This is a genomic window from Aquabacterium sp. A7-Y, from assembly GCF_026153205.1.
GTDB lineage: Bacteria > Pseudomonadota > Gammaproteobacteria > Burkholderiales > Burkholderiaceae_C > Caldimonas.
The window spans coordinates 1-55,765 of sequence record NZ_JAPFBW010000034.1 but is presented as its reverse complement, the minus strand read 5'-3'; the positions used below and the strand labels follow the sequence as shown (position 1 = coordinate 55,765).

Below are 55,765 nucleotides of genomic sequence, written 5' to 3'. Positions count from 1 at the left end.
CGGCATCTGGCGATGGCACCGGCGATCGCGCGGGCGCGCGACGCCGACCTTTGAAGCGGCCTTCCCGGCGGCTGCTGACGATGACCGGGGCCGAGGACGGAAGCCCGCGCCGGCTCAGCCGGTATTTCGCAAGCCCGCCGCCACGCCGTTGATCGAGATGTGGATGCCGCGCTGCACGCGCTCGCTGACCTCGCCGCTTTCCTTCTGCTGCCGGTAGCGGCGCATCAGCTCGACCTGCAGGTGGTTGAGCGGGTCGAGGTAGGGAAAACGGTGCTCGATCGAGCGGGCCAGCGCCGGGTTGGAGGCCAGGCGCTGCTTCTCGCCGGTGATCTGCTCCAGCGCGTCGTGGGTGCGCTGCCACTCGGCCTGGATGGCGGTGAAGATCTTCTTGCCCAGGCGCTTGTCCTCGACCAGCTCGACATACCGGGTCGCCAGGCCCAGGTCGCTCTTGGCCAGCACCATGTCCATGTTGGAGAGCAGGGTGCGGAAGAAGGGCCACTGCTTGTGCATCTTCTGCAGCAGTGCCAGGCGCTCCTTGCGCTCCGTGCCGCCGCCAGCCAGGAAGGCCTCGACCGCCGAGCCGAAGCCGAACCATCCGGGTAGCGCCACCCGGCACTGGCCCCATGAGAAGCCCCAGGGGATGGCCCGCAGGTCCTCGATCGCGCGGCTGGCCTTGCGCGAGGCCGGGCGCGAGCCGATGTTCAGCTCGGCGATCTCGCGGATGGGTGTCGCGGCGAAGAAGTAGTCGGTGAAGCCCGGGGTCTCGTAGACCAGCTTGCGGTAGGCCGACATGCTGGCGTCCGACAGCTCGTGGGCCGCTTGCAGGAAGGCCTTGGGCGCGCTTTTGGTCGGGTGCAGCAGCGTGGCTTCCAGGGTCGCGGCGACCAGGGTCTCCAGGTTGCGGCGGCCGATCTCGGGGTTGGCGTACTTGGAGGCGATCACCTCGCCCTGCTCGGTCAGGCGGATCTGGCCGTTCACGGTGCCGGGAGGCTGGGCCAGGATGGCCTGGTAGCTCGGGCCGCCGCCGCGCCCGACGGTGCCGCCGCGACCGTGGAACAGACGCAGGGTCAGGCCGTGCTCGGCGCGCAGGGCGTCGAACAGCTCCACCAGCGCGATCTCGGCGCGGTAGAGCTCCCAGTTGCTGGTGAAAAAACCGCCGTCCTTGTTGCTGTCGCTGTAGCCCAGCATGATGTCCTGCTCGGCGCCCGAGCGCTTGACCAGCTCGAGGATGCCGGGCAGGGCGTAGAAGTCGCGCATGATGGGCGCGGCATTGCGCAGGTCGCCGATGGTCTCGAACAGCGGCACCACGATCAGGTCGGCCACCGCGTGTTCGTCCAGCGTGCCGCGCATCAAGCCGGCTTCCTTCTGCAGCAGCAGCACTTCGAGGAGGTCGCTGACCGTCTCGGTGTGGCTGATGATGTAGTGCTTGATCGAGGCCGGGCCGAACAGCTCGCGCATGACGCGGGCCTGCTCGAAGATCGCCAGCTCGCTTTCGGCCAGCTCCGAGTAGGTGGCGCCGCGCACGCGCAGCGGACGGGCGTCGTCGAGCAGGCGCAGCAAGAGGGCCTGCTTGTCCGCTTCCGAGAGCTCGCTGTAGGCCTTCTCGACCTTGGCGAGCGCGAGCAGCTCGGCGAGCACGGCCTCGTGCTTGTCCGAGCTCTGGCGCAGATCGACGGTGGCGAGGTGGAAGCCGAACACCTGGACCGCACGCATCAGCGGGCGCAGCCGGGTGCCGGCCAGCGCGGCGCCGTGGTGGGAGTTCAGCGAGGCCTCGATCACGCGCAGGTCGGCCAGCAGTTCATCGGGCGACCGGTAGGGTTCCGAGGGCGCGACCGCGTGCCGCAAGGCCTCGGTGCCGGTCAGCGCGTGCAGTGTGCCGGCCAGGCGCGAGTAGATGCCGATCAGCGCACGCCGGTAGGGTTCGTCGCGGCGGTGCTCGCTCCTGTCGGGCGAGCGCTCGGCAAGCGCCTGCATCTCGGGTGTCACCTCGACCAGCAGGGCCGAGATGGACAGCTCGGCGCCCAGCTCGTGCACCTCGGTCAGGTAGAAGCGCAGCGCGGTTTCGCTCTGGGCACGCAGGGCCAGCTGCAAGGTGTCGGCGGTGACGTTGGGGTTGCCGTCACGGTCGCCGCCGATCCAGTTGCCCATGCGGAAGAAGGGCGCGATCTCGAAGCCCGGCAGCGAGTGCTCCAGCTCGCGGTAGAGCCGCGGGATCTGGCGCAGGAAGGTGGCGTGGTAGTAGCTCAGCGCGTTTTCGATCTCGTTGGCGACGGTGAGCTTGGAATAGCGCAGCATGCGCGTCTGCCACAGCTGGGTGACGCGGGCCCGCAGCAGGGCCTCGTTCTCGTCGCGCTCGCGCTGGCTGTGCAACTCGTCGCGCTGGTCGATCAGCTCGGCCACCGCGCGCTCGGCGTCGAGGATGGACTTGCGCTGCACCTCGGTCGGGTGCGCGGTGAGCACCGGCGAGATGTAGGCGTGCTGCAAGGTGCGCGCGACCTCGTCGGCGCGGATGTCCTTCTGCGCCAGCCGCTCCAGGGTCATCGCCAGCGAGCCTTCCTGCAGGTGGCCCTGGGCCTCGTGGTGCTCGCGGCGGCGCACATGGTGGCGATCCTCGGCGATATTGGCGAGGTGCGAGAAGTAGCTGAAGGCGCGGATCACCGAGACGGTCTGGTCGCCGCTCAGGTTCTTCAGCAGCCGGTCCAGCGCCTTGCCGGCCTGGGCGTCGCGCTTCAGGCGGTAGGCCACCGAGAGCTGGCGGATGCGCTCGATCAGATCGAAGGCCGCGCTGCCTTCCTGCTCACGGATCACGTCGCCCAGGATGCGGCCGAGCAGACGGATGTCCTCCACCAGCGGGCGGTTCTTCTCGGCGGCCTCATCGCGCGCCCGGACGGCGGCGGAGACCGCGCGACGCGGGGGCTGGGAAGCAGGTGGGGCGGCAGGGCGGGCGGCGCGCGGCATGGGTTACCTCGGTGAGGGGCGGGTTGGTAACTAAATTACAAACCCGTGATGGTAGCACCGTGATCCCCTGTGTCGCGGGCCGGTACGGCTCGGGTAGCATCCGCCCATCATGACGAGCATTACAAGTGCACCCTGGGTGATTGCCACCCGCGAGAGCCGCCTGGCCCTGTGGCAGGCCCACCATGTGCAGGCCCTGCTGCAGCAGCGTTTCGGCCGCACGGTCGAGCTGCTGGGCATGACCACGCGCGGCGACCAGATCCTCGACCGTTCGTTGTCCAAGGTGGGCGGCAAAGGCCTGTTTGTGAAGGAGCTGGAGGTCGCGCTCGAAGAGGGGCGTGCCCACCTCGCGGTGCACTCGCTCAAGGACGTGCCGATGGAGCTGCCGGCCGGCTTCGAACTGGCCGCTGTGCTGGAGCGCGAGGACCCGTGCGATGCGTTCGTCTCGCCGCGCCATGCGTCGCTGGAGGACCTGCCCCACGGTGCGGTGGTGGGCACCTCCAGCCTGCGTCGCGTGGTGCAGCTGCGCTCTCGGCGTCCCGACCTGCGCATCGAGCCGCTGCGCGGCAACCTCGACACCCGGCTGCGCAAGCTCGACGAGGGGCAGTACGACGCCATCGTGCTCGCGGCCGCCGGCCTCAAGCGCCTTGGCCTGGGCGAGCGCATCCGGCAGGTCTTCGATGCGTCGCTGATGATCCCGGCCGCCGGCCAGGGTGCACTGGGCATCGAGGTCCGCACCGAGCAGGCCGAGCTGCGCGAGCGGCTCGCCGCCCTGATCCACCGGCCCACCTGGCTGGCGACCCTGGCGGAGCGTGCGGTCTCGCGCGAGCTGGGTGGCAGCTGCAGCGTGCCGCTGGCAGCGCACGGCCAGTGGCGCGGCGAGCGCCTGGAGCTGACCGCCGCGATCGGCGACCCGGCCCGGCCCGAGCAGCCGCTGCTGCAGGCCCAGGCCGGCGGCGCAATCGACAGCGCCGAGGCGGCCGAGGCGCTCGGCCGGTCGGCGGCCGCGATGCTGCGCGAGCAGGGGGCCGACCGCATCCTGTCCAGCTTGTGACGATGAAAGTGCTGGTGACGCGACCGGAGGCACAGGCTCGTGTGTGGGTCGAGCAGTTGCGCGGCCGCGGTTTCGACGCCGAGTCGCTGCCGCTGATCGGCATTGCCGCTGCCCCCGATCCGGCCGCCGTTGCCGCCGCCTGGCGGCAGCTCGGCAGCTGCCAGGCGGCCGTGTTCGTCAGCCCCAATGCGGCCGAGCGGTTTTTTTGCCGCCCGGCCGGACGGCGCAGCCTGGCCGGCCGGCGTGCTGGCGGCGACGCCGGGGCCGGGGACCGACGCGGCTCTGGAGGCCGCCGGCGTCGCAGCGCAGTGGCGGGTGCAGCCGGCCGCGGATGCGGCGCAGTTCGATTCCGAGTCCTTGTGGCTGCAGCTGCAGCAGCGGTCCTGGTCCGGGGTGCGGGTGTTGATCGTGCGCGGCGATGGCGGACGCGACTGGCTCGCCGAGCGCCTCAGACAGGCCGGCGCCGAGGTCGACTTCGTCTCGGCCTACCGCCGCGAGGCGCCGCGCCTGGACGAGGGCCAGCAGCGCCTGCTGCGCGAGGCCGTTGCGCAGCCGGATCGACACCTGTGGTTCTTCAGCAGCTCGGAAGCGGTCGACCATCTGGAGGCCTGCTGTCGCGACCTGGATTTGCGAGCCGACTGGCGCGGCAGCCGCGCACTCGCCACCCACCCGCGCATCGCAGCCCGTGCCGAACGGCTGGGCTGCGGCCATGTCCTTGAGGTCCGGCCCTCGCTGGAAGCGGTCTCGGCCGGCATCACGCGCTCTATACAATGCCTCGCACCGTGAGTGACACCTCTGCCTCCCTCCCTCCGCCGGCGGGCGACACCCCCGTGCCGCCACCACCGCCCACGCCCGTGCCGAGCCCGGCACCGGTGTACACCCCCATGCCTCCGATCACCAAGAGTCCTTCGCCTGCGCCTGCGCCCGCCGCACCGAGCCACGGTTCGGGGCGCGGCCTGATCTGGACCGCCGGCGCCGGCCTGCTGGTGATCTGTGGGGCCAGCCTGGTGCTGGCCTACCAGGCGCACCAGCGGGTGCAGAGCCTGGCCCAGCAACTGGTGCAGCGCCAGGAGAACAGCCAGGACCAGGCCAACGAAGCCCGCACGCTGGCCCGCGACGCGCAGGACATCGCGCGCGACGCGGGCGCCAAGGTGGCGCTGCTGGATGCACGCCTGGCCGAGGTGGCGCTGCAGCGCGGCCAGCTCGATGAACTGATGATGTCGCTGTCGCGCTCGCGGGACGAGAACCTCGTGGTGGACATCGATTCCAGCCTGAGGCTGGCGGTGCAGCAGGCCGTCGTGACCGGCAGCGCCGAGCCGATGGTCGCCGCGCTGCGTGCCGCCGACGAGCGGCTGCAGCGTGTCAACCAGCCGCGGCTGGAGGGCGTGCGCCGCGCCATCGCGCGCGACCTGGAGCGGGTGCGCTCGGTCGGCGTGGCCGATGTCTCGGCGCTGGTGATCCGGCTCGACGAGGCGGTGCGCATCATCGACGAGCTGCCGCTGGTCTCGTCGCAGCAGGGCGTGACCGCCCCCGCCCCGGCGCCTGCTGCTTCCTCACCCATTCCGACGTCCGGAGCCAGGGCCGCCGGCAAGCGGATGGCGGCCTCGGCCCCGGCAGACCCGCCGCCACCGGCGCCGGAGGCGCCGTGGTGGCAGCGGGCCGCCGGCACGGTCTGGGACGAGGTGCGCTCGCTGGTGCGGGTGACCCGCATCGACCGTCCCGAGGCCATGCTGATCGCTCCCGAACAGGGATTTTTCCTGCGCGAGAACCTCAAGCTGCGGCTGCTCAATGCGCGGCTGGCGCTGCTGAGCCGCCAGTTCGAGACGGTGCAGTCCGACCTGCAGAGCGCGCAACAGGCCCTGGACCGCTACTTCGACCACGGCTCGCGCCGCTGGGTGCTGGTCGACGAGCAGGTGCGCCAGGTGATGGCGCAGGCGCGCCAGTCCAGCGTGCCGCGTCCCGACGAGAGCTTCACGGCGCTCGCGGCCGCGGCGGCGGGGCGTTGAACGGGTCCCGCGATGCGCACCATCATCTGGACCATCCTGTTGTTCGCCGCCGCGGTCGTGGCGGCGACTTTCCTGGGCGCGAACGATGCGCTGGTGACCCTGTACTGGGCACCATGGCGCCTCGACGTGTCCTTCAACCTGTTCATCATCGCGCTGGTGCTCACGGTGGCGGTGGTCTACGTGTCGCTGCAGGGCGTCAATGCCCTGGTCGGCCTGCCGAGGCGGGCGCGCGAATGGCGCCTGACCAAACGCGACCGTTCGGCCCAGCAAGCCTTGCGTGAGAGCCTGGCCTTGTTTTTCGGGGCCCGCTACACGCGGGCCCACAAGGCCGCGCAGCGCGCGATGACCATCCACGACGAGACGCCCGAGCTGGGCAGCGACCCCGAGTTCACGATGCTGGCCCATCTGCTGGCCGCCGGCAGCATGCACCGGCTGCAGGACCGCACCCGACGCGACGACCACCTCTCGCAGGCCCTGGCCGCGGCGCGTGGCAGCGGCACGCGCCCGGCCGAAGAAGGCGCGCGCCTGATGGCGGCCGAGTGGGCGCTGGAGGACCGCGACGCCGACCGGGCGCTGGAGCTGATCGGCGAGCTCTCGCCCGGCGTGGCGCGCCGCACCCAGGCCTTGCGCCTGAAGCTGCAGGCGGCGCGTCTGGCACGCCAGCCGCTCGATGCGCTGCGCACCGCGCGCCTGCTCGCCAAGCACCAGGGCTTCTCGCAGGCCGCCGCAGTGGGGCTGCTGCGATCGCTGGCGATCGAAGCGCTTGAGTCCGCGCGCGACGCGGACCAGCTGCGCCGCGTGTGGCAACAGCTCGACGCGGCCGACCGGCGCGATGCTTTCGTCGCCTCATGCGCTGCGACCATGATGACCGAGCTTGGCTCGGCCGAGGATGCACGCGCCTGGCTCAAGCCCTTCTGGGACCAGGCCGCCTCGCTGGGCAGCGAGGAGCGCGCCGAGTTGACCCGCGCCCTGGTCGCCTCGCTGCGCGGCATGGGCGTGGACTGGCTGCCGCGCCTCGAGGCAGCGGCCCAGGCCGACGTGCGCGACCCGCACCTGGCCTATGCACTGGGCTGCGCGCTCGCCGAGGTGCAGCTGTGGGGCAAGGCGCGCCAGCAACTGGAGCGCTGCGGTGCCGACCCGCGCCTGCCTGCCCGCGAGCGCCGTGCCGCTTGGCGCCAGCTCGCCGCCATGGCGGAACGAGAGGGCGACCAGGCCCGGCTGCACAGGTGTTTCAGAGAAGCTGCAGAAATTGAGTGACAAACCAAAAAATCCAGTGCTATACTAGCGCTCTTGATTGATTCAGCGGCTGTAGCTCAGTTGGATAGAGTACTTGGCTACGAACCAAGGGGTCGTGGGTTCGAATCCTGCCAGCCGCGCCAGATTGCATAAGCAAGTGAACGCCTCAGAGGTGACCGCCTCTGAGGCGTTTTTCTTTGGCGTGACTTTCTGCGTGACTTTTTGGTCACGTCAGCCATTGACCACCCGAAGCAGGGTGGTGCGATCCTGGGTCTCTTGCACCCGGTTCGCCCTCTCCACGAGTCGCGAAATCGTGCGGTGGCGTAGTGCTGCGGCATTCCTTCAATGGCATGTCCGTCGCCCCAACAGCAAGGCCCTGTCTTCTTCTGCCACTCCTCTGCCTCTATGGCACGCAGTACGGATGGACCGAGCCAGCGTGTCGGGTCAAAACGGCAGGTGCTGCGGGTGCTCGCCTGCCTTGGAATAAAGCAACTTCGCCAATCGCATGTTGTCCATCATCAAGCGGGCGATGGTCCTCTCCTGCCTGATGATGCGGTCCCTTGCCGCGGCCAGCTGCGAATCTGGGTCAGCGTGCGGCCACGGACCTTGAATGGCCGCAATCTTGATGGCATAGGCGAGCTGGATGCGAGGAGTACCCTGCAGTGCCTCGATGGTGTAGCGCTTGCCCGTCTGCACAGCGATGGCCTCGATCAGCAGGGCCCAGGAGAGTCGAGGGCCAGGCCACGCTTCAAGGATGTCGATGACACCGTCAACATCGGAGTCGAGCAAGTCATGCGGGCCCATCTTGGGAGGGGGAGCTGTTTGGTTCATTGGGCGCCTTCCTGGATAAGCAAGTTTGCTTAATATCGTACATGGCAGCGCCACAGAATGGCTAGTCCTTTTTGCAAGCTGGCAACCCATGGACGTAGTCGAAGCTTTTGGTGAAGTGCTGCGAGCTGAGCGCCTACAGCGTCAGCTGACGCAAGGCGATCTAGCCTTGCGCGCGGGCTTGCACCTGCAGCACATCAGCAAGATTGAGCGAGGTGATTCGGGGCCGACGCTGGTGACAGTCTTTGCGTTGGCGGACGCGCTTGAGCTGTCAGTGCCGGCTCTCATGGAGCTGGTTGTCCGGAAGATCTCTTCGGGTCGCCGCGCGTCGAGGGACAAGTAGGTGAGTCTCTCGACTGTCGCAACTGTCAGTTGATGAGTGACCCACCTAGGGGTAACTCGCTTCGAGCGGAATTGCTAGGCTATCTATGGACGTGGTTGAAGCGTTTGGTGCTGTGGTGCGGGTTGAGCGTCAGCAACGTCAGCTCACCCAGGGTGACCTTGCGCTTCGCGCGGGCTTGCACCTGCAGTTCGTGAGCAAGGTCGAGCGAGGAGTGGCGGAGCCGAGCTTGACGACAGTCTTCGCGCTTGCGAATGGGGTTGAGCTGTCAGTGTCGGCCCTCATGGACGAGGATATCTTCCAGTGGTTGTGCAGCGAAGCCCAGGTAGAGGCGACGCCCGCTGATCAGGCGCAACCCGTTGTCAATGGCATTTCAACTTTCCCCACCCGCGGCAAGCTCAGGCACTCATCTCGGAACTTGCCCTTGAAGCTCTCGATGTAGCCGTTCTGCATCGGCTTGCCGGGTGGGATCCGCAGGTGCCGTACGCGATGCTCAATCGAACGCCAGGTGCAGGGAGGAGAGCAGCTGCTGCGAGTTGTAGTTCTCGCCCGCTTCGCGACGTCTTTCAGTCGCCTCGGCTGTCGGGTCGCCGATCGTCCATATTGAAACGGCGAAACTCAGCGGTGCCCATACTCACGAAGGATGTCGCCCGACGTGCTGCTGCACACATACGTGATCGACCGGCCACGGGCGCTGAAATTTCCGAGACCTCTTTCTCCCGGCGCTGGTTTCACAACGAAGCTGATGGACAAAGCCATGGTGCAGGGCAGATCAGCGTCGTCGTCCCTGGTTCGCTCTTTGAGGACCAACTCGAAGTGGCTGATGTTCTGCCCTGTCCCGGCAAAGGCCTGGAAGGCATTGCGCAAGGCGACCGTCGCCGCGGTACTCAACTCGATCTCGCGACCGCCATGCACCGTGAGCCAGGTCCCTGCTGTGGCACCGCATCCGGGAGCGAAAGCACCCTCAGTGACGTCCGTACCGTCGCTGACGTCGGAGGAGCTTGAGGATTTCGTCATGGCGCGGCCTTCATTGGAGACTCGATTTCCTTTTATGGAGTATCGTCAAGCTCAAAGCTTTTTCGCAAGAGGTCGAGCGCCAGTTGCACTCGGTCGACGGCCTCGCCTGTCAGTCCACCCTGGTTGTTGCCGATGCGCTGCCAGCCATGGAGGTAGTAGCGCAGAGCCACGGCATGACAGGCCTCGGTGGGAACTGCGTCGGTTGAACGCGAAAAGGCGGGCCAGTTGAACCAACCGCTCGGGACATCGTCCTGGCGCAGGTCAGGGGTAGCGATGGTGGTCACGGCACACGTCTCTGCGTTGCAAGTTCACGAGGAGCCGGGAATACTAAGACCGCCGCAACCACCTGTGCTCAGCGACCCATGGACCACGCCGGACACGAAACCACCGGAAGCTGCCTGTGTGGCCAGATCCGGTTTCGCATCCAAGCCCCGCTCGCGCCGATCCAGGTGTGCCATTGCAGTCAGTGCCGCAAGGCGCAGGGCGGCCCTGTCGCCACCAACATCCCGGTGGCCGAGGCAGACTTCCGCTTCGAGGGGGGTGAAGAGCTGCTGACAGCGTTCACGTCCTCGCCGGGCAAGAGCCGCTGTTTCTGCAGCCGCTGCGGATCGCCGATCTTCAGCCGCCGCGATTCTTTGCCCGGCGTGCTGCGGGTGCGCGCGGGGCTGCTCGATGAGCCGGTGTCCGCACGGCCGGCCTTCCATGCCTATGTTGCGTCGAAGTGCAGCTGGTGGACCGTGGACGATGGTCTGCCCCAGTTTCCGGGACCGCTGGCCTAGCGGATCGGTGGGGAGGTGGGGGCCTGCGCCAGCCGCAGGAGGGGCCTGAGCCAGGCGAGCGACAGCAGGATGGCCCCAGCGGCCAACAGGTTCATCGCCGTGAAGCCGCCGGCGGTGGTGTCGAACGAATGGCGCGCCAGCAGCGCGCCTGCCGCCATCGGGCCGAGCGCCATGCCGATCTGCGTCGAGGCCGTGAAGAGGGAGTTGTAGAGGCCGCGCTGGTGGGCCGGGACCTGGGCGACGAGCGTCTGCAAGGCCACCAGACGCAGCGTGAACGCGAAGGACACCACGGCGTACCCTGCCATCACATGCCAGAGTGCCGTCGACGACGGAATCAGCACGTGGGCCGTGGCCGCCACCATGCTCGCCAGCACCAGCGCTACCTTGCTGCCCATGTCCTTCAGCACCTTGGCCCAGGACACCGAGACCCCGAACGAGCAAACGCCGCCGGCCAGGAAAGCCAGCGCGCCGCGTGACGGCTCGATCGACAGAGCCCTTTCCATCCAGGCCACCAGAAAGGCGTTGAGGGCATAGCCGGCTGCGAACGACAGGAAACTGAAGAGGAGCAGGGCACGCGAGGCGGGCGCCTGCAATGCGTCGAGGTAGCCTCGGAGCAGGCCCGCTGTGGGCCCGGCGCCGGTGGGGACCTCGGGCAGCGCGAACCAGATGCCGGCCGCCGCGACGATCGACGGCAGGCCCAGCACGAGGAAGGCTGCCTGCACCGACCAGGCGTGCGCGACGTGCACCACCAGGGGCACGCCACCGGCAGTACCCAAGTAGAGACAGGCGCTCGCGATGCCGATCGCCGAGGCCGCTCGCTCCTTGGCCACGCAATCGGCGAGATAGGCATAGGTCCCTCCGCCGATCGCAGCCACCGAGATGCCGTTCAGCGCGCGCATCACGAACAGGCTCGCGAAGTCCGGGGCGAGGCCGCACCCGACCGTCGTCACACCGAACGCAAGGGCAGCGACGGCCAGGATGCGCCGGCGGCCCAGGCGGTCGGAAAGGGGGTCGGCCACCAGGTTGAACGCGGCCGACAGCATCGCGTACACGGTGATCAGCAGGCTCACGTCCTGCGTGGTCACGCGCAGTGCACGGACGAGATCGGGCATCAGCGCCGCCACGATCAGCAGATTGGCTGCGAAACAGAAAAGCAGCACGCCCATCAGGACGACGCACAAAGCTTCCCGCTGTCGTTGCGGCCGGGGGATGGGCATCACAAGCGATTGATGGGCGGTGGAGGAGGGGGAGCGTCCGACCCGGACGTGCGCGTGTGGTGCGCAAAGATAGGCGGGGAACCTCCCTCGATTTTTTCAGTTCGCCGTCTGTTGCTTCGCGGCGGTAGCGGCGCAGCATTGCGTGCTTTCGGACGTAGGGATGTCATTCCGACGACAATCGCAAAGAAACAAAGTGATGAAAGGTGAAAAGGCGAAGACCCGCCAAAGGCCCGGGTAACAGGTGGGGAGATCGGGGCGCAAACGCACGTCGGCGAGTGCTCGCTTCTTCTTTGCGGGTGCGTCTTCGCTTCGCCTCGTGCCTCATGTTGTCGCCCATGCGACGCGGCCAGCAGGTAACGGAGGCCACCATTGCTTACATCGCGCACCGAGCTTTCGGCTCGGCGCGGTGACGGGGGAGCCGCGTGATGTCGTCAGGCGACGACATGCGCGTGAGCTTCTTCTCGGACTGTGACTATTTCTGGATGTTTCCGGGCTTAGACGGATTCCATGACGGCCAGGCCTTGGATCCAATCAGCGGGCCAGATCAACGGCGCGATGTCCAGAATCGCGAGGGAGGCCAGATGAAGGCGACGATACGAAGTTCCACTGCAGTCAAGGCGCTTGTCGTCGTTGCGGTATCCATCCTGTCCGGGGCTGCCTGGGGGCAACTGAGCGAGCCGATCTCGCCGCTGCCGCTCGCGCCGGCGGCCGACCCCCGCAAGGTCGAGCTGGGTTCCAAACTCTTCCGGGACACGCGTTTCGCGAGTGACAACTCGGTGTCCTGCCTGTCCTGCCACAGCTTCCAGCACGGTGGCGCCGATCCCCGGCCGTTCTCGGTGGGGGCGAAGGGGGCGGTCCACATCTTCAACACGCCGACCGTGCTCAACTCGGGCCTCAACATTCGGCAGCAGTGGACCGGTGGTGCGGCCAGCCTGGAGGAGCTGACGAACCTGGTGGTGAAGAGCCCGCGGGTCTTCAACTCCAGCTGGGAGCAGGTGATCGGCAAGCTGTCGCAGGACGCCCCGCTGGTCCAGGGCTTCAAGGCCGCCTATTCCGACGGCATGACGGCAAAGAACATCGCCGATGCCCTGGCCGTGTACCAGCGCTCGCTGATGACGCCTGCACGCTTCGACCGCTACCTGCGCGGCGACGCCAACGCCATCACGCCGGTCGAGAAGCTGGGCTACGAGAAGTTCAAGGCGTACGGCTGCGTCGGTTGCCACCAGGGCAGCAACGTCGGGGGCAACATGTTCCAGCGCTTCGGCGCCGTCGGCGACTACTTCGCGGCCCGTGCCGCGGCGGGCCGGCCGATCACGGACGCTGACCGCGGCCGCTACAACGTGACAAAAAATCCCGAGGATCTGCACGTCTTCAAGGTGCCCAGCCTGCGCAACGTGGCCCTCACCGCACCTTACTTCCACGACGGCTCGGCCAAGACGCTGGAGGAAGCGGTGGATGTGATGTTCCGCTACCAGCTCGGCCGCACCGCCGCCAAGGCGGACCGCGAGGCCATCGTCAAATTCCTCGGCTCCCTCTCCGGCGAGGCGCAAAAACCATGATGCAACGGCCCACCTTGCGCCTCCTGGCGTCCGCCGCCCTGCTCGGTGCGCTCGCCGCCGGCTGGGGTTATCTCTACAGCAACAGCCGGGCCGTCAACACGGACCGGCAGAACGTCACCCTCGGGCTGCTGAAGGACCTGAAGCAGATCGACACGGACTGGGGCGCCGACGTGCTGCGTTCGCAGGCCGACATCATCAAGTCCTACGACCCGCTGGTGCGCCCGCTGCATGCGATCGCCGATGTCATTCAGCGACTCGAGGGCGACCCCACCGTGCACCAGGACGCGTCGCTGATGGAGGCGGTCCAGTCCATCCGGGCGGCCGTGGCGAGGAAGTCGGACTACATCGACCGCTTCAAGGCGCAGAACGCGCTGCTGAAAAACTCGCTGAACTACCTGCCCACGGCGCGCAGGGACATCGAGAACGGGATGGGCAACGCCGGAGACAGCACCGCACCGGCCGCGGTGCCCGTGGCGACACCCAAAAACGCCGCTTTCGTCCCGGTGCGCTGGGAGGAGGCGGTGCCCCTGCTGGTCAACGACACGCTGCGCTACTACTCGGTGCCGGACATCGGCGTCTACGACACGCTGCGCGGCGAGGTGCAGCGGGTGCGCCTGTCGCTGCCGGGCTATTCGGCCGAGGTGCGGGAGCCGGTCGGCAATCTGCTGCTGCACGTCGAGACCATCCTGAAGCTGCGCAGCCGGCAGAACGACCTGCTGCGCGATATCGCCTCGGTGCCGGTGCAGGCGAGCGTCGACGACCTCGCGCAGCGCCTCACGACGCGTTTCGATGTCGCCTTGAAGGAGCAGGCCAGCAACAGCCGGCTGCTGCTGTTGTACAGCGCGATGTCGCTGGCCCTGGTGTTCGGCGCGGCGGGCTGGATCGCCTACCGCAACGCCACCGAGCGCCGCCGCCTCGCGGTGCTGCTGGAGCGGCAGACCAAGGTGCTCAAGGAAAACGAGGCCCAGCTGATCCACGCGCAGAAGATGAATGCGCTGGGCGAAATGGTCGCGGGCATCACGCACGAGGTGAACACGCCGCTGGCTGCCGTGAGGAGCGGGCTGCAGAGCACGCGTGAGCTGATGGGGGTGATCTCGGAGACCTTGCAGAAGGACGCCGAGCTGGCCCAGGCCGTCGCGGCGGCCGACGGCAACCGGGCCGAGCCGCTCGCACAGCGCTTGCGCAGCTCGGTCGAGGCTCACCAGGAGCTGGCCTCCGTCGACGCGGTGGCCCTGGTGGGGCAGCTGGTGGACGGCGGGATCCGCAGCGTCGATCACATCAGCGGCGTAATTACCAACATGCTCAATTTCTCGCGGCTCGACCGCAGCCGCATCGCGCCGGCACGCCTCGAGGAAGGCCTCGAGAGCACGCTGGCGATGGCCGCGCACTTCCTGAGCGGCGTCAGCGTCGAGAAGCAGTTTGGTGACACCCGGCCGGTGACTTGCGATATCGCGCAGATCAACCAGGTGCTGCTGAACCTGGTCCGCAATGCCGCGCAGGCCCTGCCGGAAAGCGGTGGTCGCATCCAGCTTCGCACCCGCATGGCTTCGCCCACCTTGGTCGAGGTGAGCGTGGCCGACAACGGCAGCGGCATTCCGCCCGACGTGCTGCCCCGCATCTGGGAGCCTTTTTTCACCACTAAAAAGCAGGGTGCGGGGACCGGGCTCGGCTTGAGCACGAGCCGCAAGATCGTCGCCGCGCATGGGGGGACGCTCAAGGTGGTCTCGACCTCGCCGGCAGGCAGCACCTTTACGATGGTCCTGCCGGTGACGCCGCCGGCCGAGCTGCAGCAGCGTCAGGCGGCTGCCGGAGCCACGGCATCATGAGCGCGGTGACGCCGCCGGCGCCCGGCATCGACAAACCCACCCTGCTGTTCATCGACGACGAGCCCGCCATACTCGCCGCGCTGCGCATCGTTTTCCGCTCCACCTACCAGGTGGTCACGACCACCGACCCCGGCGAGGCGCTCGCGCTGCTCCGGCAGCGTGACTTCGATGTGGTCGTGAGCGACCAGCGCATGCCCCGGATGCAGGGCGTGGAGCTGCTGCACGAGGCGCGCAGCGTGTCGCCACACACCACCCGCATCCTGCTGACCGGGTACTCCGACGCCGAGGCGATGGTGGGCGCCATCAACGAGGGCGAGGTGTACCGCTTCGCGCACAAACCCTGGGACAACGCGCAGCTCAAGGGTCTGGTCGACGAGGCGATCGAGGTGGCCCGGCAAGTGCGCCGGCCCGAGCTGCCGGAAGCGGTCCCGAGTGCGGCTGCCGCGGCGGGCGACGCCGCCGAGCCGCGGCAGCTGGTGGTTGTCCTGGACGGCTCGTCCAAGCTGTATGCGGCGGCCAAGGCGCACCTCGGCGAAGGCGTCGACCTGCGCCACGCGCCCGACCTGGGTGAGGTGGTGCAGCTCATCGAGCAGCAGGCCTTCGGCGTGCTGGTGTGCGCGCTCGATGCCTACAGCCAGGACGACAGCCGGCGCCTGCACGCGCTCAAGCGCGCCTACCCGCACCTGCTGGTCATCGCCGTGTGCGATTGCACCGATTCGGATCGCCTGGTCGAGCTGATCAACCACGCGAAGATCTTCCGTTTCGTCAAGAAGCCGGTGCCTTGGGCCTTGCTGTCACGTTATGTCGCCAGCGCCCTGGCCCAGCTGGCCGAGGTGCGGCGCAACCCGGCCTTGCTGTGCCGGCAGGCGGCGGCTCCGATGGAAGGCGCGCTGGCTTTGCAAGGCGCCGGCCTGTCGACGCTCGGCGCTGCGGCGAGCCCCGCTGCGGCTCCGGGCCGCTCCTTCGGAGCGACCTTGGCGCGCCTGCTCGGCTTCGGGCGCTAGCGGCCTGACGCCCCGGCTCGGGATGGCAGTCTCGGGCCTTGCTCCCGTCAGGTGAACCGCCGCGCTCATTGACGAGGGCCCCCACGAGAACGGCCCGGTTGCCGTCGACGTTGAGCCGGTCCACGACCAACTTCACCTTCTGGTCCGCCAGCCGCTCGGCGAGCGGGCGTGTGGCGCGGTCCGGTCCGCTTGTCGCGCCGATGTGGACAGCTGCCAGGCGAATTGCTATGGTGTTGTGGACGTCATCCACATTTGCGCCTGCCCAGGCCGTGGCGACGCCTCGCCTCGTCTCTCCCGAAGGTCCGGACCATGCAACTTTTCTACGCCAAGACCTTGAACCCGCGCAAGGCCTGCGCCGTCGCGCGATACCTGGAACTGCCGGTGGAGTTCGTCTCGGTCGACCTCGGTGCCGGGCAGCACAGGACGGCCGATTTCCGCGCGCTCAACCCGAATGCCAAGGTGCCGGTGCTGCTCGACGGCGACAAGGTGCTGTGGGAGTCCAACGCCATCATGTGTTACCTCTCGGACAAGGCCGGCGCCGACCTGTGGCCTCACGACGAGCGTCAGATCGAGGTGCTGCGCTGGCTCTGCTGGGACGCCACCGAGTTCGCGCCGCAGGCGGGCACGCTCTATTTCGAGCGCCTCATCAAGCCTTTTTTCATCGGTGCCGAGCCCGACGCGGCCGAGATCGACAAGGCCGAGCGCGGCTTCCACCGGTATGCCCGCATCCTCGAGGGTCACCTGAAAGGCCGCCGCTGGCTGGTCGCCGACCGCTTGAGCGTGGCCGACTTTGCCGTCGCCATCGTGCTGCCCTACGCGGCCGAGGCGCGCTTGCCGCTGGAAGCTTATCCCGAGGTCCGGCGCTGGCATGCGCAGCTTGAGGCGCTGGACGCCTGGCGGCAGCCCTTCCCGGCGGATGCCGTCGCGCCGCACTGAGCCGCGCCGAGGAGGCCGACATGTTGCAGATGGAAGTCGTCGCCGGAGCCGGACTGCCGAAGCCGGAGACCCCGCTCAGCGAAGCCGACTACCTCCGGCTCGCCGCCCGCTTCGATGCCTTGTGGAGCGGGCCCGCGACGGCGAGCGCGCGCCGGGAGATGGACCTGCTGATCGTTCTGATCGAGGCCTACGAAAGCGGCGCTGCCCCGGGGCAGGGCGGCGCTGGCTTGCAGGCGGCCTGAACAACCGGCCGGTGGTGCCCGGCTAGGCGATGAAGTCGAGCGGGCTGAGGACCATGCCGCCCCCCGTCACTTCATAGGTGAAGACCGGCAGGCCGTTCTGGGCCGCGCCGGCCGCCTTCAAGGCGCGGACCAGCTTCTCGAACTTGTCCTTGCTGTCTTGCCAGGTGACGCCGCCATCGGAGAGCGGGGTCGGCCTCAGGATGGGGCTCCAGATCAGCCCCACCAGCGCCTCCTTGCGGATCTGGCAGCTGCGCACCTCGTTGTGTTCCACATTGGGTTGGCCGGCCAGCTGGCGCAGGATCTCGGCCATGTCGATGGCGGTCTTGTCCGGGGTCTGGGCGACGTCCTTGTCGCCGAACTTCTTGTTCGAGGACATGTCCTTGAGCGCGTACTCCACATACCGATCGGCAGTCTGGGTCCAGTCGACGATCAGTCCGACCGCGCGCTTGCCCTCGGTGGGGTGGAGCTGGAAGAGGTACTGCGCGATGCGCGGGTGCGCGTAGGTCCACGAATCGGCATACATGCCCGCCACCGAGCGTGTGCTGGCCTGCGGCGCCGTGTCGGGCTCGGTGACGCACTGGCAGTTCTTGATCTGCACGCTGCGCAGCCACAAGCCGTGCTTCTCGTACGTCTTCAGGATCTCGGCGACAGCTGCACCGCCCGCACTGGAGCGACGGGCCACCACCGCCGTGGAGCCGCCGCTGGCCGATCCCGAGGGCAGGCTCTGGTTCACAGCCAGGGGCGGCTTCGTCACGCGGGTGACCGGCGGCGCGAGGGTGACGGGCTGAGCGCTGGCGATCTTCTGCAGCACCGGCGCCGGCTGCGCGGAAGTGCCGACTTGCGGGGCCAGGACCTGCTGCGGCTGCTGCGGCTGCGCGGTCCGGACCGGGAGCTGCGACAGCCGGGCGGGCTTGGCCGGCACCTGGGGCCGGACCGGAGCGACGGGTCGCACCGGCTGCTGGCTGGCCGGCTCGGCGGTGTCTTCGGTGTCGGGCGCAAGCCGCATCGTTCCAGCCATGCCGCAACCGGCGTTTTTGCATCGCACGGTCATGGTCGGCGAGGTCCAACCGCATCTCTCACATCTGAACATCTTGTTTCCTTGTTCTGGTCTCCCTGGAGCAGGGCGTTCGGGTCAAGAGGCGCAAGGGGAGTCGGCCGTCAAGGCCGGCCTCCCGCTGCAAGTGCAACCCAAGACAGCCGGCGCCGGCGCAGGCCGGTGCCTCGAGGGTGCAGACAAGCGTGGCCTGCAATGCGGAACCGGTATCTCAGCCGTTGCCGAGCTTGCAGGCAGGGCGGGATTCGCATGCTGCGGCAGACCGGTGGTGCCGTCTCTCCCTATGGTTTGGGGGGCTCACTGGATAACCTCCGTGCTGCGCACTGCGGTGCGAGCCCCTTCGGGCGGCCGGGCGGGGCTCATTGGATAACCTCCGTGCTGCGCACTGCGGTGCGAGCCCCTTCGGGCGGCCGGGCGGGGCTGGTTGGATAACCTCCGTGCTGTGCACTACGGTGTGAGCCCCTTCGGGCGGCCGGGCGGGGCTCACGCCCCTTGCCGTCGAGCCGCTCTTCAGGGCCGCAGGGCGGAGCAGCGACGCCGCCAATGGTGGCGAAGGCACAATCCTCCCCTTCGCGTCATCCATGTCTCCATGCAGCAACTCGTCGAGCTTCTCCATCGTTTTGCGGTCGGTGATTCCTTGCGCCTCACGCTGACGCTGGCCGTGATGATCGGCGCGACCGCCGTGCTGCGGCTGTCGCAGAAGCACCTGATCAATCGCGCCGGTTCCATGGCCGAGAAGCGCGAGCGTTTCGTGCTGAGCCGCAACGTGATCATCCTGGCCGCGCTGGTCGCGGTGGCCGCGATCTGGTTCTCCAAGATCGCCGGCTTCGCGCTGTCGCTGGCCGCGGTGGCGGGCGCCATGCTGATCGTCAGCAAGGAGGCCATCTCCAATTTCCTCGGCTTCGCGATGATGACCATCTCGCGGCCTTACCGCCTCGGCGACTACATCCAGATCGGCACCGCCGGCGGCCGGGTGGTCGACATCGATGCGATGTGCACCACCCTGATCGAGACCCTCGAAGGCCACCAGGCGACCGGCCGCACCGTCACCGTCCCGAACGCGATGCTGCTGACCCAGCCGGTGCGCAACCTGAGCGTGACCGGCCAGTTCGTCGTGCATCTGCTGCACCTGGGCCTGGAGCCGACCGACGACCTGCTGGCGCACGAAGCCGTGCTGCTGGAGGCCGCGGGCGAGATCTGCGAGCCGTGGCGGACCGAGGCCAATGCCCACCTGAGCCGCCTGGAGCAGATCAGCAACGTCGACCTGCCCTCGGCCGAGCCGCGTGTGATCATCGAACTGGGCGATGCGAAGCAGGCGACACTCGCGCTGCGTTATGTGTGCCGGCCCAACGAGCGGGTCAAGGTGGAGCAGGCCATCCTGCGCCACTACCTGGCGCATCGCCCGGCGCCGTCGCCCGTCGACAGGCCCGACACATCGGACTGAAGGCGCGGCACAGTCTGCTGCCGGCCCTGGCCTGCGCACCGGCAGGCGGCTGGTCCGCCCCGGTACAGGGCGCGGCGCGCGCGCTGCGCCACGCTGGCACAAATGAAAAGGGGGCCTGCGCCCTCCAAACATCCCGTGCCGCTTGACCCGTCCCCCCTTTGTGAGCTCGCAGGACGAGCTGGGAGCGGCGTGCTCCACGCAGCGCGCCTCTGGCATCAATAGTGCTTGCCGAGCGCCCCGCAGTCTGTCGTACCCCCAACCCTTGCTTCCTCCCCGTGACGCCCGGCGACACGATGGGTGTCGTCCTGCGCGTGCGGTCTACTCAAAAGGTGATCCATGTCGAAGAAGCTTTCCAGCCGCAGCCTGGCGGCGCTGCTGGCCTTGTGCGCCTCGGCCCTCCTGCCGGCGCAGGCCGAGGTGCTCGATTTCGAAGCCGTGGCGCCCGGCCTGTATGCCGATGGCGAGGACTTCCAGCAGGACGGCTGGCGTTTCAGCGTGGGCGGCGACTTCGGCAGCATCGACAGCGCGGCCGGCTGTTTCATCGTGGTCTGCCCGAGCGGCAACGACACCCAGTTTTATGGCGGTTTCAACGACAGCCGGCTGGTGCTGGAGCGCAGTGACGGAGGGGCTTTCAGCCTGCTCGGATTCGACGCCGCGCTGGTGGCGCCCCTGAAGTTCGGCAGCGGCGTCGCTGGCGGCCAGCTGGTGCTGCAGGCCACCACCACCGCAGGCGCCCGCGTCTTCTCGTCCTGGGACCTGGGGCAGAGCGGAGCCGACGGCAGCTTCGCCTTCCAGAGTTTCGCGGGGGCGGCCCTCGGCGCCTTCGGCGCGGTGAGCTCGATCGACTTTTTCGCCTGCATCTATGGCGAAGGCGGCGCCTGCCTCAACCCGTCCGGCAACCTGGGCCAGTTCGCGCTCGACAACCTGTCGCTCGTGCCGGTGCCGGAGCCTGGGAGCGTGGTGCTGTTGGCGCTGGGTCTGGGCGGACTCGCGGGTTTCGGTCGTCGCGCGGGCGCCGGTGCCCGCAGCGCGGCCTGAACGCCGGGGAGGTGCTGTCATGAGATGGCTTCAGACCACCCTCGCGCTGGCACTCTCGGTCGCGGCCTGGCAGGCCGGCGCCCAGCAGGCCGCCCGCAAGCCCTATATCGTCCAGCTCGCCGATGCGCCGGCCGCGGCCTACAACGGCACGGTCGGCGGCCATGCCGCGACGCGTCCGGCGCCCGGTGCGCGTTTCGACATCCAGGCCACGGGCGTGCGCTCCTACCTCGATCACCTGGAGGCGCGGCGCCAGCAGGCGCTGTCGCTGGTGGCCGGCGCGCCCGTGCTGCACCGCTACAGCGTGGCCTTCAACGGCTTCTCGGCGCTGCTCAGCGATGCCGAGGTGCAGAAGCTCAAGGCCAGCAGGGTGGTTGTCGCCGTGACGGCCGACCTGCCGCGCAAGCCCGACACCAGCCGCACGCCGGTTTTCCTGGGCCTCGCGACGCCGGGCGGCCTGTGGTCGCAGACCGACGCCGCGGCCCGGCCGCTGCGCGGCGAGGACGTCATCATCGGCATCGTGGACACCGGCATCTGGCCCGAGAACCCGTCCTTCGCGGATGCGCCCGGAGGCGCTTGGGCCTACGGCCCGCCGCCGGCGCGCTGGCGCGGCAGCTGCCAGGCCGGGCCCGGCTTCACCCGCGCGTTCTGCAACGACAAGCTGATCGGTGCGCAGTTTTTCGACCTCTCCTTCCGTGCCACCGGCCTGGCGCTGCACTGGCGCGACTGGCCCTCGCCGCGTGACCAGGACGGGCACGGCAGCCATACGGCCTCGACGGCGGGCGGCAATGCCGGCGTCGATACGGTGATCAATGGCGTACCGGCCGGCAGCATCTCGGGCATGGCGCCGCGTGCCCGCATCGCGGCCTACAAGGCGTGCTGGGCGGTGGCCGATCCGGCCACCGGCGAGCCGGACATCAACTGCTGGACCGGCGACAGCGTCGCGGCCATCGACCAGGCGGTGGCCGACGGCGTGGATGTCATCAACTTCTCCATCAGCGGCACGCGCAGCAGCTTTCTCGACCCGGTCGAGGTGGCGTTCCTCAACGCCGCCGCGGCCGGTGTTTTCGTCGCGGCCTCGGCGGGCAACGACGGCCCTGCCAACACCGTGGCGCACATGAGCCCCTGGCTCACCACGGTGGCGGCCTCGACCCATGACCGGCTCTCGGTCGCCACGCTCACCCTGGGCAACGGCACGAGCTACCGGGGGCCCTCCTTGTCGCGCGGGCTGCCGAAGCGTGCGCTGGTCTTGTCCACCGCGGTGGCGCTCAAGCCGCCGTTCGATGACAGCAACACCGACGCGCGGCTGTGTTTCGCGGGCAGCCTGGACCCGGCCCGGGCGGCCGGGCGCATCGTGGTGTGCGACCGCGGCACCAATGCCCGGGTCGAGAAGAGCGAGGAGGTGCTGCGGGCCGGCGGCGCCGGCATGGTGCTGCTCAACCCGGCGTCCGGTGACCTGATCGACGACGCCCACTTCGTGCCCACGGTGCACCTGCCCGACAGCGTGCGCGATGCCGTGCGCAGCTACGCGGCGTCGGCCGGCGCGACGGCCTCGCTGAGCCACGCGGCGCAGGCGAGCGACGTCGTCGCGCCGGTGATGGCCGACTTTTCCTCGCGCGGCCCCAACCTGGCCAACGCCAACCTGCTCAAGCCCGACCTCACCGCGCCGGGTGTCAGCGTGCTGGCGGCCCATGCGTGGCAACCGGAAACCCAGGCCGAGCACGACGCGGTGGCTGCCGGCACACTCAAGCCGCCCGCGGCGGCGACCTTCCTGTCCGGCACCTCGATGTCCAGCCCGCATGTCGCCGGCATCGCCGCGCTGCTGAAACAGCGTCATCCCGGGTGGTCGCCGGCGGCCCTCAAGTCGGCCCTGCTCACCTCGACCGGCGGCGTGCGCCTGGCCGAAGGCAGCACCGATGCCGATGTCTGGGGATATGGGGCGGGCCACGTGAGACCGTCCGCCGCCGCCGCGACCACCCTGGTCTACGACGCGGGTCTGCCCGACTACCTGCGTTTCCTGTGCGGAATCGGTGCGCTGGCGCCCGATGCGCCGAGCTGCGCGACCCACGGGGCGGCGCCGCCCTACGATCTCAACCTGCCCTCGATCGCCGCCGAGGTGGTCGGCCGCGTCCGCGTGCGGCGCAGCGTCACCCACCTCGGGACCTCGCAGGCGAGCTATGTCGCGAGCGCCAGCCTGCCCGGCTTCAGCGTCCAGGTCGAGCCGGCGCGCCTGACGCTGCAGCCGGGGCAGAGCGCCAGCTTCTCGGTGTGGCTCTCGCGCAGCGGCGCGCCGCTGCGCGACTGGCGCTTCGGCGAGCTGGTCTGGAGCGACGGCGGCCAACCGGTGCGCAGCCCCATCGCGGCGCGCGCACTCGCGCTCAGCGTGCCCCGCCAGATCGAGGACACGCGACCGGCCGGCACCCAGGTCTTCACGGTAGGCAGCGGCTTCGCGGGCCGGCTGGCCGCGACGCCGATCGGGCTCGAGCCGGCGCGCCAGCAGCGCGGCAGCGTCGCGGCGGGCGGCAGCACCTGTTTCCCCGTGGTGGTGAACAGCGGCGCGCTGTATGCCCGCTTCGCGCTGTTCGACGAGGACACCAGCGGTGGCGGCAAGGACGACCTCGACCTGGAGGTCTACCTGAATGGCGCCTTGGTCGGGGCCAGCGCCGGTGCCACCGCGAGCGAGGAAGTGACCCTGGAGCGACCGGTGTCCGGCAGCTACAGCGCCTGCGTGCTGGGCTTCGCGCCGCAGGGCGGGCAGGCCGGGTTCACGCTGTCCGACTGGGTGCTGGTGCCGCGGGCGGCCGGGCAGGCCCCCGGTTCACTGCGCGCCGTATCGCCCTCGCGCGTCGAGCTGGGCGGCACGGCCTCGGTCGGGCTGGGCTGGTCGGTGGCCGCCGGCCGGCGTTACCTCGGTGCCGTGGTTTTCAGCGATGGCGCGGGCAGCGAGGTCGGCCAAAGCCTGGTGTTCGTTGACAGCCATGGCGCTGCGGCGGGCAGGGCCGTCGCCGCAGGCCGCAAGGCCGTCACGCCGTCAGGGCGGTAAGTCGAGCTCCCGCCCTGCGGCCGGCCTCGCGGGGCCTCAGCTGGCCGGCGCGGCGTCGCGCAGCACACATTGCCCGGCACGGCAGGCAGCGCCCGGGTCGGGCACGATGGAGCAGGTCGAGAGCATGCCGCCGCCGGCATGCTGCTCACGCCGGGCCTGGGCATAGGCCTGCGACAGGGCGGCGAGACGGTCGGCGTTGCTGCCGGCGCTGGAGTAGGGGATGTAGCGCTCGGGCCCGCCGCAGGCCTTGGCGCCGACGGGCAGCGTGTGGCATTGCGCGTCCGAAGTGCAGGCGGCGTTGGCGGTTTCGGCTTCGATCTCGCGCATCAGCGTCTGTGGCGACGAGGCGACAGCCGGGGGTGTCTGGGTGTCGGCCGCGGCCGGCGGCGTGGCACTGCTGCACGCGACAAGCAGGGTCAGCAGTGGGGCGCAGAGCACGAGGCGGCGCGGGAGAGTCAAGCTGTCAATGCTCATGTCGGGGTTCCTCCTGGGGGTGTGAAGACGGTTCTCATGGGTGCATGCTTGCGGCGGCCGGTGTCCCGCGTCAACGTATGTCCGCGCAGGGGCACCGGAATTCTTCATACTGCGGGCATGTCGCCCATTCCCTCCTCCTCTCCGGTGGCCGCCCGTTTTGTGGTGCGCGGCTTGGTCCAAGGTGTCGGCTTTCGAGCTGCCACCTGCCGCCAGGCCCAGCGCCTGGAACTTCGCGGCCTGGCCCGCAACCTGCCGGACGGCAGTGTCGAGGTGCTGGCCGAAGGTGCGCCCGACGCCGTCGAAGCACTCGCTGCCTGGCTGCAGCACGGCCCGCCCTCGGCTCAGGTCGAGGCGGTCAGCCGCTCGGAGGCGGCGGCCGGCGGCCGGTCCGGCTTCGAGGTGGCCTGAGTCGCTGGCCGGTGCAGCCTCAGGCCGCCGGCTCGAGCGGCTGTGTGACACTGGCGCCGGTGCGGGGCCGCGGCAGCGCCGCTGACCCGAGAGGGAGAGGAACAAGCATGCAAACACCTGATGCCCCGAGGCGGGGTGGCGCCCGTCCGTTGCCGGCTTGCAGCCGGCTGCGGGCCTTGTGGCTGGGGGCCCTGGCGGCACTGCCGGCGGGCGCGGCACCGCCGGCCGATCCGTGTCGCGGGCATGGTACCGTGCTGCTGGTGCGCACCGCGAGCCACGAGATGCGGCAGTGCGAGGACGGCAGAAGCCGTCGTACCTGGCGTGTCGCGCTGGGCTCGGGCGGCATCGACAAGCGCCGCGAAGGCGACGCGAAAACGCCGCTCGGCAGCTACCCGCTGGGCCGCCCCCGACCCTCTCAGCAGTTCGGCATCTTCATCCCGGTGGGCTACCCCACGCCCGAGCAGGCGCAGCGCGGCTACACCGGCAGCGCCATCGGCGTGCACGGGCCGGCGCGCGCGTGGCGGCATCTGGGCGCTCTCAACACGTCCACGGACTGGACCCTGGGTTGCATCGCGGTGGCCTCGGACGCGACCATCGAGGAGATCGCGCGCTGGGTGCGCGACAAGCAGGTGTCACGCGTGGTGCTGCTGTAAGGAACTGGCAGCGTCCAGCCCTCATGCCCGGCGTGATCCTGCACATGCAAAACGTTCGCTTGCAACTTGATCATTCAAGCGCTTGCTTGAGTTTTGCTAGACTGCCGCTCGACTTTGTTTTGCTCTCCCTCCATGCCCAGCACCCGCCGCAACACCGACCTCGCTGCCAACGCGCCTTTGCCGCCGCGCCGCACGCGCCCGGGAAGGACGCAGTCCGCGCCGCCTGACGGTGAGGTCGGGCGCCGTGGCGCTGCAGCCCGCCAGCGCCTGGTGGCCGAGGCCACGCGCATCTTTGCCGAGAAAGGTTACGCGCGTGCGTCGACGCGCGAGATCTGCCTCGCGGCCGGTGTCAACGTCGCGTCCATCCACTACTACTTCGGTGACAAGGAGGCGCTCTATCGTGTGGTGCTGCTGGAGCCCATCCAGGAGGTGATCGCGCGCCTGCCTCCGTTCGACGACGAAGCGCTTTCGCTCGAGGAGGCGATGCGGCGCATGCTCGGCGCCTTCCTGATGCCGCTCGCCGAGGACGGCACGATGCAGCATGTGGTGCGTATCCACCTGCGCGAGATGGTCGAGCCCACGTCCATGCTGCGCGACGTCATCGAGCAGTACGTGGTGCCGCATCACCAGGCCATGTTGCGGCTGCTGGCGCGCCACTGCGGCGCGACGCGCGTCGACGACGGCTTGCACCAGCTCGCCTTCGCCCTCACCGCCATCGTGCAGGACTACTGGCTGTCGCGCGACTGGATCGACATCCTCGCGCCCGGCATGCTGTCGCGGGCTGACGCGCTCGCCCGCGTGCTCGACCGGCTGGTCGGGCTGTCCTGCGCGATGGTCCGGCACGAAGCCGAGACCCGGCGTGGTGTTTCCCGGGGGCGCCGGCGCAGCGCTGCTGCCACCTCACGCCGGCCGCCGGCTTCCAAGTCATGAAGACCGACCCGCCTGCGTTTCGACGCCGCCCGCCGCGGCCTGCTGCCTGCCTCGCCGCAGTCGCCGTCCTGCTGGGCGCCTGCGTCTCGTCGCCGCCGGCCACCCCGCCCATGGAGACGGCGGCGCCGCAGTGGTCGGCCGCGCTGCCCCACGGCGGCCGCAGCGAGGCACTGAGCGACTGGTGGCGGCAGTTCGACGATCCGGAACTGGCCGCGCTGATCGATGCCGCGCAATCGGCCCACCCCAGCCTGACGCAGGCCGCGGCCCGCATCCGCCAGGCCCGGGCGCAGGCGCGTGCGGCCGGCGCGGCGAGCTGGCCGGCGCTTGATGCGCGTGCCGGCGTGACCCGCAGCAGCACCGAGCTGCCGCCCCAGCCCGGTGTGCAGACCAGCGGCAGCGCCAGCCTCGATGCCTTGTGGGAGATCGACCTGTTCGGTGTCACGCGCCATACGGCCGCTGCGGCCCGGGCGCGCGCGGCCGGCAGCGAAGCCGCCTGGCACGAAGCCCGCGTGAGCCTGGCCGCCGAGGTGGCCAATGTGTATGTCGCGCTGCGGGCCTGTGAAGCCGGCGTGGCGGTGCTGGAGCAGGACGCGCAGTCGCTGCGCGAGGCGGCCCGGCTCACGCGGCAGAAGGTGGAGGCAGGCTTCGAGGCGCCCGCCAACGGCTCGCTCGCCCAGGCCAGTGCCGCCGAGTCGGCCAGCCGGCTGGCAGCGCAGCAGGCCGACTGCGAGGTGCTGGTCAAGCAGCTGGTGGCGCTGACGGTGCTGCCCGAGCCGGCACTGCGCGAGCGGCTGGCGGCCGGGCGCGGGCGGCTTCCGACGCCGGCGCAGTTCGAGGTCGAGGCGGTGCCGGCGCGTGTGCTGCGGCAGCGCCCCGACCTGGCCGCGGCCGAGAGCGAGCTGGCCGCGGCCGCGTCCGAGGTCGGCGCGGCGCAGGCCGACCGCTACCCGCGCCTGAGCTTGAGCGGCTCGATCGGGCGTGCCGGTGTGCGTGTCGGCGGGGAGACCGTGGACGGTCGCACCTGGTCCATCGGGCCCTCGCTGGTGCTGCCGCTGTTCGATGCCGGGCGGCGCGGCGCGGCGGTCGATGCGGCGCGCGGCCGCTATGACGAAGCCGTGGCGGCCTGGCAGGAGCGGGCGCTGTCGGCTGTGCGCGAGGTCGAGGAAGCGCTGGTGCGGCTGGACGCCGCGCAACGCCGCGAGGCCGATGCGGCGCAGGCGGCGCAGGGTTATGCCGAATTCCTGCGCGCCGCGCAGACCCAGTACCGCGTCGGCACCGGCAGCCTGCTCGACCTGGAGCAGGCGCGCCGGCAGGCGCTCGCCGCCGATGCGGCGCTGATCCAGGTGAAGCGCGAGCGCGTGGCGGCCTGGCTGGCGCTCTACAAGGCGGTGGGCGGCGGCTGGCAGCGTGCAGAAGCCGAGCAGGCCGGTGCCGCCGCCGCGACGGTTTCCGCATCCGCATCCGCGCCGCCGCAGGCGCCCGCTACCCGCTGAAGCACCCATGAAGATCAACAAGTCGAAGATCCGGCCGCTGCTTGTCGTCGCGGTCATCGCGCTGGGAGGCGGGCTCGCCATGTGGTACGTCGCTTCGCGCGGCAATGCGTCGGCGCCGGCGGAAGCCGCGAGCCGGCCGGACGCTGCGGCCTCCGCGGCCGGCGCCAAGGCAGCGCTGAGCGTGCGTGTGGTCACCCCCTCGCGCGCCGAGTGGGCCCAGACGCTGGCCGCCAATGGCAGCATCGCGGCCTGGGAAGAGGCGGTCATCGGTGCCGAGACGGCCGGACTGCGGCTCACCGAGGTCCAGGTCAACGTCGGCGACCGGGTGCGGCGCGGCCAGCTGCTGGCCCGCCTGTCCAGCGACACCGTGCAGGCCGCGCTGGGCCAGACCCGGGCCGCGCTGGCCGAAGCCCAGGCCACGCTGGCGGAAGCACGCGCCAATGCAGAGCGGGCCCGCCAGCTGCAGACCAGCGGCGCCATCAGCGAGCAGCAGATCAACCAGTACCTGACCGCCGAGCAGACCGCACGCGCCCGGCTGGAGGCCCAGCGGGCCGCCCTCAGGGCCGAGGAGCTGCGACTGAGCCAGACCCGCATCGTCGCCCCTGACGACGGCGTCATCTCGGCGCGCCAGGCGGCGGTCGGCTCGATCGCTCAACCGGGACAGGAGCTGTTCCGCCTGATCCGGCGCGGGCGGCTGGAGTGGCGCGCCGAGGTCACCGAGGCCGAGCTCGCACGGCTGCGGCCGGGGCTGGCCGCCACCCTGCTGATGCCCGATGGCACCGGCGTGAAGGGCAGCGTGCGCATGGTCGCGCCCACCATCGATCCGCAGACGCGCTACGGCCTGGTGTATGTCGATCTGCCGGCCGATCCGCGCGTGCGGGCCGGCATGTTCGCCCGCGGCGAGTTCGAGTTCGGCCGCAGCACGGCGCTGAGCCTGCCGCAGTCGGCGGTGCTGCTGCGCGACGGTTTCCAGTACGTGCTGCGGGTCCAGCCCGATGCACGCGTGGCGCTCACCAAGGTCAGCACCGGCCGGCGGACGGGGGATCGCATCGAGGTGCTGGCCGGCCTGTCCCCCGACGTGCGGGTGGTCGCCAGCGGCGGCGCCTTTCTTTCAGACGGCGATCTGGTGCGTGTGGTCGGGGAGCCGACGGCTGCCGCACCCGCTGCCGCGGCCGCTTCGCGCTGAGCCGCCGCGCAAGAAGGAGCCCCGACATGGCGACGTTCAATGTGTCCTCCTGGTCGATCCGCAACCCGATTCCGTCCATCCTGCTGTTTCTGCTGCTGACCATCGCGGGGCTGATGTCCTTCAACGCGATGAAGATCCAGAACTTTCCCGACATCGACCTCCCGACCATCACGGTGGCGGCTCAGCTGCCCGGCGCGAGTCCCGCGCAGATGGAGACCGAGGTGGCGCGCAAGATCGAGAACTCGGTCGCCGCGGTGCAGGGGGTCAAGCACATCTACACCAAGGTCCAGGATGGGCTGGCAGCGGTGACGGTCGAGTTCCGCCTCGAGAAAACCACGCAGGAGGCGCTGGACGACGTGCGTGACGCGGTCGCGCGCATCCGCGCCGACCTGCCGGGCGACCTGCGCGACCCTTCCATCACCAAGATGGACCTCTCGGGCCTGCCCATCCTGACCTACACGGTGGCCTCCTCGCGCATGGACGACGAGGCGCTGTCCTGGTTTGTCGACAACAACGTCGCCAAGGCCCTGATGAGCGTGCGCGGCGTCGGCGCGGTCGGTCGGGTCGGCGGCGTTACGCGGGAGGTGAGGGTGGAGCTGGATCCGGCCCGCCTGCTGGCGCTCAATGCCACGGCGGCCGACATCTCGCGCCAGCTGCGCGAGATCCAGCAGGAGGCGGCCGGCGGGCGCGCCGACGTGGGCGGCACGGAGCAATCGGTGCGGACCATCGCGACCGTGCGCTCGGCCGAGGAGCTGGCCCGCATGGAGATCGCCCTGAGCGACGGGCGTCGGGTGCGCCTGGACCAGCTTGCGCGCGTCGAGGACACGGTGGCGGAGCGGCGCTCGGCGGCGCTGCTCAACGGCCAGCCGGTGGTGGGTTTCGAAATCACGCGCAGCCGCGGTGCCGGCGAGGTGGATGTGGCCGAGGGCGTCAAGGTGGCGCTCGATCGGCTGAAGGCCGACCATCCGGAAATCACGATCACCGAAGCCTTTAACTTCGTCGACCCGGTGGTCGAGAACTACGACGGCTCGCTCAAGCTGCTGTACGAGGGTGCGGCGCTCGCGGTGGTGGTGGTCTGGCTGTTCCTGCGCAACGGCCGCGCGACCTTCGTCGCGGCCACCGCGCTGCCGCTGTCCATCATCCCGGCCTTCGCCGGCATGCACCTGCTGGGTTTCACGATCAACGTCGTCACCTTGCTGAGCCTGTCGCTGGTGGTGGGGATCCTGGTCGACGACGCGATCGTCGAGATCGAGAACATCATGCGCCACCTGCGCATGGGCAAAACGCCGTACCAGGCTGCGATGGAGGCGGCCGACGAGATCGGCCTGGCGGTGATCGCCACCACCTTCACCCTGATCGCGGTGTTCCTGCCCACCGCCTTCATGAGCGGCGTGCCGGGCAAGTTTTTCGTGCAGTTCGGCTGGACCGCGGCGATCTCGGTGTTCGCCTCGCTGGTGGTGGCGCGCATGCTGACACCCATGATGGCGGCCTATCTGCTCAAGCCCGACCTGCACGAGGAGCGCGAGGGCCGCGTCATGCGCACCTACATGAAGTGGGCCGCCTGGTGCCTGCGCCACCGGGTGCTGACGACGCTGGCGACGGTGGTGTTTTTCGTCGGCTCGGTCATGCTGACGGGCTTCCTGCCGACCGGCTTCATCCCGCCCGACGACCTCTCGCAGACCCAGGTCAACCTCTCGCTGCCGCCCGGCAGCACCTTGCAGCAGTCGGTGGCGCTGGCCGAGCGCGCGCGCGAACTGGTGCAGGCCAATCCGCACGTGAAGATGGTCTACACCGCGGTGGGGGGCGGCAGCGCCGGCGGCGACCCCTTCATGCCGGCCGGCGCCGACGAGCCGCGCAAGGCGACGCTGACCCTGAACCTGACCCATCGCGACGACCGCCCCGGCCTCAGCAAGCAGGCGATCGAGGCCGAGTTGCGCCGGGCCCTGGAGACGCTGCCGGGGGCGCGCATCAAAGTGGGTTTGGGCGGCTCCAACGAGAAGTACGTGCTGGTGCTGGCCGGCGAGGACGGCGAGGCGCTGGCCGCGCACGCCCGCCAGGTGGAGCGCGAGCTGCGCAGCATCCCCGGCATCGGCAACGTCAATTCCACCTCCAGCCTGGTGCGCCCCGAACTGATCGTGCGGCCCGACTTCGCCAAGGCGGCGGACCTGGGTGTCACCTCGGCGGCCATTGCCGACACCCTGCGTATCGCCACTGCCGGCGACTACGACCAGGGGCTGGCCAAGCTCAACCTCTCGCAGCGCCAGGTGCCGGTGGTGGTGAAGCTGCGGGCCGACGCGCGCGCGGACCTCGAGCTGCTGTCGCGGCTGGCGGTGCCCGGCGCACGCGGGCCGGTGATGCTGGGCCAGGTCGCGACCCTGGAGATCGCCAGCGGGCCGGCCGAAATCGACCGCTACGACCGCCTGCGCAACATCAACTTCGAGATCGAGCTGAACGAGCAGCCGCTCGGCGAGGTCGAGAAGCAGGCGCTGGCGCTGCCCAGCCTGCGCAACCTGCCGCCCGGTGTGATCCAGACCTCGGTCGGCGACGCCGAGGCGATGGCCGAGCTGTTCAGCAGCTTCCTGATGGCGATGGCCGCCGGGGTGCTGTGCATCTACATCGTGCTGGTGCTGCTGTTCAAGGACTTCGTGCAGCCGGTGACCATCCTGGCCGCGCTGGTCCTGTCGGTACCGGGTGCCTTTTTGGCGCTGTTCCTGACCCGCACGGCGGTGTCCATGCCCTCGATGATCGGCATGATCATGCTGATGGGCATCGCGACGAAAAACTCCATCCTGCTGGTGGAATACGCCATCGTCGCTCGGCGCGACCGCGGCCTGACGCGCTGGGACGCGCTACTCGACGCCTGTCACAAGCGCGCCCGGCCCATCGTGATGACGACGGTGGCGATGGGCGCCGGCATGCTGCCTATCGCCCTGGGCATCGGCGTGGACCCGAGCTTCCGCGCGCCGATGGCGGTGGTGGTGATCGGCGGCCTGATCACCTCGACCTTCCTCAGCCTGCTGGTGATCCCGGTGTTTTTCACCTATGTGGACGACCTGGTGCTGTGGACCCGGCGCCACTTGCCGCACCACCACCCTCACGAGCCGCAGGGCAAGCCGGCCCTGCAGCAGCCACCCGGCTGAGCGGGCGCGGCGTGTAGGACGGGTCCGACAGGCTGTCCGCCGGTGTCCGACAGTCGTCGGCCCGGCAGAGGCCTAATGTGGAGATGCATCGCGCCGTGCCGGTGTGAGTTTCCACTGAAGGACAGCCACGGCGAGCGACTGTTTCGATGGTCACCGCTCTCGCGAGGCGCCGCACTCTCGTTGATCTTCCGGCCCTCATCCAGAGCAAGAGCAGGCCTTCGAGGCACAGGTCCTCGTCAGCCAGCGTGCTTCAGGCTCGCCGCATGGAAAGGATGGTTTCGCTGGCCGTTGCAGGGTCGTATGAACGAGACGAGCAGATGCAGCGCTCTCGCCCGTCATCACCCAAGGCACACAGGAGACCCGCGGAACGCAAGGTGCGTCACCGCCGGCGCGATGTCTCCCCGCCGCCCCTGAGCCCGCTGCCCGGGGACGGGCGTCTCTCAGACCACTCCTTTGCTGCGCAGCTCGGCGATCCGGGCCGCGTCGCAGCCCAACAGCGAACTGAGCACCTCCTCCGTGTCCTGCCCGAGATCGGGCGGCGCACGGCGCAGCTGCGGCGGCGTCTCGGACAGCCGCAGCGGGCTCGCTACACCGGCAACACGGCCGAAACGCGGGTGCGGCAGCTCGGCCTGCAGCCCGCGCGCCCGGACCTGCGGGTCGGCAAAGGCCTGGGCGATGTCGTTGATCGGGCCGCAGGGCACCGCGCGGTCCTCGAGCAGGGCGACCCATTCGGCCGTGCTGCGGGTGCGCGTGATCTCGGCGATGTTCGCCACCAGCTCCTCGCGGTGCGCGACGCGCTGCGTGTTGGTCGCGTAGCGGGGGTCGGCCGACCACTGCGGCACGCCGGCCGCCGCGCAGAAGCGGGCGAACTGGCCGTCGTTGCCGACCGCCAGCAGCATGCTGCCGTCGCGGGTCGGGAAGTCCTGGTAGGGCACGATGCTCGGGTGGCTGTTGCCCTGGCGCTGCGGCACGCTGCCGGTATTCAGCCAGGCCGAGGCCTGGTTGGCCAGCATCGCCATGCCGACATCGAGCAGCGCCATGTCGATGTGCTGGCCGCGGCCGCTGCTGTGACGCGCCTCCACGGCGGCCAGGATGGCGGTCGCGGCGTAGACGCCGGTGAACAGGTCGGTCACGGCGACGCCCACCCGCATCGGGCCGCCGCCCGGTGCGGCGTCGGGATGCCCGGTGATGCTCATCATGCCGCTGGAGGCCTGGATCAAGAGGTCGTAGCCGGCCCGCGGGGCATAGGGGCCGGTCTGGCCGAAGCCGGTGATGGAGCAGTAGATCAGCCGCGGGTTGATCTTGCTGAGGCTGTCGTAGTCCAGTCCGTAGCGCGCCAGGCCGCCGACCTTGAAGTTCTCGATCAGCACATCGCTCCTGGCGGCCAGCTCGCGCACCAGGGCCTGGCCCTCGGGATGCGCGATGTCGATCGTGACCGACTGCTTGTTGCGGTTGGCGCAGGTGTAGTAGCTGGCCTGCTCGGTGACCCGGCCCTCGCTGTCGCGCAGGAAGGGCGGGCCCCAGTGGCGGGTGTCGTCGCCTTCGCCGGGCCGCTCGACCTTGATCACCTGGGCGCCCAGGTCGCCCAGGATCTGGCCGCACCAGGGGCCTGCCAGCACCCGCGAAAGGTCGAGAACCCGAAGGTGCCCCAACGCGCTCGGCGAACTCATGCGCTGAAGGCCTGGATGCCGGTCTGTGCCCGACCCAGGATCAGCGCATGCACGTCGTGCGTACCTTCGTAGGTGTTGACCACCTCCAGGTTGACCACATGGCGGATCACGCCGTACTCGTCGCTGATGCCGTTGCCGCCATGCATGTCGCGGGCCACGCGGGCGATGTCGAGTGCCTTGCCGCAGGAGTTGCGCTTCATGATGGAGGTGATCTCGGGCGCCGCCGTGCCTTCGTCCTTCATGCGCCCCAGGCGCAGGCAGCCCTGCAGGCCCAGCACGATCTCGGTCTGCATGTCGGCGAGCTTCTTCTGCACCAGCTGGTTGGCGGCCAGCGGGCGGCCGAACTGCTTGCGGTCCAGCGTGTACTGGCGCGCCGCGTGCCAGCAGAACTCGGCCGCGCCCAGCGCGCCCCAGGCGATGCCGTAGCGGGCGCTGTTCAGGCAGGTGAACGGACCCTTCAGGCCTTCCACGTTCGGCAGCTCGTTCTCGGCCGGCACGAACACCTCGTCCATCACGATCTCGCCGGTGATGGAGGTGCGCAGGCCCACCTTGCCGTGGATGGCCGGAGCGCTCAGGCCCTGCATGCCCTTGTCCAGGATGTAGCCGCGGATGCGGCCGGCGTCGTTCTTGGCCCAGACCACGAACACGTCGGCGATCGGGCTGTTGGTGATCCACATCTTGCTGCCGCTCAGGCGGAAGCCGCCCGGCACGCTGCGGGCGCGGGTCTCCATGCTGCCGGGGTCGGAGCCGTGGTTGGGCTCGGTCAGGCCGAAGCAGCCAATCCATTCGCCGCTGGCGAGCTTGGGCAGGTATTTGCGCTTCTGTGCCTCGGAGCCGAACTCGTTGATCGGCACCATCACCAGCGAGGACTGCACGCTCATCATCGAACGGTAGCCCGAGTCGACCCGCTCCACCTCGCGGGCGATCAGGCCGTAGCTGACGTAGTTGAGGCCGGCGCCGCCGTATTCGGTCGGGATGGTGGCGCCCAGCAGGCCCAGCTCGCCCATCTCGCGGAAGATCGCCGGGTCGGTCTTTTCGTGGCGGAAGCTCTCCAGCACGCGCGGCATCAGCCGGTCCTGGCAGTAGGCGCGGGCGGCGTCGCGCACCATGCGCTCGTCCTCGCTGAGTTGCTGATCGAGCAGCAGGGGGTCGTCCCACTGGAAGCTGGCTTGGGCCATGGAGGTCTCCTCAAAGATCACGTCGAGGGCCATGTTAGGCCGCCGCCGGCGCCCAGGCAAACGAGGAATTCGCAAAGCCTTGTGCAAAAATGGAACTCCGAGGCGATGCCGGTGAATGAAAAGCCAGTGCTTTACGTGGCTTCGAGATGAAGGTTCTGCACAATGAAACGCAAGATCCCCAGCACCTCGGCGCTCGTCTGCTTCGAGGCCGCGGCTCGCCACGAGAGCTTCACGAAGGCCGCCGACGAGCTGGCGCTGACGCAGAGCGCGGTGTGCCGCCAGATCGCGTCGCTGGAAAGCTATCTCGGCGTGCCGCTGTTTCGCCGCACCCGGCGCGGCGTGGTGCTGACCGAGGCCGGTGCGACCTACAGCCGTCGCATCGGCCAGCGCCTGGACGCGGTGGAACGCGACACGCTGGCACTGATGGCCCACCCGGGCCTGGCCGGCACGCTGGACCTCGCGGTCGTGCCGACCTTCGCGACCCGCTGGCTGGTGCCCCGGCTGCCCGGACTGGCGAAGCAGCAGCCGGATCTGGTGCTCAACCTGGAAACGCGCACCCGGCCCTTCCTGTTTGCCGACAGCGATTTCGACGCGGCCCTGTATGCCGGCACGCCGGAGCAGGTCGGCAACTGGCCGGGCACCGAGGCAGTGGCGCTGCTGCGCGAGGACCTGGTGCCGGTCTGCAGCCCGGCGCTGATCGCCCCGGGCCGGGCGCTGGCTCCTGCCGAGGTGGCGGCGTTTCCGCTCCTGCAGCAGAGTACCCGGCCCTATGGCTGGCGGCGCTGGTTCGCGGCCCAGGGGGTGCAGCACCCGCGCGATAGCGCCGGGCCGCGCTACGAGCTGTTCTCTATGCTCGCCGCGGCCGCCTCGCACGGCCTGGGCATGGCGCTGATGCCACCGCTGCTGATCGAGAGCGAGCTGGCGCGCGGCGAACTCGTGGTCGCCTGCGACCGGCCGCAGCGAGGTGAGCGTTTCTATTACTTCGTCACGCCCGAGCGCAAGGCCGGCGACCCGCTGGTGACGCGCTTGCGCGACTGGATCGTCGCCGAGGCGGCAGCCTCTGCCGCGGCGGCCGGCTCGGCATAATCGTTCTCCGGGGCCGGTGTGCACGCCGGCCCGCCCTTCGAGACCCTCAGAGATGAGCAAGGCTTTCACGAAAGAGACCGAGTCCGACGACGAAAACGACGACGTCGGCCTGCCGCCGCTGCCTGCCGGCGGGAAAAACTACATCACGCCCGCCGGCTACCGCCGGCTGCGCGAGGAGCTGATGTCGCTGATCGACGTCGAGCGGCCCAAGGTGGTCGAGGTGGTGTCCTGGGCGGCCAAAAACGGCGACCGCTCGGAAAACGGCGACTACCTCTACGGCAAGAAGCGCCTGCGCGAGATCGACCGGCGCATTCGCTTCTTGACCAAGCGCCTGGACATCGCCGAGGTGGCCGACCCCTCGCTGCACCACGGCAACGACCAGGTGTTTTTCGGTGCCACGGTGACCTATGCCAACGCCCGCGGTGAGGAACGGACGATCACGATCAAGGGCATCGACGAGGCCGACAACCTGGCCGGCGAGGTCAGCTGGATCTCGCCCATCGCCCGCGCGCTGCTGAAGGCGCGCGAGGGCGACGAGGTGCAACTGATGACGCCGGGCGGCGTCGAGAAGATCGAGGTGCTGGAGGTGCGCTACCCGCCACCCTGAGGGATCGCGGCGGCGTCAGCTGGGCTTGATGCGCGCCGCGCGCAGTACCAGCGGCGAGCGCTTGAGGGTGCGCAGCACGTCGGCCAGGTGCACGCGGTCGCGCACCGCCAGCAGCAGCTTGAGGTCGATGCTGGCCTGGCCCGGGTCGTGGCCCATGTCGATGTGGGTGATATCGGCCTCGGCCTCGCTGACCGCCTGGGCGACCTTGGCCAGCACACCCTTGCCGTTCTGCACCAGCACCGAGACGGCGCTGTCGAACATGCGCTGGGGCTCCTCGGACCATTCGACCGCGATCCAGCGTTCGCTGTCGCGCTGGAACAGCCGCTTGCCGACCTGGCATTCGGAGGTGTGCACCACCAGCCCCTCGCCGCGCCCCAGGTAGCCGACGATGGAGTCGCCCGGGATGGGGCGGCAGCAGGTCGCCATCTGCACCGTCGCGCCTTCGCTGCCGTCCAGGGTCACCATGGCCTGGGTCGGCATGTTGTCGTCGGTGAGGTAGCGGCTCATCGACAGCGTCAGTGCATCGGGCCGGGCGCCCGCTTCGGCCATCAGCTTGGCCAGCCGCTTGGCGACGATGGTCGCGATCTTCTTGCCCAGGCCGATGTCGATCAGCAGCTCGCGTTTGCCGCGGTTGCCGCTCCAGCGCACCAGTCCCTGCCAGAGCGCCGCGTCGTGCCCGTCGGGCGAACTCTCGTCGCCCGTCGGCATGTGCAGGCCCTCGGCCCGCATCGCCTGGGCCAGCAGCTTCTCGCCCAGCTCGATGGACTCCTCCTGGCGCATGTTTTTCAGGTAGTGCCGGATCTTCGAGCGGGCCCGCCCGGTGCGCACGAAGTTCAGCCAGGCCGGGTTGGGGCGCGAGACCGGCGCGGTGATGACCTCCACCACGTCGCCGCTGCGCAGCTCGGTGCGCAGCGCCACCTGCTCGCCGTTGACCTTCGCCGCCACCGTGTGGTCGCCGACGTCGGAGTGGATCGCGTAGGCGAAGTCGACCGGGGTCGCCCCGCGCGGCAGCGCGAGGATCTTGGACATGGGCGTGAAGACGTAGACGGCGTCGGGGAACAGGTCGACCTTGACGTGCTCGAGGAATTCGGCCGCGTCGCGGGTTTCGTCCTGGATGTCGATCAGCGACTGCAGCGACACCGTGCCGACGCGCTGCGCCTCGGTCACGCTGCCGCTGTCGCTGGCCTTGTAGAGCCAGTGCGCCGCGATGCCCTTCTCGGCCACCAGGTGCATGGAGTCGGTGCGCAACTGGAACTCGACCGCCGTGCCCAGCGGGCTCACCAGGGTGGTGTGCAGCGACTGGTAGCCGTTGGCCTTGGGGATCGCGATGTAGTCCTTGAAGCGGCCCGGCATCGGTTTGTACAGCTGATGCAGCACGCCCAGCGCCAGGTAACACTGGGGCAGGGTGGATACCACGATGCGAAATCCGAAGATGTCGTTCACCTGGGCAAAGCTCAGGTGTTTTTCGCGCATCTTGTTGTAGATCGAATACAGCGTCTTCTCGCGGCCGAAGATCTGCACCTCGAGCTTGGCGTCGCCGAAGGCGCGCTCGACGTCGCCGCGGATGCGTTCGACGATGTCACGCCGGTGGCCGCGGGCCTTCTGCACGGCTTTTGTCAGGGCCGCGAAGCGCCACGGCAGCAGGTACTGGAACGACAGCTCCTGCAGCTCGCGGTAGATCTGGTTCAGCCCCAGCCGGTGGGCGATGGGCGCGTAGATGTCCAGCGTCTCGCGGGCGATGCGGCTGCGCTTGGCCGTCGGCATGGCCTCCATCGTGCGCATGTTGTGCAGCCGGTCGGCCAGCTTGATCAGCACCACCCGCACGTCGCGCGCCATCGCGAGCAGCATCTTGCGGAAGGATTCGGCCTGCGACTCCTCCCGGGTGGAGAACTGCAGCTTGTCGAGCTTGGTGAGGCCGTCGACCAGTTCGGCCGTCGGTGCACCGAATTTCTCGATCAGCTCGATCTTGGTCGCGCCGCTGTCCTCCATCACGTCGTGCATCAGCGCGGCCATGATCGCCTGGGCGTCCAGCTTCCACTCGGCGCACAGGCCGGCGACGGCGATCGGATGGGTGATATAGGGTTCGCCGCTGGCGCGGAACTGCCCCAGGTGGGCCTCGTCCGCATAGCGGTAGGCCTCGCGCACCCGCTTGATGTCGGCGGGGTCGAGGTAGTCGAGGCGGTGGGTCAGGGCCGCGAAGGACGCCGCGGCCGCATCGATGTGCGCGCCGTGCGGCGCGGGGTCGGGCGCGGCGTGTTTGCTGGCTTTGGTGACGGCGTGGGCAACCATGGGGCGACTGTAGCGCGGATTGCAAGCCCTCAGAGGCGCTGCGTCCGCAGGCCGACGGGCGGCGGGCCGCCCGGGGCGCGGCGCGGCCGGCGCCAGGAACGACAACGCCCGACCGGGGTCGGGCGCGCGCGGACCGGGGACACCCGGCCTTTCATCTCACTGGCGGCTCAGCGCCTCAGAGCGGGACCTTACGCAGCATTTCGATGCCGACCTCGCCGGCGGCGATCTCGCGCAGGGCCGTCACGCCGGGTTTGTTCTTGGCCTCGACCTTGGGCGCATGGCCCTGGCTCAGCATGCGAGCGCGGTAGGTGGCGGCGAGCACCAGCTGGAAGCGGTTCGGGATCTTCTGCAGGCAGTCTTCGACGGTGATGCGGGCCATGAAACACTCCGGGAGCCACGCAATCGTGGCGAAAAGGGGGCGGGCGGTCGGGGCGGAAACCCTGATTCAGCCCAGTTCGAGCGCGTCGAACACCGATTTCTTGCTTCGACGCTGCGCGGCGTACTTGAGCCGCTGCGCATGGACGATCGCCTTCAAATCGAACAGCGCCGTCTCGAAAAGAGCGTTGATTATAACGAAGTCGAAGTGCTTGGCCTGAGCCACCTCCACCCGGGCATTGGCCATGCGGGTTTCGATCACTTCGTCGCCGTCCTCGCCGCGCCGGCGCAGGCGCTGCAGCAGTTCTTCGAAGCTGGGCGGCAGGATGAAGATCAGCACCGCGTGGGGAAACAGCTGCTTGATCTGCAGCGCGCCCTGCCAGTCGATCTCCAGGATGACGTCCTCGCCGCCGGCCATGCGCGCTTCGCAGGCGGCCCGCGAGGTGCCGTAGAGGTTGCCGTGCACCTCGGCCCACTCGAAGAAGTCGCCCCGGGCCACCATGGCGCGGAACTCCGCCTGGTCGACGAACCAGTACTCGCGCCCGTTCTGCTCCTGCCCGCGCGGCGGGCGGGTGGTGTGCGAGATCGACACCACCAGGTGCGAATCCAGCTCCAGCAGCGCCTTGACCAGGCTGGACTTGCCGGCGCCGCTGGGCGCCGCCACCACGAACAGATTGCCTGGATATTCCATATCTACCTCAACGCCGGAGAATCACTCGATGTTCTGGACCTGCTCACGCATCTGCTCGATCAGCACCTTCATCTCGACCGAGATCTGGGTCAGCTCCAGGGCCGAGGCCTTGGAACCCAGGGTGTTGGCTTCGCGGTGCAACTCCTGAATCAGGAAGTCGAGCCGCTTGCCCAGTTCGCCACCGCTCTTGAGCAGGCGGGCGATTTCGTCGAGGTGCGCATTCAGCCGCGACAGCTCCTCGGCCACGTCGATGCGGATCGCGTAGGCCGCGGCTTCGCTCAGGGCCCGCTCGCGCAGCGTCTCGGCGCTCATGCTCTGGGCCGCGCCGGCGGCCTCCAGGGCCTGCTGCCAGCGCTCCAGGAAACGCTGCTGCTGCTTCTCGACCACCTGCGGCACCAGCGGCGCGGCTTGGGCGGCCAGCTCGCGCAGCTTGGTGATGCGCTCCATCAGGATGCCGACCAGGCGCTCGCCTTCGCGGGCGCGGGCCTCGATCAGCCCGGTGATGCACTGCCGGGTGGCGGCCAGCGCCGGCTCGTCCAGCTTTTCGGCCGGCGCGCTACCGCGGCACCACTGCAGCACCTCGTGCACGGACAGCGGCTGGGCATTGGCCAGCCAGCCCTGCACGGTCGCCTCGATGCCGGCCAGCCGGTTGAGCTGGTCGACCTGGGGCTGGGGCAGGGCCGTGTCGGCCTCGCGCTGCGTGTTCATGCGCAACTCGATCTTGCCGCGGCGGAAGCTGGCCGTCAGCAGCTCGCGCAGGGCCGGCTCGATCGCACGCAGGTCGTCCGGCATGCGGAAGGCCAGGTCCAGGAAGCGGCTGTTGACCGAGCGCAACTCGACGGTCACGGTCGCAGCCGCGCCGCCGGCCTCGGAGGGGGTGGAGGGCTCGCTCGGGGAAACCAGGGCCTGCGAGGCGGCGCTCGCATACCCGGTCATGCTGTAAACTGCCATGACACTTATCGCATTGCAAAATCCGATTATGTCAAAGCCCAAGCCATCCCCGTTGCCTCCAGGCACCGTGGTCGGCGGTTATCAGATCATCAAGAAGCTGGCGGCCGGTGGCTTTGGCGTCGTCTATCTGGCTGAAGACCAGGACAAACGCCTGGTCGCGCTGAAAGAATACCTGCCGTCCTCGCTGGCCGAGCGTTCGCCCGGCGAACTGGCGCCGCGCGTCAAGCCGGAAAAGCAGCCGCTCTACCGGCTCGGCCTGAAGAGCTTTTTCGAGGAAGGGCGGTCGCTCGCGCAGATCTCGCACCCGAGCGTGGTCTCGGTGCTCAATTTCTTCCGCGAGAACGAAACCGTCTACATGGTGATGAACTACCTGCAGGGCGACACCCTGCAGGACTTCATCGTCACCGCGCGCGAGCTCAAGCGCGACAAGGTGTTCCGCGAGTCGACCATCCGCTCGCTGTTCGACGAGATCCTGCGCGGGCTGCGCATCGTGCACCAGCACAAGATGCTGCACCTCGACATCAAGCCGGCCAATATCTTCATCACCAATGACAACAAGGCGGTGCTGCTGGACTTCGGCGCGGCGCGCGAGGTGCTGAGCAAGGAAGGCAACTTCATCCGCCCGATGTACACGCCGGGCTTCGCCGCGCCCGAGATGTACCGACGCGACGGCACACTGGGCCCGTGGACCGACATCTACGCGATCGGCGCCTGCATCTATGCCTGCATGCAGGGCTACCCGCCCAACGACGCGCCGCAGCGCATCGAGAAGGACCGGCTGACGCTGTCGCTTTCGCGACTGCGCAACATCTACTCCGACAACCTGATCGAGGTGACCGAGTGGTGCATGGCGCTGGACCCGCTGTCGCGCCCGCAGAGTGTGTTCGCGTTGCAAAAAGAATTGGCGCGCGAGACCGAGCGCCGTTATACCAAGCTGAGCTTCAGTGAGCGCCTCAAGTTGCAGCTTGAGAATCTCAAGGGCGGCAAGCAGGCCTGAAGCAGTACCACCAGCCAAGGGGCGACGCCAACATGAGGTTCTCGGTTTACCAGGTCAGTCGCAAGGGCGGACGCGAAAAGAACGAAGACCGGATGGGGTACTGCTACACCCGCGACTCCGGTCTGTTCGCGCTGGCCGACGGCATGGGCGGCCACCCGGAGGGCGAAGTCGCCTCCCAGGTCGCCCTGCAGACCATGGCGGCCCTGTTCCAGCGCGACGCCAAGCCGATGCTGCGCGACCCGCTGCGTTTCCTGCACGACGCGATCATTGCCGGCCACCACCAGCTGCTGCGCTACGCCACCGAAAAGGCGCTGCTCGACACGCCGCGCACCACCGTCGTGGCCTGCGTGCTGCAGAACGGTGCCGCCTACTGGGCCCATTGCGGCGATTCGCGGCTGTATTTCGTGCGAGGCGACAAGCTGATCGCCCGCACCCGCGACCATTCCTATTCCGAGCTGCAGGAAACCCTCAACGGGGTGGTGCCGCTCGGCGAACGTTTCAACCGCAATGTGCTGTTCACCTGCCTGGGCAGCCCCGGCAAGCCGGTGGTCGACACGGTGGGCCCCATGCTGATGCAGTCGGGCGATCGCGTGCTGCTGTGCTCCGACGGGCTGTGGGGCAGCATCTCCGACCAGGCCATCACCGACCAGCTGGCGACCCGCCCGATCTCGGACGCGGTGCCCGAACTGGTGGAGCAGGCGCTGCGCCATGCCGGCAGCAAGAGTGACAACGTGACCGTGCTCGCGGTGGAGTGGGAGTCGTCGGAAGACTACGATTCCACCAAGGCGATCTCGACCCAGACCCTGGGCGAGGAAGTGTTCGCGTCGACAATCCAGGCCAGCGTGCTCGGCCAGGAACCCGACGAACTCGACGAGGCCGAGATCGAACGCTCGATCCGCGAGATCAACGAGGCGATCAAGCGCTCTTCGCAGAAAAAGCCCTGAGTTTTGCAAGATCCGCGCAGGACCTCGGCGGGTGCCGGCCTGCGCCGTGTCACGGCCGGCGCGCCTTTCCTCCAGGACATTCCGATGACTTCCTTTGTACGCAGCCAGGGCCGCGCGCCCGACGCCTTGCGCCCGGTGCGCATCACCCGGGGCTACACCCGCCACGCCGAGGGCTCGGTGCTGATCGAGTTCGGCGATACGCGTGTCCTGTGCACCGCCTCGGTCGAGGAGCGGGTACCGCCGCACAAGAAGGGCAGCGGCGAAGGCTGGGTCACGGCCGAATACGGCATGCTGCCGCGTGCCACCCACAGCCGCAGCGACCGCGAGGCGGCGCGTGGCAAGCAGACCGGTCGCACGCAGGAGATCCAGCGGCTCATCGGCCGCTCGCTGCGTGCGGTGTTCGACCTCGCTGCGTTGGGCGAGCGCACACTTCAGTTCGACTGCGACGTGATCCAGGCCGACGGCGGCACCCGCACCGCGGCGATCACCGGTGCCTGGGTGGCCGCTCATGACGCGGTCGGCGTGCTGATCTCGCGCGGCCTCCTCGAGCGTTCGCCGCTGACCGACGCGGTCGCGGCCATCTCGGTCGGCATTGTCGACGGCGTGCCGCTCCTGGATCTCGAATACACCGAGGACTTCGCCTGCGGCACCGACATGAATGTCGTGATGACCGGTTCGGGCGGTTTCGTCGAGGTGCAGGGCACCGCGGAAGGCCGGCCCTTCTCGCGTGCCGAGATGGACACGCTGCTGGGGCTGGCCGACCACGGCATCCGCGAACTGTTGCTGGCGCAGCGCGCGGCGCTGGGGATCTGAGCATGGCGACGCGACTTGTGCTGGCGTCCAACAACGCGAAAAAGCTCGTGGAACTGCAGGCGCTGTTCGCGCCCCTCGGCATGGAGCTCGTGACGCAGGGCTCGCTGGGCATCCCCGAGGCCGAGGAGCCGCACCCGACCTTCGTCGAGAACGCTCTCGCGAAGGCGCGCCATGCGGCCTTGGCCTCGGGCGGCGCGGCGATCGCCGACGATTCCGGTCTTTCGGTCGACGCGCTCGGCGGGGCGCCGGGTGTGCTGTCGGCCCGCTATGCGACGCTGTTCGGGGCCGAAAAGAGCGATGCGGCCAACAACCGCGTGCTGCTCGACAAGCTGGCCGGGGAAAGCCGGCGGCGCGCGCGTTTCGTCTGCGTGCTGGCCGCGGTGCGACGCGCCGACGACCCGGAGCCCCTGATCGCGATGGGCCGCTGGGAGGGCGAGGTGCTGGAGTCCGGACGCGGCAGCCGGGGCTTCGGCTACGACCCGCTGCTGTTCATCCCCAGCCTGGGCAAAAGCGTCGCCGAACTCGACGCCGACGAAAAAAACCGGCTCAGTCATCGCGCGCTGGCGGCACGTCAGATGCTCGCGCTGATGCAGGAGGTGTGGCTTGACCGCGACCGCTGACCTGCAGGCACGTTACCTGCGCCCCGGCACCTTGCAGCTGGGCGCCTTGCCGCCGCTGTCGCTCTACGTGCACCTGCCGTGGTGCCTGCGCAAGTGTCCCTACTGCGACTTCAACTCGCACGAGTGGCGCGAAGGCGGCACGCCACCCGAGGCGCGCTACCTGGAGGCATTGCGCGCCGACCTCGAAGCCGCGCTGCCCGCCGTGTGGGGGCGCCGCATCCACAGCATCTTCATCGGCGGCGGCACGCCCAGCCTGTTTTCACCCGACAGCATCGACCGCTTGCTGGCCGATGTGCGCGCGCGCCTGCCGCTGGAGCCGGGCTGCGAGGTCACGCTCGAAGCCAACCCCGGCACCTTCGAGCGCGACCGCTTCCGCGGCTTTCGCCAGGCTGGCGTGACGCGGCTGTCGATCGGCGTACAGAGCTTCGACGACGCCAAGCTCAAGGCGCTCGGCCGGGTGCACGACCGCGCCCAGGCGAGAGCCGCGCTGGAGGAGGCGCAGCAGAGCTTCGAGACCTTCAATCTCGACCTGATGTATGCGCTGCCGGGCCAGACACTGGCCGAGTGCGAGGCCGACCTGCGCGAGGCCCTGGCCTTCGCGCCGCCGCACCTCTCGGTCTATCACCTGACCCTGGAGCCCAACACCTATTTCGCCAAGTTCCCGCCGGTGGTGCCGGACGACGACACCGCCGCCGAGATGCTGGACCTGATCACCCGCGTGACGGGCGAGGCGGGCCTGCAGCGCTACGAGGTCTCGGCCTATGCGAGGCCCGGCCATGCCTGCGAGCACAACCTCAACTACTGGCGTTTCGGCGACTACCTTGGCATCGGCGCCGGCGCCCACAGCAAGCTCAGCTTTCCGCACCGCATCATCCGGCAGGTGCGCTTTCGCGAACCCGCGCGCTACATGGAGGGCGCGCTGGCCGGCCAGGCCGTGGCGCAAGACGAGGAGGTGGCCCGCAAGGAGCTGCCTTTCGAATTCATGCTGAACCTGCTGCGCCTGAAGGAAGGTTTCGAGCTGGCGCGCTTCACCGAGCGCACCGGCCTGCCGCTCACGGCGATCCAGGCCGGCCTCGACGAGGCCGAGCGGCGCGGGCTCATCGAGCGCGACTGGCAGCAGGTACGCCCCAGCGCGCGCGGTTTCGACTTTCTCAGCGACCTGCAGGCGCTTTTTCTGGCCTAGGGCATTTCCTTGGAGACGCTTAGGCGATCTCCCTGGGCGGCCGGCTCCTTGCGTGCATGCTTCACGCTTCCTGCTGCCGCGTGCTGCGCGCGCGGCCGGCGAGGGGGTTTTCAGCGGTGTGCCGGCGTGGCACGATAGCCCGCGCGGCGTGCCGTATCGCCGTGACTCTGGAGTTCGGATCGTGTCTGCCGCTTCTGCCTCGTCTTCGGACCTGCGTGATACGCAAGCCGGACGGGAACCCCTGCGTGTCCTTGTTGCGGAAGACGATCGGGTGCAACAGATCCTGCTGTGCACCCATCTGGAGGCCTGCGGCTGCCTGGTCGACATCGCCGAGGACGGGCACGACGCGCTCGAGATGTGGCAGGCCCACCGGCACCGCCTGGTCATCACCGACTGCCGCATGCCGCGCATGGACGGCTACGAGCTCGCCAAGGCGCTGAGGGCCGATCCGGCGGGTGCCGACGTGCGCCTGGTCGGCACCAGCGCCGACACCGAGGACGCACCGCTGGCGCTGGCGGCCGGCATGGAGCAGCTGCTCCAGAAGCCGGTCTCGGGCGCGCAGATCGCGGCCTTGTGCGCCGCCGTCAAAGGCTCCTGAGCCCTTACACGCGGTTGAGGCTCAGGCCCGAAGTGCTGCGCAGCCGCTCGATGAGCTGGGGCGCAATCTGCGTGAGCGGCAGGACCTCGTGGGCGGCGCCCGCCTGGATCGCTTCGCGCGGCATGCCGAAGACCACGCAGCTGGCTTCGTCCTGCGCGTAGTTGTAGGCACCGGCGTCGCGCATTTCCTTCATGGCCCTGGCGCCGTCCGCGCCCATGCCGGTCAGCATGATGCCGATCGCGTTCGGCCCGACCACCCGCGCCGCCGACTTGAACAGCACCTCCACCGAGGGCTTGTGGCGGTTCACCGGCTCGCCGTCCAGCACGCGGGCGATGTAGTTGGCGCCGCTGCGTTCGATGCTCAGGTGGTGCCCGCCCGGCGCGATGTAGGCGTGGCCGGGCAGCACCCGCTCGCCGTCGGTCGCCTCCTTGACCGCGATCTTGCACAGTCCGTCGAGGCGGGTCGCATAGCTGCGCGTGAAGCCCGGGGGCATGTGCTGAGTGATGACCACCGCCGGGGCGTCGGCCGGCAGGTTGACCAGCACCTCGCGGGTGGCCTCGGTGCCGCCGGTGGACGCGCCGATGAAGATGATCTTCTCGGTCGACAGGCGGCCGATGTTGTGCACCGTCGCAGCCGCCGGGCGGCTGTCGCCCGCGGCCGGCAGCTGAAGCTTGCGCACCTGCGCCTTGGCGGCGATGCGGATCTTGTCGGTGATTTCCTGGGCCAGCTGCTGCAGCCCGTTGGAGATGCCGATCTTGGGCTTGGCGACGAAGTCGATCGCGCCCAGCTCCAGAGCGCGCAGCGTCACGTCGGCGCCGCGCTCGGTCAGGGTCGACACCATCACCACCGGCATGGGCCGCAGCCGCATCAGCTTGGACAGGAAGTCGATGCCGTCCATGCGCGGCATCTCGACATCCAGGGTGATCACGTCGGGATTGAGGTTGCGGATCATCTCGCGGGCGACATACGGGTCGCTGGCCGCGCCGATGCACTCCATGTCGGGCTGACGATTGATGATTTCGGTGAGCAGGCTGCGCACCAGGGCCGAATCGTCGACCACCACGGCTCGGATCTTGGTCATGGTCGGGCCTCTCAGAACAGGTCGATGGAGCCGGCGCCGCTGGACGGCGGCACGATACGCTGACCGGCGGCGCGGTCCTGCGCGATCAATGCGTCCGGGTTGGTCGGCGCCAGGCGCTTGACCATCGCCTTGCCGCTGTGGGGGAAAAAGCAGACCTTGCGCGGATAGACCTCCAGCACGTCCTTGGAGACGACCGGGATGTGCTCCGTCTTCAGGTAGTTCATCACGAAGTCGGTGTTGCGCTGGCCGACGTTGATGGAGTTCATGCCGCTGATGACCTGCCCGCCGCCGAACACCTTGGCCTCCAGCGTGGAGCGCGCGGCGCCGCGTTTCATCAGCTCGTTGATCAGGAGCTCCATCGCGTAGGAGCCGTAACGCCCGCAGTCCTGTGCGCCGCCGCCGTCGGGCAGCATGAAATGGTTCATGCCGCCGACGCGGGCGGTGCGGTCCCACAGGCAGGCGGCGATGCACGAGCCCAGGGTGGTGAGGATCACCAGGTCCTGGTCATGCACGAAGTACTCGCCGGGCAGGACCTTGACCGCATCGGTCTTGAAATGGGCGTCGTAGAAGAAGAACGAAGCTTCCCCGGGTTTGCGCGACTGGGCTTTGAGCTTCTCCAGCCGCGTGGTGGATGGTGCCCCCGCGTTGCCGCTGAAGCCCGAGGTTTTCTGGAATGCGCTGTCGGCCATGGTGGTCTTATCGTCCTGGGCGCGGGTTCACTTGATGGGGAGTTGCTCGGAGCAGGGAGCCGGCGTGCAAAGGCTCACGCGCGCTGGTAGACGGTCTTGCCGCGCAGCTGGAACAGATCCCGGGCATCGGTGAAGTTCTCCGAATGGCCGACGAACAGCAGCCCGTGGGGTTTCATCGCCGCGTGGATGCGCTCGAGCACGCGGCGCTGGGTCTCGGCGTCGAAATAGATCATCACGTTGCGGCAGAACACGATGTCGAAGGCCTCGCCCAGCGACCAGCTCGTGTTCATCAGATTGAAGGTGCGGAAGTCGATCATCGCGGCCAGCTCGGGCTTGATGCGGATGGCGCCGGTGTTGCGGCCGGTGCCGCGCAGGAAATGGCGCTTCAGCAGCTCCGGCGACAGGCCGCGTGCATCGTCGCCGTAGACGCCGCGGCTGGCGGTCGCTAGCACCTTGGTGTCGATGTCGCTGGCAAGGATCTTGACGGGCGCTCGCGGGCCCAGCGTATCGGCCACCGTCATCGCGATCGAATAAGGCTCCTCGCCGGTCGAGGCGGCGTTGCACCAGATGCGCAGGGGCCGGGTCGCACCGTGTTTTTTCAGTTCCTCGGCGAGCAGGCGGAAATGGTGGTCTTCACGGAAAAAAGCCGTCAGGTTGGTGGTCAGGCAGTTGATGAACTCCTGCCACTCCGCTTCGCCCTGGGCACCGGAGGCGCGCTCCAGCCACTGCAGGTAGTCCGCGAAGGAGCGGTACCCGGTCTCGCGCAGCCGGCGCGACAGGCGGCTGTAGACCATGGCCTGCTTGCCGGCGTGCAGGCTGATGCCGGCGCGCTGGTAGATGAGCTGGCGCACCCGCTCGAAGTCGGCTTTGTCGAAGCTGAATTCCTGGTTCCGCTCGGCGACGGGTGGCACGGAGGTCTGCGGCGCGAGGGGGGAGGGCAGAACGGCGCTCATGAAGTCGACGGGTAGGGGTCCAACAAAGCCGAAGCAGTGGGTACTGCTTGCGCTGCTTACTGCTTATCGGCAGCTTGAAGCTCGGCTTGAGGAGAACCGTCGAGAGCCGGTTCACGGCCCGCAGGACAGGGGCGGCGCAAGGCCGCCACGGGGCGAGTGTCAGCGGCGTGCCGGACTGCGGTCCAGCAGGTGCCAGTTGAGCTGGAAGGAATAGGTGGTCGAGTCCGGCGCGCCGATGGTGCGGCCCGCGCTGAGTTTCATGCCCAGCCGGCCGGGCACCAGCCACCAGTTGGTGCCGAGCGATTGCACGGTGCTGGCCCGGTCGGAGCTCTGCATCTCGCCGGCCAGCGAGAGGCGATCGTCGAGGGCCCAGAGCACGGCGGCGTTCAGCAAGGTGGAGGTCTGGCCGGTGGGGGTGTGGTAGCGCGGACCGAAGTTCAGGCGCAGGCTCATGTCGGACGGCAGCGTGAAGGTGGCCAGGCCGAGCACCGTGGCGTTGTCGAGTTCGAAGCGGCTCATCTCGGCCAGCCGCTGGGTGTAGGTCGAGACCTTCAGGCCCCAGCGCGCAGGGCCGTAACGCCAGGCGGCGTCGGAGATCTTGGCGGCGGCGCCCAGGCCCCAATTGCCTTCCTTGGAGCGCTGCAGCGCGGTGAGGTTGCCCCCCAGACGCGGCGCGGCGGTCTCGCTGCAGGCCGGGTTCGACAGGAGGGCGTTGGCGCCGCTGGCGTGCTGGTACCAGCCTTCCACCTGGCAGCCGCCGGCGGCGACGCGGCCCGGGTCCTCGGTGGCCACGGCCGGCAGGCCGGCGGCGCTGGCCGGCAGCGCGGCGAAGGCCGCGAGCGCGGCCGCCGCGAAAGTGGCACACACGCCCCAAGGGCCGCGAAGGGGGCGGATTCGGTTCTCCCTGTCCATCTGAAACGCTCCTGTGGCGATGTGCCGCCGGACGCCCGACCCGCCTCCAGGAGGGGCGGCAGCCGTGACAGGCGGCACGAGGTCGCGACGGTCTGGGCGGAATTATCGGTGCCGCGAGGCAGGGCGCCATCCCCAAATTCGGGTGGACGCGGACATTCCGCACACAAGCCGAGGCCGCTTGCGGCCAAGGCGACCGCTCACTCGTGCCTGGATTGTTTCGCTGCTTGGCGGGGCTGAAAGAAGCAACAGGACCGGATTTCCGGTCCTGTTCTGCATCGACACCGTCAAGCCATCAGTGCGCCAATGTCGTAGACATTTCGATCTTGAAGGCGCTCACCACGTCGGCGAGGCGCACCGCCTGGTCCTTGAGGCTCTCGGCGGCGGCGGCCGACTGCTCCACCAGCGCCGCGTTCTGCTGGGTCATCTCGTCGAGGTGCGAGACGGCCTGGTTGACCTGGCCGATGCCGTCGTTCTGCTCCGCGGTGGCGGCGGTGATCTCGGCGATGATGTCGGTCACGCGCTGCACCGAGCCGACGATGTCCTTCATCGTGGTGCCGGCGGTCTGCACCAGCTTGGAGCCGGACTCGACCTTCTCGACGCTGGCGCCGATCAGGCTCTTGATCTCCTTGGCGGCCTGGGCCGAACGCTGGGCCAGACTGCGTACCTCGCCGGCGACCACCGCGAAACCGCGCCCCTGCTCGCCGGCACGCGCCGCTTCCACGGCGGCATTGAGCGCCAGGATGTTGGTCTGGAAGGCGATGGCGTCGATCACGCCGATGATGTCGGCGATCTTTTTCGACGAGGTGTTGATCTCGTCCATCGTCGCGACCACTTCGGACACCACGCTGCCGCCCTTGGCCGCCACCTCGCTGGCCGAGGCCGCGAGCTGGTTGGCCTGGCGGGCGGCGTCGGCGGACTGCTTGACGGTGCCGGTGAGCTGCTCCATCGAGGCCGCGGTCTGCTGCAGATTGCTGGCGGTCTGCTCGGTACGGGCCGAGAGATCGTGGTTGCCGCTGGCGATCTCGCTCGATGCGGTGGTGATGTTTTCACTCGACAGGTGCACCTTCTCGACGATGGAGCGCAGCGCCGACTGCATCTGCACCAGCGACTGCAGCAGGCCGGCTGCCTCGTCACGCCCCTCGACGCGGACCAGCCCAGTCAGGTCGCCGCGGGCGATCGCGTCGGCCAGCTCGCGGGCCTGACCGATCGGCCGGCAGATGCTGTGCATGTTGAGCAGGGTCAGCGGCACCACCACCACGGTGGCGATCAGCACCGCCACGCCGAACAGCACGACGGTGCTCTGCATGGCGGCCCGGTTCTCCTCCTCGGCGGCGCTGCCTTCGGCATGGATCATCTGTTCGACCAGGTCGAGCTGGTTGTCGGCCTCGTCGAAGGCGGCATACGCAGCCACGGCCACCTTGTTCACCGTGGTCGCGGAATCGTAGGCGCTGCCTTCGAGCTGGACCGTGATGTTCAGGAAACGCTTGTGGTACTCGGCCAGCGACCTCTCGATGCCTGAGCGGTCCCCGGCGACCCGCTTCAGCGGGGCCTGGACGTCGGCATAGCTCTTCTCCCACGCAGCCTTGGCGGACTTGACCTTCTCCGGGTTCTCGTAGTTGATGATCATGTCCTTCTCGTACCGGCGCAGCATGCCCATCGACTCGCGCAGGGCGGTCAGGGCCTGGCTCTTGCCGGCCGAGCCCTGGATGAAGTCCTTGCTGAGGGCCTGCAGGCGGTACATGCCCAGCAGGCCGGCGCCGCCGACCAGTGCCAGCAGCACCAGAACGACCAGGATGGCGCCCACCATGCGGGTGCGTATGGTGAAGCTGCGCATCAGGTTCATGACTTGCATGGGTGTCTCTCCTTGCTCAGTCGACCAGACCCATCGAGGGGTCGGTCATCAGCTGTTCGATGTCCAGCAGGATCAGCATGCGTTCGCCGACCTGCGCCAGGCCGGTGATGCAGGCCGAGTCGACGGCCGAGCCGATCTCGGGCGCCTCGCGCACGCTGTCGGGGGCGATCTCCAGCACGTCGCTGACGCCGTCGACCACCACACCCACGACCCGGTCGGCCACGTGCAGCACGATGACGACGGTGAAGGCGCTGTATTCACAGTCGGGCGTGTTCAGACGCAGGCGCAGGTCCACGATGGGCACGATCACGCCGCGCAGGTTGACGACACCCTTCACGTGTGAAGGTGCGTTGGCGATGCGGGTCGGGGGTTCGTAGGAGCGGATCTCCTGGACCTTCAGGATGTCAATGCCGTATTCCTCGTTGCCGAGGCGGAAGGTCAGGTACTCGCGTGGCCGGAGAGCCGTTTCGTTGAAGCCTTCGGTGGCGCCCATGATGCGTTGCTGCGGGAATGGTTCGTCGGTGGAGGAAACGCGTCGCGCGGCGACAGGGCGGCGCGACACAACGATGTATTTATCGGCACTCGAGTGCCGGCACTTGAGCCCCGGGTCAGACCAGCGCCGGATCCGCTGCGTCGAGGCGGAACTGCGCCACGACCGAGGCCAGCCTCTGGGCCTGGTCCTTGAGGCTCTGCGCGGCCGCGGCGGACTCTTCCACCAGCGCCGCGTTCTGTTGGGTCATGTGGTCCAGCTGGGACACCGCCGTGTTGACCTGGCCGATGCCCGAGCTCTGCTCGCGTGCAGAAGCGGCGATGTCGCCGATCATGTCGGTGACCCGCTGTACGGCCGCGACGATCTCGTTCATCGTGGTGCCGGCGTCGGCCACCAGGCGGGTGCCGCCCTCGACCTTCTCGACCGAGGTGCCGATCAGCGTCTTGATCTCCTTGGCGGCCTGCGCCGAGCGCTGCGCCAGGTTGCGCACCTCGGCAGCCACCACCGCGAAGCCGCGGCCGTGTTCGCCGGCGCGGGCCGATTCCACGGCGGCATTGAGCGCCAGGATGTTGGTCTGGAAGGCGATGGCGTCGATCACGCCGATGATGTCGGCGATCTTCTTCGAGGCGGTCGTGATGTCGTCCATCGTTGCGACCACCCGGGAGACCACGGCGCCGCCGCGCTGCGCCGCCGAGCTGGCGGAGCTGGCCAGCTGCGAAGCCTGCTGCGCGCTCTCGGCGCTGTGGTTGACGGTGTCGGTGAGCTGCTCCATCGAGGAGGCGGTCTGCTGCAGGTTGCTGGCGGCCTGCTCGGTGCGTGCCGAGAGGTCCTGGTTGCCGCTGGCGATCTCGGAGCTGGCGGTGCTGATGCTGTCGGTGGCGGTGCGCACCTGGCTCACCATGGCGCGCAGCGCTTCCTGCATGTCCACCAGGGCCTGCTGCAGCTCGCCTGCCTCGCCGCCGGTGTTGACCTCCAGTGCATGCGAGAGGTCGCCGCCGGCGATGGCCCGGGCCTGCGCGACCACGCCGCGGATCGGGCGCGAGATCGAGCCGCTCATCCACCAGCCGAAGACGGTGGCGAAACCCAGGCTGGCGGCCACCAGCAGCAGCGTGATGAAGGCGGCCGTGCGGGTCTCGCTCTGCGCCTGCGCGGAGGCGGTCTCGGCGCGGTGCAGCGCCAGGCTCTGCAGCTTGTCGATACCGCCGAGGTAGGCGACGCGGGCCTTCTCGAAGTCGCCGTTGAGCAGGCCTTCAAGCGCCACGTAGTCGCCCTGGTCGCGAAATTCCTTGATGCGTGGCTGCATCGCCTCGATCTGCTTGCGCAGCTGGTCGACCTGCTGATACTGGCTGCGCATCTCTTCGGTCACCAGCGCCGCGGCGATGACCTTCTGCCGCTTCTCGATCTGGGTGACCGCCGCCTGGTAGTCCTTCATCAGCAGGTCCGGGTATTCGCCGGTGCCCAGGCGCGAATGGGTGGCGACACGGAAGACGTTCAGCTCGACCAGGGCTTTCCAGGCGCCGGTTTCCTGCATCAGCTTCCATTCCTGCTTGGCGAGGCGGTCCAGCACCGAGGTGGTGTCGAACAACTTCTTCACGCTGTAGCCGCTGATGCCGACCATCAGGGCCATCAACAGCCCGAGGGCCACGGCCAGCCGGGTGGAGATGCGGGTGCGGTTGAAGCGCGCGATGAAGTCCATGGTGTCTCCTTTTTGTGGTACGCGGCCACGCCGGGAGGGCACTGCGGGCCCTCTTCTGGAGCAGGAATTTTCTGTAGCGCAGCCACGGCGCATGTCGTGAATATCGGGGTCTTCCGGCCGCAACTTGAGTGTTGGGGGCTCCGGGTTGACACGGAGGCCGGCGACACGGTGGCGGAATGTGTGCAGTTTTCGGCGAGAACCCGCGCCATGCCGCCGGCCGCCAAGAAAAACGCCCGCACGAGGCGGGCGTCGGGATTGGGGTGAGGGCGAGGCCTCAGAAGGTGGTCCAGTCGTCGTCGCCGGCGGGCGCGGCAGCGGCCGGCGCCGCAACGGGGGCGGGGCTGGCTGCCTTGGCTGGCGCGCGCGGCGCGGCCGGTGCGGCGGAGACGACAGCGGCGGGTGCCGCCTGCGGCTTGCTCGGCGCGGCCGGGGCGGGCGCTGCCTGAGACTTGCTCGGCGCGGCGGGAGCGGCAGCGGCAGGGGCGGCCTTGACCGGCTGGGCGCTGAGGGTTGGCTCGGCGGCACGTGCCGGCGCGGCAACCGTCAGGCGGGCCTTCTCCACGGCGGCGCCTGTGATGCGGCTGGCGCCGTCGAGCTTGAAGGTGGCGACCACCTCGGCCAGCTGGCGAGCCTGGTCCTTCAGCGACGTGGCGGCCGCGGCGGACTCTTCCACCAGCGCGGCGTTCTGCTGCGTCATGTGATCCAGCTGGTTGACGGCGGTGTTGATCTGGCCGATGCCGCTGCTCTGCTCGGAGGTGGCCGCGGTGATCTCGCCGATGATGTCGCTCACGCGCTGCACCGAGGCGACGATCTCGGTCATCGTGGAGCCCGCGTCCTGCACCAGCTTGGAGCCGGACTCGACCTTCTCGACGCTGGCGCCGATCAGGCTCTTGATCTCCTTGGCGGCCTGGGCCGAACGCTGGGCGAGGTTGCGCACCTCGCCGGCGACCACCGCGAAGCCGCGGCCCTGCTCGCCGGCACGGGCAGCTTCGACCGCGGCGTTGAGCGCCAGGATGTTGGTCTGGAAGGCGATGCCGTCGATCACGCCGATGATGTCGGCGATCTTCTTGGAGGAGCTGTTGATCTCGTCCATGGTCGAGACGACCTGGGAGACCACGTCGCCGCCACGGGCAGCGACGCTGGAGGCCGAGGAGGCCAGCTGGTTGGCCTGGCGGGCGGCGTCGGCGGACTGCTTGACGGTGCCGGTGAGCTGCTCCATGGAGGAAGCGGTCTGCTGCAGGTTGCTGGCGGTCTGCTCGGTGCGCACGCTCAGGTCCTGGTTGCCGCTGGCGATCTCGGTGGAGGCGGTGGCGATGCCGTCGGTGGCCTGGCGCACGCGGGAGACCATGCTCTGCAGCGCGTCGCGCATGCCGTTGAGGCCCTGCTGCAGGCGGGTCGCCTCGTCCTGGCCCTGCACCTCGATGGTGGCGGTCAGGTCGCCGGCGCCGACCTGCTCGGCAAAGCGGGTGGCGTCCTGCAGCGGCAGCACGATGGAGCGACCGACACGCCAGCCCAGCAGCGCCACCAAGCCCACCGCGACGGTGACGATGATCGCGGCGGCAATCGTGACGGCCTTGTGCAGCGCATTGAACTTGTCGGTGACCACGCCGACGTAGTGGTCCACGACGCCCATGATCTGCGCCATCGCGCCTTCGATCCGGGCCATCTGTTGCTCGGCGGGTTTCAGGGCCGCTTCGGCCTCGGCCACGTTCGTGTACTGCCCTGCGACGGCTTTCTCGAGGACCGGACGGGCGGCTTCCCGGTAGGCCGGCAGGCTCTCATTGACGATCTTGATGGCGTCGAGGGTCGTGGGGTCGAGCATGCGCCGGTGCAATTCCTCCGCCTCGGCGGCGGCACGGTGCAGTTCCGCGTCCCACTTCTTGAAGTGCTCGCCGGCGGCCGATGCGTCTCCCATCGCAATCAGCACTTGCTTCTCGTGGCGGCTGACATGCAGCGCGGCGCGCCAGAGTTCGTCGCCGTCCTTCAGGCCGTGCACCAGGTGGAAGTTGTAGCGGTTCATCGACTCGTTCTGCAGACGCGAGGTGAACCAGGCGGCGGTACCGGCGGCAATCACCATCAGCGAGATGAGGGCGAAGGCAAGGATCAGCCGGGTTTTGATCGTGAGGCGGCGAAGCATCGTGTGTGTCTCGAAGCAAGGAAGGACGGCGCGCGAGGTCAGTGCCGGAACATGGCACGACCCTGCGTCGCCACGGACCGTACAGCGACGGGGG

At 69.0% G+C, this 55,765-nt stretch carries 50 protein-coding genes, 1 tRNA gene and 2 pseudogenes (1 of these 53 cut by a window edge); 31 read left to right on the top strand and 22 right to left on the bottom strand.

Annotation, left to right across the window (positions count from 1 at the left end):
* On the top strand, positions 1-54 hold the end of the coding sequence (locus tag OOT46_RS25000) for a HipA domain-containing protein (RefSeq protein ID WP_265406346.1). 1,299 nt of this gene lie to the left of the window's left edge; only the last 54 of its 1,353 coding nucleotides appear in the window; its start codon lies off the left edge, out of view; it ends in the stop codon at positions 52-54.
* Positions 55-114: 60 nt separating this feature from the next.
* Here OOT46_RS25000 and ppc read toward each other — a convergent pair whose 3' ends face one another.
* The gene (ppc, locus tag OOT46_RS24995; protein ID WP_265406345.1) at positions 115-2,958 is read right to left on the bottom strand and encodes a phosphoenolpyruvate carboxylase; all 2,844 of its coding nucleotides are present in this window, start codon (positions 2,956-2,958) and stop codon (positions 115-117) included.
* A gap of 109 nt (positions 2,959-3,067) precedes the next feature.
* Between ppc and hemC the strand changes: the two genes are divergently transcribed.
* From hemC to OOT46_RS24970, 5 genes are all read left to right on the top strand, one after another.
* On the top strand, positions 3,068-4,009 hold the full coding sequence (gene hemC, locus OOT46_RS24990; RefSeq protein ID WP_265406344.1) for a hydroxymethylbilane synthase: 942 nt from the start codon (positions 3,068-3,070) through the stop codon (positions 4,007-4,009).
* A 186-nt stretch (positions 4,010-4,195) separates the two neighbouring features.
* The gene (locus tag OOT46_RS24985) at positions 4,196-4,795 is read left to right on the top strand and encodes a uroporphyrinogen-III synthase (protein WP_265406343.1); all 600 of its coding nucleotides are present in this window, start codon (positions 4,196-4,198) and stop codon (positions 4,793-4,795) included.
* Between the two features lie 98 nt (positions 4,796-4,893).
* On the top strand, positions 4,894-6,015 hold the full coding sequence (locus OOT46_RS24980) for a uroporphyrinogen-III C-methyltransferase (protein WP_265406342.1): 1,122 nt from the start codon (positions 4,894-4,896) through the stop codon (positions 6,013-6,015).
* Positions 6,016-6,027: 12 nt separating this feature from the next.
* Positions 6,028-7,272 carry a heme biosynthesis HemY N-terminal domain-containing protein gene (locus OOT46_RS24975; protein WP_265406341.1) on the top strand — a complete coding sequence of 415 codons (1,245 nt, stop codon included), beginning with the start codon at positions 6,028-6,030 and terminating at the stop codon, positions 7,270-7,272.
* A gap of 45 nt (positions 7,273-7,317) precedes the next feature.
* Positions 7,318-7,394, top strand: a tRNA-Arg gene (locus OOT46_RS24970).
* A gap of 301 nt (positions 7,395-7,695) precedes the next feature.
* Here OOT46_RS24970 and OOT46_RS24965 read toward each other — a convergent pair.
* On the bottom strand, positions 7,696-8,082 hold the full coding sequence (locus OOT46_RS24965) for a hypothetical protein (RefSeq protein WP_265406340.1): 387 nt from the start codon (positions 8,080-8,082) through the stop codon (positions 7,696-7,698).
* Positions 8,083-8,170: 88 nt separating this feature from the next.
* Between OOT46_RS24965 and OOT46_RS24960 the strand changes: the two genes are divergently transcribed.
* Together OOT46_RS24960 and OOT46_RS24955 are read left to right on the top strand one after the other, a co-directional pair.
* Entirely contained in the window at positions 8,171-8,422 is a 252-nt protein-coding gene (locus OOT46_RS24960) for a helix-turn-helix domain-containing protein (RefSeq protein WP_265406339.1), read from the top strand.
* Positions 8,423-8,507: 85 nt separating this feature from the next.
* Positions 8,508-8,681, top strand: a pseudogene (locus tag OOT46_RS24955) (helix-turn-helix domain-containing protein); the annotation flags it as partial.
* Between the two features lie 134 nt (positions 8,682-8,815).
* Here OOT46_RS24955 and OOT46_RS24950 read toward each other — a convergent pair.
* From OOT46_RS24950 to OOT46_RS24940, 3 genes and pseudogenes are all read right to left on the bottom strand, one after another.
* Positions 8,816-8,893: pseudogene (locus OOT46_RS24950) on the bottom strand (integrase core domain-containing protein); the annotation flags it as partial.
* A 144-nt stretch (positions 8,894-9,037) separates the two neighbouring features.
* Complete coding sequence (locus OOT46_RS24945) at positions 9,038-9,436, bottom strand: hypothetical protein (RefSeq protein ID WP_265406338.1); 399 nt, start codon at positions 9,434-9,436, stop codon at positions 9,038-9,040.
* Positions 9,437-9,468: 32 nt separating this feature from the next.
* Entirely contained in the window at positions 9,469-9,720 is a 252-nt protein-coding gene (locus OOT46_RS24940; RefSeq protein ID WP_265406337.1) for a hypothetical protein, read from the bottom strand.
* A 78-nt stretch (positions 9,721-9,798) separates the two neighbouring features.
* Here OOT46_RS24940 and OOT46_RS24935 point away from each other — a divergent pair, with 78 nt between their 5' ends.
* On the top strand, positions 9,799-10,215 hold the full coding sequence (locus OOT46_RS24935; protein WP_265406336.1) for a GFA family protein: 417 nt from the start codon (positions 9,799-9,801) through the stop codon (positions 10,213-10,215).
* Here the strand turns inward: OOT46_RS24935 and OOT46_RS24930 are convergent.
* Entirely contained in the window at positions 10,212-11,381 is a 1,170-nt protein-coding gene (locus tag OOT46_RS24930) for an MFS transporter (protein WP_265406335.1), read from the bottom strand. The genes OOT46_RS24935 and OOT46_RS24930 overlap by 4 nt on opposite strands.
* A 632-nt stretch (positions 11,382-12,013) precedes the next feature.
* On the opposite strand from OOT46_RS24930, the gene OOT46_RS24925 reads away from it, so the two are divergent.
* The 5 genes from OOT46_RS24925 to OOT46_RS24905 all read left to right on the top strand — a co-directional run bounded on the left by OOT46_RS24925 (position 12,014) and on the right by OOT46_RS24905 (position 16,999).
* The gene (locus OOT46_RS24925; protein ID WP_265406334.1) at positions 12,014-12,991 is read left to right on the top strand and encodes a cytochrome-c peroxidase; all 978 of its coding nucleotides are present in this window, start codon (positions 12,014-12,016) and stop codon (positions 12,989-12,991) included.
* Positions 12,988-14,817: a DAHL domain-containing protein gene (locus OOT46_RS24920; RefSeq protein WP_265406333.1), complete on the top strand. Its 1,830-nt coding sequence runs from the start codon at positions 12,988-12,990 to the stop codon at positions 14,815-14,817. The genes OOT46_RS24925 and OOT46_RS24920 overlap by 4 nt, the downstream gene beginning before the upstream one ends.
* Positions 14,814-15,821 carry a response regulator gene (locus OOT46_RS24915; RefSeq protein WP_265406332.1) on the top strand — a complete coding sequence of 336 codons (1,008 nt, stop codon included), beginning with the start codon at positions 14,814-14,816 and terminating at the stop codon, positions 15,819-15,821. Before OOT46_RS24920 ends, OOT46_RS24915 begins: the two co-directional genes overlap by 4 nt.
* Positions 15,822-16,130: 309 nt before the next feature.
* On the top strand, positions 16,131-16,757 hold the full coding sequence (locus OOT46_RS24910) for a glutathione S-transferase family protein (protein WP_265406331.1): 627 nt from the start codon (positions 16,131-16,133) through the stop codon (positions 16,755-16,757).
* Positions 16,758-16,777: 20 nt separating this feature from the next.
* Entirely contained in the window at positions 16,778-16,999 is a 222-nt protein-coding gene (locus OOT46_RS24905) for a hypothetical protein (RefSeq protein ID WP_265406330.1), read from the top strand.
* 22 nt (positions 17,000-17,021) lie between these two features.
* Here the strand turns inward: OOT46_RS24905 and OOT46_RS24900 are convergent, their stop codons facing one another.
* A complete protein-coding gene (locus tag OOT46_RS24900; protein ID WP_265406329.1) occupies positions 17,022-18,017 on the bottom strand; it encodes a hypothetical protein in 996 nt (331 codons plus the stop codon).
* A 625-nt stretch (positions 18,018-18,642) separates the two neighbouring features.
* On the opposite strand from OOT46_RS24900, the gene OOT46_RS24895 reads away from it, so the two are divergent.
* From OOT46_RS24895 to OOT46_RS24885, 3 genes are all read left to right on the top strand, one after another.
* Positions 18,643-19,497 (top strand): mechanosensitive ion channel family protein, encoded by an 855-nt coding sequence (locus tag OOT46_RS24895; protein WP_265406328.1) that lies wholly within the window; start codon positions 18,643-18,645, stop codon positions 19,495-19,497.
* 336 nt (positions 19,498-19,833) lie between these two features.
* Complete coding sequence (locus OOT46_RS24890) at positions 19,834-20,535, top strand: NF038120 family PEP-CTERM protein (RefSeq protein ID WP_265406327.1); 702 nt, start codon at positions 19,834-19,836, stop codon at positions 20,533-20,535.
* A gap of 19 nt (positions 20,536-20,554) precedes the next feature.
* On the top strand, positions 20,555-23,575 hold the full coding sequence (locus tag OOT46_RS24885) for a S8 family serine peptidase (RefSeq protein ID WP_265406326.1): 3,021 nt from the start codon (positions 20,555-20,557) through the stop codon (positions 23,573-23,575).
* A 36-nt stretch (positions 23,576-23,611) separates the two neighbouring features.
* On the opposite strand, the gene OOT46_RS24880 is transcribed toward OOT46_RS24885, so the two are convergent.
* Entirely contained in the window at positions 23,612-24,049 is a 438-nt protein-coding gene (locus OOT46_RS24880) for a hypothetical protein (protein ID WP_265406325.1), read from the bottom strand.
* Positions 24,050-24,166: 117 nt separating this feature from the next.
* Between OOT46_RS24880 and OOT46_RS24875 the strand changes: the two genes are divergently transcribed.
* From OOT46_RS24875 to OOT46_RS24850, 6 genes are all read left to right on the top strand, one after another.
* Positions 24,167-24,457, top strand: a complete 291-nt coding sequence (locus OOT46_RS24875) for an acylphosphatase (RefSeq protein ID WP_265406324.1) — start codon at positions 24,167-24,169, stop codon at positions 24,455-24,457.
* A 107-nt stretch (positions 24,458-24,564) separates the two neighbouring features.
* The gene (locus tag OOT46_RS24870) at positions 24,565-25,110 is read left to right on the top strand and encodes a L,D-transpeptidase family protein (RefSeq protein WP_265406323.1); all 546 of its coding nucleotides are present in this window, start codon (positions 24,565-24,567) and stop codon (positions 25,108-25,110) included.
* 132 nt (positions 25,111-25,242) lie between these two features.
* Entirely contained in the window at positions 25,243-26,040 is a 798-nt protein-coding gene (locus tag OOT46_RS24865; protein ID WP_265406322.1) for a CerR family C-terminal domain-containing protein, read from the top strand.
* Positions 26,037-27,533: an efflux transporter outer membrane subunit gene (locus tag OOT46_RS24860; RefSeq protein ID WP_265406321.1), complete on the top strand. Its 1,497-nt coding sequence runs from the start codon at positions 26,037-26,039 to the stop codon at positions 27,531-27,533. The genes OOT46_RS24865 and OOT46_RS24860 overlap by 4 nt, the downstream gene beginning before the upstream one ends.
* Before the next feature lie 7 nt (positions 27,534-27,540).
* Positions 27,541-28,719 carry an efflux RND transporter periplasmic adaptor subunit gene (locus OOT46_RS24855; protein ID WP_265406320.1) on the top strand — a complete coding sequence of 393 codons (1,179 nt, stop codon included), beginning with the start codon at positions 27,541-27,543 and terminating at the stop codon, positions 28,717-28,719.
* Positions 28,720-28,745: 26 nt separating this feature from the next.
* Positions 28,746-31,859: an efflux RND transporter permease subunit gene (locus tag OOT46_RS24850; RefSeq protein WP_265406319.1), complete on the top strand. Its 3,114-nt coding sequence runs from the start codon at positions 28,746-28,748 to the stop codon at positions 31,857-31,859.
* Between the two features lie 440 nt (positions 31,860-32,299).
* Here OOT46_RS24850 and OOT46_RS24845 read toward each other — a convergent pair whose 3' ends face one another.
* Together OOT46_RS24845 and OOT46_RS24840 are read right to left on the bottom strand one after the other, a co-directional pair.
* The gene (locus tag OOT46_RS24845; protein ID WP_265406318.1) at positions 32,300-33,529 is read right to left on the bottom strand and encodes a CaiB/BaiF CoA transferase family protein; all 1,230 of its coding nucleotides are present in this window, start codon (positions 33,527-33,529) and stop codon (positions 32,300-32,302) included.
* Positions 33,526-34,707 (bottom strand): acyl-CoA dehydrogenase, encoded by a 1,182-nt coding sequence (locus OOT46_RS24840; RefSeq protein ID WP_265406317.1) that lies wholly within the window; start codon positions 34,705-34,707, stop codon positions 33,526-33,528. Before OOT46_RS24840 ends, OOT46_RS24845 begins: the two co-directional genes overlap by 4 nt.
* Before the next feature lie 162 nt (positions 34,708-34,869).
* Here OOT46_RS24840 and OOT46_RS24835 point away from each other — a divergent pair, with 162 nt between their 5' ends.
* Together OOT46_RS24835 and greB are read left to right on the top strand one after the other, a co-directional pair.
* Positions 34,870-35,793 (top strand): LysR family transcriptional regulator, encoded by a 924-nt coding sequence (locus tag OOT46_RS24835; RefSeq protein ID WP_265406316.1) that lies wholly within the window; start codon positions 34,870-34,872, stop codon positions 35,791-35,793.
* 52 nt (positions 35,794-35,845) lie between these two features.
* Positions 35,846-36,400: a transcription elongation factor GreB gene (gene greB, locus OOT46_RS24830; protein WP_265406315.1), complete on the top strand. Its 555-nt coding sequence runs from the start codon at positions 35,846-35,848 to the stop codon at positions 36,398-36,400.
* Positions 36,401-36,415: 15 nt separating this feature from the next.
* On the opposite strand, the gene OOT46_RS24825 is transcribed toward greB, so the two are convergent.
* From OOT46_RS24825 to OOT46_RS24810, 4 genes are all read right to left on the bottom strand, one after another.
* Positions 36,416-38,689, bottom strand: coding sequence for a RelA/SpoT family protein (locus OOT46_RS24825; RefSeq protein ID WP_265406314.1), 2,274 nt, complete (start codon positions 38,687-38,689; stop codon positions 36,416-36,418).
* Between the two features lie 175 nt (positions 38,690-38,864).
* Complete coding sequence (rpoZ, locus tag OOT46_RS24820) at positions 38,865-39,068, bottom strand: DNA-directed RNA polymerase subunit omega (protein ID WP_265406313.1); 204 nt, start codon at positions 39,066-39,068, stop codon at positions 38,865-38,867.
* A gap of 66 nt (positions 39,069-39,134) precedes the next feature.
* Positions 39,135-39,755: a guanylate kinase gene (gmk, locus tag OOT46_RS24815; RefSeq protein ID WP_265406312.1), complete on the bottom strand. Its 621-nt coding sequence runs from the start codon at positions 39,753-39,755 to the stop codon at positions 39,135-39,137.
* Between the two features lie 21 nt (positions 39,756-39,776).
* Positions 39,777-40,706, bottom strand: coding sequence for a YicC/YloC family endoribonuclease (locus tag OOT46_RS24810; RefSeq protein WP_265406311.1), 930 nt, complete (start codon positions 40,704-40,706; stop codon positions 39,777-39,779).
* A gap of 28 nt (positions 40,707-40,734) precedes the next feature.
* Between OOT46_RS24810 and OOT46_RS24805 the strand changes: the two genes are divergently transcribed.
* From OOT46_RS24805 to OOT46_RS24780, 6 genes are all read left to right on the top strand, one after another.
* A complete protein-coding gene (locus OOT46_RS24805) occupies positions 40,735-41,703 on the top strand; it encodes a serine/threonine protein kinase (protein ID WP_047196271.1) in 969 nt (322 codons plus the stop codon).
* Positions 41,704-41,735: 32 nt separating this feature from the next.
* A complete protein-coding gene (locus OOT46_RS24800) occupies positions 41,736-42,647 on the top strand; it encodes a PP2C family protein-serine/threonine phosphatase (protein WP_265406310.1) in 912 nt (303 codons plus the stop codon).
* 84 nt (positions 42,648-42,731) lie between these two features.
* Positions 42,732-43,460 carry a ribonuclease PH gene (rph, locus tag OOT46_RS24795; protein WP_265406309.1) on the top strand — a complete coding sequence of 243 codons (729 nt, stop codon included), beginning with the start codon at positions 42,732-42,734 and terminating at the stop codon, positions 43,458-43,460.
* Positions 43,461-43,462: 2 nt separating this feature from the next.
* Positions 43,463-44,080: an RdgB/HAM1 family non-canonical purine NTP pyrophosphatase gene (gene rdgB / locus OOT46_RS24790; RefSeq protein ID WP_265406308.1), complete on the top strand. Its 618-nt coding sequence runs from the start codon at positions 43,463-43,465 to the stop codon at positions 44,078-44,080.
* Positions 44,064-45,263: a radical SAM family heme chaperone HemW gene (gene hemW / locus OOT46_RS24785; RefSeq protein ID WP_265406307.1), complete on the top strand. Its 1,200-nt coding sequence runs from the start codon at positions 44,064-44,066 to the stop codon at positions 45,261-45,263. The genes rdgB and hemW overlap by 17 nt, the downstream gene beginning before the upstream one ends.
* A 52-nt stretch (positions 45,264-45,315) precedes the next feature.
* Positions 45,316-45,861, top strand: coding sequence for a response regulator (locus tag OOT46_RS24780; RefSeq protein WP_322114290.1), 546 nt, complete (start codon positions 45,316-45,318; stop codon positions 45,859-45,861).
* Between the two features lie 4 nt (positions 45,862-45,865).
* Here the strand turns inward: OOT46_RS24780 and OOT46_RS24775 are convergent, their stop codons facing one another.
* The 8 genes from OOT46_RS24775 to OOT46_RS24735 form a co-directional block, all read right to left on the bottom strand.
* Entirely contained in the window at positions 45,866-46,942 is a 1,077-nt protein-coding gene (locus tag OOT46_RS24775) for a protein-glutamate methylesterase/protein-glutamine glutaminase (RefSeq protein ID WP_265406305.1), read from the bottom strand.
* 11 nt (positions 46,943-46,953) lie between these two features.
* Complete coding sequence (gene cheD, locus OOT46_RS24770) at positions 46,954-47,631, bottom strand: chemoreceptor glutamine deamidase CheD (protein WP_265406304.1); 678 nt, start codon at positions 47,629-47,631, stop codon at positions 46,954-46,956.
* A gap of 74 nt (positions 47,632-47,705) precedes the next feature.
* The gene (locus tag OOT46_RS24765; protein ID WP_265406303.1) at positions 47,706-48,584 is read right to left on the bottom strand and encodes a CheR family methyltransferase; all 879 of its coding nucleotides are present in this window, start codon (positions 48,582-48,584) and stop codon (positions 47,706-47,708) included.
* A gap of 159 nt (positions 48,585-48,743) precedes the next feature.
* Entirely contained in the window at positions 48,744-49,451 is a 708-nt protein-coding gene (locus OOT46_RS24760) for a hypothetical protein (RefSeq protein WP_265406302.1), read from the bottom strand.
* A 337-nt stretch (positions 49,452-49,788) separates the two neighbouring features.
* Positions 49,789-51,348: a methyl-accepting chemotaxis protein gene (locus tag OOT46_RS30810; RefSeq protein ID WP_322114289.1), complete on the bottom strand. Its 1,560-nt coding sequence runs from the start codon at positions 51,346-51,348 to the stop codon at positions 49,789-49,791.
* Positions 51,349-51,364: 16 nt separating this feature from the next.
* Positions 51,365-51,841, bottom strand: coding sequence for a chemotaxis protein CheW (locus OOT46_RS24745; protein WP_265406301.1), 477 nt, complete (start codon positions 51,839-51,841; stop codon positions 51,365-51,367).
* Positions 51,842-51,956: 115 nt separating this feature from the next.
* Complete coding sequence (locus OOT46_RS24740) at positions 51,957-53,534, bottom strand: methyl-accepting chemotaxis protein (RefSeq protein WP_322114288.1); 1,578 nt, start codon at positions 53,532-53,534, stop codon at positions 51,957-51,959.
* Positions 53,535-53,808: 274 nt separating this feature from the next.
* Positions 53,809-55,671, bottom strand: a complete 1,863-nt coding sequence (locus tag OOT46_RS24735; RefSeq protein ID WP_322114287.1) for a methyl-accepting chemotaxis protein — start codon at positions 55,669-55,671, stop codon at positions 53,809-53,811.
* Positions 55,672-55,765: the final 94 nt, after the last annotated feature.

Excerpts from the sequence above, each read along its gene's own strand:
- ppc (WP_265406345.1), bottom strand. The coding sequence starts at position 2,958 with ATGCCGCGCGCCGCCCGCCCTGCCGCCCCACCTGCTTCCCAGCCCCCG.
- hemC (WP_265406344.1), top strand. The coding sequence starts at position 3,068 with ATGACGAGCATTACAAGTGCACCCTGGGTGATTGCCACCCGCGAGAGC.
- OOT46_RS24985 (WP_265406343.1), top strand. The coding sequence starts at position 4,196 with ATGCGGCCGAGCGGTTTTTTTGCCGCCCGGCCGGACGGCGCAGCCTGG.
- OOT46_RS24980 (WP_265406342.1), top strand. The coding sequence starts at position 4,894 with ATGCCTCCGATCACCAAGAGTCCTTCGCCTGCGCCTGCGCCCGCCGCA.
- OOT46_RS24975 (WP_265406341.1), top strand. The coding sequence starts at position 6,028 with ATGCGCACCATCATCTGGACCATCCTGTTGTTCGCCGCCGCGGTCGTG.
- OOT46_RS24965 (WP_265406340.1), bottom strand. The coding sequence starts at position 8,082 with ATGAACCAAACAGCTCCCCCTCCCAAGATGGGCCCGCATGACTTGCTC.
- OOT46_RS24960 (WP_265406339.1), top strand. The coding sequence starts at position 8,171 with ATGGACGTAGTCGAAGCTTTTGGTGAAGTGCTGCGAGCTGAGCGCCTA.
- OOT46_RS24945 (WP_265406338.1), bottom strand. The coding sequence starts at position 9,436 with ATGACGAAATCCTCAAGCTCCTCCGACGTCAGCGACGGTACGGACGTC.
- OOT46_RS24935 (WP_265406336.1), top strand. The coding sequence starts at position 9,799 with ATGGACCACGCCGGACACGAAACCACCGGAAGCTGCCTGTGTGGCCAG.
- OOT46_RS24930 (WP_265406335.1), bottom strand. The coding sequence starts at position 11,381 with ATGGGCGTGCTGCTTTTCTGTTTCGCAGCCAATCTGCTGATCGTGGCG.
- OOT46_RS24925 (WP_265406334.1), top strand. The coding sequence starts at position 12,014 with ATGAAGGCGACGATACGAAGTTCCACTGCAGTCAAGGCGCTTGTCGTC.
- OOT46_RS24920 (WP_265406333.1), top strand. The coding sequence starts at position 12,988 with ATGATGCAACGGCCCACCTTGCGCCTCCTGGCGTCCGCCGCCCTGCTC.
- OOT46_RS24915 (WP_265406332.1), top strand. The coding sequence starts at position 14,814 with ATGAGCGCGGTGACGCCGCCGGCGCCCGGCATCGACAAACCCACCCTG.
- OOT46_RS24910 (WP_265406331.1), top strand. The coding sequence starts at position 16,131 with ATGCAACTTTTCTACGCCAAGACCTTGAACCCGCGCAAGGCCTGCGCC.
- OOT46_RS24905 (WP_265406330.1), top strand. The coding sequence starts at position 16,778 with ATGTTGCAGATGGAAGTCGTCGCCGGAGCCGGACTGCCGAAGCCGGAG.
- OOT46_RS24900 (WP_265406329.1), bottom strand. The coding sequence starts at position 18,017 with ATGGCTGGAACGATGCGGCTTGCGCCCGACACCGAAGACACCGCCGAG.
- OOT46_RS24895 (WP_265406328.1), top strand. The coding sequence starts at position 18,643 with ATGCAGCAACTCGTCGAGCTTCTCCATCGTTTTGCGGTCGGTGATTCC.
- OOT46_RS24890 (WP_265406327.1), top strand. The coding sequence starts at position 19,834 with ATGTCGAAGAAGCTTTCCAGCCGCAGCCTGGCGGCGCTGCTGGCCTTG.
- OOT46_RS24885 (WP_265406326.1), top strand. The coding sequence starts at position 20,555 with ATGAGATGGCTTCAGACCACCCTCGCGCTGGCACTCTCGGTCGCGGCC.
- OOT46_RS24880 (WP_265406325.1), bottom strand. The coding sequence starts at position 24,049 with ATGAGCATTGACAGCTTGACTCTCCCGCGCCGCCTCGTGCTCTGCGCC.
- OOT46_RS24875 (WP_265406324.1), top strand. The coding sequence starts at position 24,167 with ATGTCGCCCATTCCCTCCTCCTCTCCGGTGGCCGCCCGTTTTGTGGTG.
- OOT46_RS24870 (WP_265406323.1), top strand. The coding sequence starts at position 24,565 with ATGCAAACACCTGATGCCCCGAGGCGGGGTGGCGCCCGTCCGTTGCCG.
- OOT46_RS24865 (WP_265406322.1), top strand. The coding sequence starts at position 25,243 with ATGCCCAGCACCCGCCGCAACACCGACCTCGCTGCCAACGCGCCTTTG.
- OOT46_RS24860 (WP_265406321.1), top strand. The coding sequence starts at position 26,037 with ATGAAGACCGACCCGCCTGCGTTTCGACGCCGCCCGCCGCGGCCTGCT.
- OOT46_RS24855 (WP_265406320.1), top strand. The coding sequence starts at position 27,541 with ATGAAGATCAACAAGTCGAAGATCCGGCCGCTGCTTGTCGTCGCGGTC.
- OOT46_RS24850 (WP_265406319.1), top strand. The coding sequence starts at position 28,746 with ATGGCGACGTTCAATGTGTCCTCCTGGTCGATCCGCAACCCGATTCCG.
- OOT46_RS24845 (WP_265406318.1), bottom strand. The coding sequence starts at position 33,529 with ATGAGTTCGCCGAGCGCGTTGGGGCACCTTCGGGTTCTCGACCTTTCG.
- OOT46_RS24840 (WP_265406317.1), bottom strand. The coding sequence starts at position 34,707 with ATGGCCCAAGCCAGCTTCCAGTGGGACGACCCCCTGCTGCTCGATCAG.
- OOT46_RS24835 (WP_265406316.1), top strand. The coding sequence starts at position 34,870 with ATGAAACGCAAGATCCCCAGCACCTCGGCGCTCGTCTGCTTCGAGGCC.
- greB (WP_265406315.1), top strand. The coding sequence starts at position 35,846 with ATGAGCAAGGCTTTCACGAAAGAGACCGAGTCCGACGACGAAAACGAC.
- OOT46_RS24825 (WP_265406314.1), bottom strand. The coding sequence starts at position 38,689 with ATGGTTGCCCACGCCGTCACCAAAGCCAGCAAACACGCCGCGCCCGAC.
- rpoZ (WP_265406313.1), bottom strand. The coding sequence starts at position 39,068 with ATGGCCCGCATCACCGTCGAAGACTGCCTGCAGAAGATCCCGAACCGC.
- gmk (WP_265406312.1), bottom strand. The coding sequence starts at position 39,755 with ATGGAATATCCAGGCAATCTGTTCGTGGTGGCGGCGCCCAGCGGCGCC.
- OOT46_RS24810 (WP_265406311.1), bottom strand. The coding sequence starts at position 40,706 with ATGGCAGTTTACAGCATGACCGGGTATGCGAGCGCCGCCTCGCAGGCC.
- OOT46_RS24805 (WP_047196271.1), top strand. The coding sequence starts at position 40,735 with ATGTCAAAGCCCAAGCCATCCCCGTTGCCTCCAGGCACCGTGGTCGGC.
- OOT46_RS24800 (WP_265406310.1), top strand. The coding sequence starts at position 41,736 with ATGAGGTTCTCGGTTTACCAGGTCAGTCGCAAGGGCGGACGCGAAAAG.
- rph (WP_265406309.1), top strand. The coding sequence starts at position 42,732 with ATGACTTCCTTTGTACGCAGCCAGGGCCGCGCGCCCGACGCCTTGCGC.
- rdgB (WP_265406308.1), top strand. The coding sequence starts at position 43,463 with ATGGCGACGCGACTTGTGCTGGCGTCCAACAACGCGAAAAAGCTCGTG.
- OOT46_RS24775 (WP_265406305.1), bottom strand. The coding sequence starts at position 46,942 with ATGACCAAGATCCGAGCCGTGGTGGTCGACGATTCGGCCCTGGTGCGC.
- cheD (WP_265406304.1), bottom strand. The coding sequence starts at position 47,631 with ATGGCCGACAGCGCATTCCAGAAAACCTCGGGCTTCAGCGGCAACGCG.
- OOT46_RS24765 (WP_265406303.1), bottom strand. The coding sequence starts at position 48,584 with ATGAGCGCCGTTCTGCCCTCCCCCCTCGCGCCGCAGACCTCCGTGCCA.
- OOT46_RS30810 (WP_322114289.1), bottom strand. The coding sequence starts at position 51,348 with ATGCAAGTCATGAACCTGATGCGCAGCTTCACCATACGCACCCGCATG.
- OOT46_RS24745 (WP_265406301.1), bottom strand. The coding sequence starts at position 51,841 with ATGGGCGCCACCGAAGGCTTCAACGAAACGGCTCTCCGGCCACGCGAG.
- OOT46_RS24740 (WP_322114288.1), bottom strand. The coding sequence starts at position 53,534 with ATGGACTTCATCGCGCGCTTCAACCGCACCCGCATCTCCACCCGGCTG.
- OOT46_RS24735 (WP_322114287.1), bottom strand. The coding sequence starts at position 55,671 with ATGCTTCGCCGCCTCACGATCAAAACCCGGCTGATCCTTGCCTTCGCC.